Consider the following 57,671-nt stretch of genomic DNA (forward strand, 5'->3'; position numbering starts at 1 on the left):
TGGGCGAGGGCGTCGGAGCCGGCGTCGGAGCCGGCGTCGGGGCGGGGGTCGGCGTGCCGTCATCTCCACCGCCTCCGCACCCAGCCAGCATCAGCGTGGCGGCGGCGATAAGGCCGATCGAGGATAGCTTTTCGCGTGCCCGAAACACAATCACGGTCCCTTCTTGCGGAACGTCGATCCTGAATCAGTAAACCGCCACCCGGCGGGACGGGCGGTCGAGGCGGGAGGTCTTATAAAGTAAAATGAGAAATTCCGGGATATAACGGTGGGTATAATCCATCCGCTATACTTAACTAGTATACATCCTTAATTGATAGACTATTTGACCATAACGGAAATTTTTTATGCCGATATTTGTTCATTGAAGTTGACATTGGAACATGCCTGACCGCAAATTAACCATGGGTAAAACTTCAAAAAACCGAGTCGCCCCAGATAGATGCGTGGTGTGACTGTAGCCCTGAGCGGATCGCCCGGCCTTGGGAACCGCAGCGGGCATATCAGAAGATGATTTTTATACCCTGACGCAGCCTCATCGACGCGGATAATGGCTGGGAAACCCAGAACGGCATATTTTGTCTTCAATGCCGGGCATGAGCGTTGCGCTCTATTGTCCGTTGTGCATGCGCGTCCGGTTTTTATTGACGAAAACCAAAAGATATTGGGTCGCAAACCTATGAAATGATTTCGACATTCATAAGTTTAGGGGTTTGCCATGACCTATGGCCACAGCGTCACTATCGACGGCTCTTTGGATGACTGGTTCGCGACCGACCGGATCGACGACAACAGCGCCCCCGGCTACCAGGTCTATGCGACCCTGGACAATGACGCCTTCGTCTTCGCCCTGACCGCGCCCGTTGCCATAGGCGCGGACACCACCGTCTGGCTGAACACGGACGGCAAGACGTCCACCGGCTACCAGATATTCGGCTTCGCGGGCGGCGCGGAATATAATATCAATTTCGCGGCTGACGGAACGGTGAACCTCTATAGCGGCGCGGCGGGCGAAACGCTGGTGCTCGGCGGCCTGCAGGCGGCCTGGTCGGCGGACCGCACCACGGTGGAATTCCGCCTGCCGACATCCTCGGTGGGCAATCCGGCGGCGATGTACAGCTATTACGACATCAACAACCTGTCCAACAGCTTCATGCCGTCCAACTATCAGTCCGCCCCGTTCACGGTCTTCAACCAGACGAGCGCGACCCAGGCCCCGGACATGCGGATCGGCATCGTCTTCTCCCAGACGACCGCCGACGCCTATTTCAGCCCGACCGCCTATTCGCAGCTTTTCATGTCGGTCCAGGCGCAGGCGATCCAGGCCGGCATCCCCTTCGACATATTGACGGAGGCCGACCTTACCGATCTCAACAAGCTGTCCCATTACGACGCGCTGGTCTTCCCCTCCTTCCGCAACGTCCCCGTCGACAAGGTGGAGGCGATTTCCCACACGCTGGAAATGGCCAGCAAGCAACTGGGCATCGGCCTGATCACGGCGGGCGAGTTCATGACGAACCAGCCGCATGTGCCGGGCGGCGCGATCGGCGGCGATCCGCTGCCGGGCGATCCCTATGCCCAGATGAAGCTGCTGTTCGACGCCACCCGCGTTACCGGCGGCACCGGCGATGTGGTGGTGACCGCGACGGACCCGACCGGCCTCGTCCTCGACCATTATGCCAACGGGCAGCAGGTGAACAGCTATAGCGGCGTCGGCTGGAACGCCTTTGCCAGCGTCAGCGGCACCGGGCACCAGATCGCCACCGAAACCATCGACGGCGGATCGGCCTATGCCGCCGCCCTCGCGACGCAGACCGGCGCGGCGCGCAACGTGCTTTTCTCCAGCGAAGGCGTGATGGCCGACGCCAACATGCTGCAACAGGCGATCAGCTACGCGGCCAACGGCACTGGCCTGTCGGTCGGCCTGCATTTGTCGCGCGAATCCGGCATCGTCGCCGCCCGCGTCGACATGGACCAGAGCCAGGAGCTGGAGGACGTCGACCCTCCCGGCAGCACGCCGGGCATCTACGACAAGCTGCTGCCCATCCTGATCCAATGGAAGGCGGATTATAATTTCGTCGGCAGCTTCTACCTGAATGTCGGCAACGGGACCAACGGCACCGGGACCGACTGGGCGGTGTCGCTGCCCTATTACAAGGCGCTCCTCGACCTCGGCAACGAACTGGGCACGCACAGCCTGACCCACCCGGACAACACCAACCTGCTCAACGCGCAGCAGATCCAGACCGAATTCCAGAACAGCATCGCGATCCTGAACCAGCAAATCAGCGCCTATCTCAACCAGCCGTTCCAGATCACCGGCGGCGCCGTGCCGGGCGCGCCGGAATCCCTGCCGGTCTCGCAGGAGATCATGAAATATGTGTCGGATTATCTGACCGGCGGCTATGCGGCGCAGGGCGCGGGCTATCCCAACGCCTTCGGCTATCTGACCCCCGCCGACCAGAGCAAGATCTATTTCGCGCCCAACACCTCCTTCGACTACACCTTCATCGAATTTCAGAAGAAGACCGTGGCCGAAGCGACCGCGCTCTGGATCGGCGAATTCGACAAGCTGGTCGCCAATGCGGGAACGCCCGTCATCGTCTGGCCCTGGCACGACTATGGCGCGGCGGATTTCCTGTCGGGCAGCCCGACGGTGGACAGCCCCTATGATATTTCGCTGTTCACAAGCTGGATTCAGCATGCGGTGGCGGCGAACATGGAATTCGTCACGCTGGATGACCTGGCGGCGCGCATGACGGCGGTGAAGAACGCCACGATCACCACGACCGTGGCGGGCAACAGCATCACCGCCAGCGTCGGCGGCGCCAATGTCGGCAACCTGTCGCTGGATGTCGAGCGCCAGGGCGCGCTGGTCATCCAGAATGTGACCGGCTGGTACGCCTATGACAGCGACAGCGTCTTCCTGCCCCAGAGCGGGGGCACCTTCAAGATCACTCTGGGAGCAGCGGCGGACGATGTGACGCACATCACCGACCTGCCGATGCGGGCCGTGCTGCTGAGCGTCGCCGGCGACGGCCATAACCTCGCCTTTTCGATCCAGGGAGAGGGGAAGGTCGTCATCGACATCGCCAATCCGGGCACGGACGGGATCGTCGTCACAGGGGCGGCGGGATATAGCCAGGTCGGGGAGATCGTGACGGTCGACCTGGGCGGCTATGGCCTGCACAACATCATGCTGGAATATAAGAATCCGCCGGTGATCGTCTCCAATGGCGGCGGCGCCACGGCGACGCTTTCCATGGGGGAGAACGGCACGGCCGTGACAACCGTTGTCGCGACCGATGCGGACGTGGGGACGGTGATCGGCTATTCCATCTCCGGCGGAGCGGACGCCGCGAAATTCAGGATCGACGGCGCGACGGGAGCGCTGACCTTCCTCAGCGCGCCGAATTTCGAAGCGGCCGGCGATGTCGGGACGGACAATGTCTATGACGTCATCGTCCGCGCATCCGACGGCACGCTGTACGACGATCAGGCGATCGCGGTCACGATCACCAATGTGAACGAAGCGCCGGTCATCACCTCGAATGGCGGCGGGGCTTCGGCGGCGGTCTCCATCGCCGAAAACCTGATGGCCGTGACGACCGTGACCGCGATCGATCCCGATGCGGGCACGGTGCTGGCCTATTCGATCGTCGGCGGCCCGGATCGCGCGCTGTTCTCGATCGATCCTTCGACCGGCGCGCTCGCTTTCCTCAGCCCGCCCAATTACGACCTGCCGGGCGATGCGAACGGAAACAATGTCTACAGCCTGACCGTGCGAGTGTCCGACGGCGCGCTGTTCGACGATCAGGCCATCAACGTCACCGTCACCAATGTGAACGAGCAGGCGCCGGTGATCACCTCCGGCGGCGGCGGCGACACGGCTGCCATCTCGGTTTCCAGCGGCACGCGACCAGTGATGAAGGTTACGGCTGTCGATCCTGATGCCAACACGACGCTGGCCTATTCCATCGCGGGCGGCGTGGATGCGGGCAAGTTCACGATCAACGCTTCGACAGGGCAGCTCAACTTCGTGAGCACGCCCAATTATCTGCTGCCGACGGACGCGGGCAGGGACAATGTCTATGACGTCATCGTCCGCGCGTCGGACGGAACGTTTCATGACGAGCAGGCCATCGCCGTCACCGTGACCATCCTCAACGCCCCGCCGATCATCATCTCCAACGGCGGCGGCGCATCCGCCACCATCCGCATGGCCGAAAACGGCACGGCCGTGACGAAGGTCACGGCGACGGACGTCAACCTGGGTCAGTCAATCACCTATTCGCTGGGATCGGCCGTGGACGGCGCGCTCTTTTCCATCGATCCCCAGAGCGGCGTCCTCACCTTCAAGAGCGCCCCGGATTTCGAGGCGCCGGCCGATTCCAACCTGGACAATCGCTATCAGGTCCAGGTGCTGGCGACGGACAGCCTGGGGGCTCAGGATTTCCAGAACCTGACGGTCGTGGTCAACAATGTCTCCGGCCTGTCGCTGACGGCGGCCAGCGGCGGTTCGACGCTGATCGGCCAGGGGGAGGAAGACACGCTGAGGGGCGCGGGCGGCAACGACACGCTGATCGGCAATGGCGGGTCCGATACGCTGAACGGCGCGGGCGGCAATGACAATATCGATGGCGGCGCGGGCGCCGACCGCATCACGGGAGGAGCGGGCGCGGACATATTGACGGGCGGCGCCGATGCCGACCTGTTCATCTACAATGCGACGGGCAACAGCACGCTCGCGGTCATGGACCGGATCATGGATTTCCAGCAGGGGATCGACCGGATCGACCTGTCCGGGATCGACGCGCTCTCCGCGCTGTCGGGAAACCAGGCCTTCAGCTTCATCGGCAATGCAGCCTTTTCAGGGGCGGGCCAGCTCCATGTCTATTCCAACGGTACGGACAGCTTTGTCGAGGCGAATGTCGACAATAATCCGGCGACGGTGGATTTCGCGATCAGGCTGATCGGGGTGCACAACCTGACCGCGAGCGATTTCCTGCTTTAGCGACGGGGCCGGAGAATGGCTGGCATCGGCTTCAGATTGGACCGGATAGCCCGGGAAGAGGGATTGGGCGGGATCGCCAACGCCGCCTTTCACGGGGCCGTGGTCAGTTCCGGGCCGTGGCTGATGACCGCCCTCGCGGTCTTCCTGCTACAGAGTTGGACGCGGTCCGCCATGGCTCCCGCCGATCATGCGATCATCCAGACCAGCCTGGTCTATGCCTTCGGCGTATCGACGGTGATCACGGCGCCATTGGCGATGATCGCGACCCGCATGGCGTCGGATCGCTTCTATCTGGGGGAGCGCGACGCCATCCCCGCCATCCTGCTCGCGGCGCTGGTGTGGGCGACGCTGGCCTCGCAGATCGCCGGCGGTCTGCTGTTCGGCCTGGCCGGAAGATTGCGGCCGGACCTGTTCCTGCTCGCGACCGCCATTCTGACGCTGTTCTCGCAAATCTGGATCGCCAGCCCCTTCCTGCACGCGACATGGCGGCATCGGCCGATCTTCCTGGCCTATTTTTGCGGCATCGCGATGGTGACCCCGTGCCTGGTGCTGTTCCGGCCGACCGCGCCGGCCGCTGTCCTTGCATCCATCGCGGCGGGCCTGACCGTGACGCTGGCGCTGCTGATCGCCGCGATACGGGATGATTTTCCCAACAGCCCCGACTGGCGGACGGACTGGATCGGCCGGACGCCCGGCGTGCTGGCGCTGGGCGCGGCGGGGCTGGCCAATGCGCTGGCGATCTGGATCGACAAATGGCTGCTCTGGTGGGCGCCGGGCAGCGTCCAGGCCGTGGGGGCGCTGCGCGTCAATCCGGTCAACGACCAGGCCAGCTTCCTCGGCCTGCTCACGATGATCCCCGGCCTGACGCTGATCCTGGTCACGACGGAGACGCGGTTCGACCGCGCCTTCGCGGCGCTGATGGGCCATTGCATGGGCACCGCCAATCGCCGCCGGATCGAAAAGGCGCGGCGGAAGGTCGGCCGGACGATCCGGCTGGACCTGCGGCTGCTGATGGTGGAGCAGGCGATCCTCGCCGGCTTCTGCTGGGTTCTGGCGCCGGAGATCATCCGCCTGCTGGACATGAACGCGCGCGGCATATTCGGTTTCCGGCTGACGGCGGTTGGCGTGGTCTTCCACCTCGTCGCGATCCAGATGAGCATCATCCTCTCCTATTACGACCTTGCCGGCCGGATCGTGGCGGTCTGGGGCAGCTTCCTGCTGGCGAGCGCGGCGGGCACGCTGCTGTTTCGCGACAGCGGCTTCGCCGGCTTCGGCTTCGGCTATCTGGCGGGCGCGGTCACGGCGGCCTCGCTGGCCGTCGCGCTGGTGGCGGAGGCGACGGGCAGGCTCACCTATCTGCTTTTCGTCGGCAATAATCCGGCGGTGGTCGGCAATAGCGGCCTGTGGGCGAGGTTCTGGCCATGAGCGTCCTTCCCTTCCGCCGCCGCGATCTGCTGGCGCTGTCGCTGATGGTGTTCGGCCTTTCGGCCCGCGCTCTGCCCGAAATCGGCGCGGCCGATGGCTGGGGCGTGGATTATGGCGAGGCGACCGACCCCGCCGTGGCCCGCCGTTTCGGCCTTCTGGTGCTGGAGCCGGACTTCGCCCGCCCGCTCGCCCCGCTGCGCGGTCCCGGCAGCCGGTTGCTGGGCTATATCAGCCTGGGGGAGGTCCATGCCGGACGCCCCTTCATCGCCGAACTGGAAAAGGCGGGCGCGCTGCGGCAGGCCAATCCGAACTGGCCGAAGGCGCGGCTCGTCGACCTGCGCGATCCCGCCTGGACCGGCCTGGTGATCGAACGCCTGATCCCCGCCATATTGCGCAAGGGCTATGACGGCATCTTCATGGACACGCTGGACAATGCGGAGGCGTTGGAGCGGCAGGATGCCGAGCGGAACAAGGGCATGGTGGCCGGCGCCGCGCGGCTGGTGCAGGCCATTCGCGCGCGCTTCCCCGACATGGCGATCATGATGAACCGGGGCTATGCCCTGCTGCCGCAGGTTGCCGGTCGGATCGACATCGTGCTGGCGGAGGCCATGGCGTCGCGCTGGAACTTCGCGGAGGGGCGCTATGAGATGACCTCCGCCGAAGACTGGCAATGGCAGGCGAACCATCTGTTCGCGGCCAGGCGGATCAATCCCCGCCTGGGGCTCGCCACGCTCGATTATTGGGATATGCGGGACACGGCCACTGTCGCCAGCCTCTATGCGCGGGAACGCGCCGCCGGATTCCAGCCCTATGTGTCCACCCTGGCCCTCGACCGGCTCATAGCGGAACCCCTGTCATGAAGATCGAAGCGCTGCGCAATCCGAACATGGCGTTCGTCGGACCGATTGCGGGGGGCGGGCTGCTGATAGCCGCCGCGGTGCTGCTGATGCCCAGCCACTGGCAGATCGCCGATGCGATCCGACGGGCGACATTCGCGCCGCCGCCGGTCGCCATGCCCTTGCCTCCACCGGGCACGGCCATTCTGATGCAGCGCTTCGCGCAAGGGAAAAGCCTTTCTCCTCCCGACCTCCAACGGCTGTTGAACGCTTCCGTGGCGACGGCCGACGCAAAGGTTCTGGGACGGCTTGCGGACGCCCTGGCGCGGGGCGGCGCGCCGGTATCGAGCGCGCGGCTGACCTATGACATCATGGCGGGCGGACGTCCGGAGGTCGCGCTCGCCTTCCTGGAAGGCCGGCCGGACCGCGCTGCCCCGGCCCATTGGCGCCTGCGCTTCGACCTGCATCGCAAGGTCGGGGATGCGCAGGGCGCTGCGGACCTGGCGCGGGCGGCGGTGATGAACCCCGGAACCGCCCCGGCGAAAGATCTGGTCGAGGCCAGCTATGCGCTCGGCCAGCCGGACCTGCTGATCCTGGCGGCGGAACATGGCGCCATGGCGCCGCTTGACCCCGCCCGGTCGCTCGATCTGGCATCCTGGGCGAATGCGGCGGGACGCTATGACCTCATCGCCCGGATCGATCGGTTCGGGACGCCGCGCTGGCGGGAGCGGAACCCCTGGCTCGCCATGACCCTGGCGCAGCGGTCCGGCGACATCCGTTCGGCGCTCCGCTATGCCGCCATGCTGCCCACGGGGCGCGACGCGGCCCGCGAAAGCATCGTCATGGCATCCGGAAACGGGGATGCGGTGCGGCGATGGTTGCTTGATCGGGCGGCCGAGCCAGGCGCAGACCGTCCCGCCATCGCGCAACGCCTGCTGGAAAGGGGCTTCCGATCGGATTCCATCGCCCTGCTTCGGCAGCAATCGGCGGCCAGCAACGACGCCGTTTCCGATGCGCGCATGCTGTACCTGATGGGGCCGCGCCCTGTCGCGCAGGACTTGGCCTGGCTGAAGGAGCGGGCATCGGCCGATCCGACATGGGTGCAGCCCTATGTCGAACGCGCGGGGCCTGCGGAGGCGCTGGCCTTTCTGGAGGCGGCCGGGAGTGCGGACAGCAACGACATTCTGGTTCAGCGCATCGCACTGGCCAATGCGGCACGCGACAGGGCGGCGGCTGCGCGGGCGCTCGATCGGCTGCTCGACGGCCGCCCCCTTTCCGCCGCGCAGTTGAAGGCGGCCGCCGCTGCCCGCGTTCCGCCGGAGCGGGCGGCTTATTACGATCTGGCGCTTGCGAACGCCCGTATCGCCAATGGCGCGGCTGAGCCGTTGGATCGCCTTCGCCTCGCCTGGGACGGCTGGAACAGGGGCGATGCGCGAGAGGCCGCCGGCCAGTTGCAGGTCTATCTTCGCGAACGCCCCGACGACAGGGAGGCGTTGAGCCTGATGGCCGATGCGCAGGCGAAGCTGAAGGGGGAAGCCGGGGCTCGCCCCTGGATCGAAAGATCGCTGGCCCTCGCGCCGCCGCTTTCGGTGGAACGGGCGGAACTGCTGGCTCGGCTTGGTCGGACGGCGGAGGCAACGGCCATTGTCGAAGCGCTGCGCCGCGCCGCGCCCGCCGACCGCAAGCTCGACATCATGCTGGCCCGCCTGCTCATAGCGGCGGGCGATCCGGGGCGCGCGCGCAAGGTGCTGCGGCCATGACGCCGCTGGCCGCCTTGCTGCTGATGGGTCCGCCGCCGCTCATGGTCGCGGCATTGCCGCCCGACACCGACGTGACGGCGTCGAACGCAAGGACGGTCGACCTGCAATGGAGCGGGGACGTGCATATCGAACTGGAAGACAGCGGCCATGAACTTGTCGTCCGGTTCGACCGCCCGATTGCCGATGCAGCGCTCAAGGATTTCGCCGCCGCCGCCGGTCCTAACCTGGCGGATCTGCGCTGGAACGACGACAGCCTGGTTCTGCGCGCCGCTGCGGGGCGGAAGCTGGAGGCGGTGGCGGACAAGCGCGTGCTGCATGTCCGTTTCCTGCCCGATGGAGAGGCGACGCCTGCCCCGGCCATCGCAGGCGAGCCGCAAAGGGCGGATTTGGACGTCGAACTTGCCATCGCCCGGGCGCAGGCGGATGCCGCCGCCGGCTATCCCGGCCTGGCGCGGCGGCGGCTTGCCCCGCTGGCGGCGGCATATCCGGGCGACAGGCGCATACAGCGCCTGCTGGGCGACATGGAGGTTGCGGAGGGTGCGCTGGCCCTTGGCGCGGCGCGCTATCGCAACCTCGCCGCGGACGACCCCTTTGCCCGGCAGGCGCTGGCGGAATCGGGCGGCAATGTCGCGGCGGCGGTGACGGCGCGCGGCGGCAAGGTCTTCTGGCAGGCGGAGGCGGGCCTCAACGCCATGGCGCCGTTGGACAGCCGCCTCTCTTTGGGCGCGGGCATCCGCTGGTTCCGCTCGGAAGGGGATACCGTCTATGGCGCCGAGGGCATTCTGGCCAATCGCACGTCCCGCTCGACCGTGGGGGATCTGTTCGCGACCGTCAATCTGGGCGCGGTGTCCCGGATCGAGCTTCAGGGCAGTGCCCAATTGGACGAAAAGGTCGCGGGCGCGGGACTCCGGCTGTTCGCCGGGCCGCCCGAAAGGCAGGGGAGGCTGGTCCTCGCCTATCGCCTGCCGGACCTTGCCACGCCGGAACAGTCGACCTTCGGCGGGCATATCAGCCGCGCAGGGATTGGCGGGACGATCCGCCTGACGCCCGAACTGGCGGTGCAGGCGGATGGAGGCTGGAACGGCTATGGATTGACCGGCACCGGCGTCCGGACGCGCAGCGTCACCGTGGCGGGCGGTCTCGATTACCTGCTCCGCCGCGGATCGCCGTCGCTGGCGGTCAGTTACCGGCTGGATGCGGAATATGTCGGCCGCAGGACGCTGCGGCCCAATGGCCTTTCCTATATCCCCCTCAGCGACAGGGAAAATCACAGCTTCCAACTGTCGTCCGGCATGTCCTGGACCCGTTGGCAGATCAGCGGCGCGGCGGGCTGGACCTTCGACCGGAAGGGCAAGACCGACGGACCCACGGCGAACGTCAGCGCCACGGGGCGGCTGAGCGACGGCTGGCGCCTCCAGGCGAGCGGCGGGATCAGCTCGATCAGCCGGCCGGGCATTTCGGGCCGCCAACTTTATCTGCGCGTGGCGCTCACTCGCTATCTCGGGAGGCACTGATGCTGAAGAAGCGGCCCATGCTGCTGCAATGCGCGGAAATGCTGCTCCTCTTCGCCGCGCTGGTGGCGGTCGACCAGGGATTGATGAAGGGCGACGCCTTTTCCGATCTGAACCCCAATCCCTATTGGCTGCCGGTGCTGGTCATGGCGACGACCTATGGCACCGGATCGGGACTGGCAGCGGCCGCCATCGCCTCCGCCATCTGGTTCCACTGGTCGAACCTGTGGTCGGGCGCGACCGACCATATCGAGCAGCAATTGCGCCTTTCCATCCAGCCGATGCTGTGGATGGTGACGGCCCTGGTGACCGGGGAGGTGACGGCCAGCCGCAGGAACCGCCTGGCGGACCAGGAGCGGCAGCATCAGGCGATGGACCGCAACTGGAAGAAGCTGGCGGAAATCATCGCCCGGCTCACCGACACCAACCGCAAGCTCCAGGTCCGGATCGCGACCGAGCAGCGCACGATCGTCCAGGCCATGGCGGCCGGGCTGGCCGTTTCGAAAGCCGATCCGGAAAGCCAGGCCGACGCGCTCGCCCGCCTGATCGCGCTCGCCGCGCAGACGGAGGATTTCACCTTCTACGACGTGCGCGGCGCGCAGGTGACGGCGCGCTTCGGCGGCAGGGCGGCCATGGGCCAGCCCCCGGACCTGTCGCGCTCTTCGATGGCGCAGGCGATGCTGGCCACGCCGCGGCCGTTGCGGGCGGATCGCGCCGCCGACTGTCCGCTGTTGTCGGAGAGCGGCATTCTGGCCGTGCCGGTCGCGCGGACGGATGAAGGACTGACAGCCATCATCCTTGTCCACAGCGCCGTCGGAATCAGGATCACGGAGGCCTATGTTGCGCAACTGCTGCAGGTCGCGGACCTGCTGGGCCAATCCCCGGCGCTGTTCGGCCGCGAACAGGCATCTGCGGCGAAATGGCTGGTGCCTGAAGGAAAGGTGGCTTGATCGTCCTGCTCATCCTGTTTTCGGTCGTCGACCTGCTGCTGCTCCTTGGCGCGCTGTGGATGGGGCAGGGGAGCGGCTACTGGTTCGCGCCCGTCCATCTCGCGCTCTCCTGCGCCGCCCTGCTGGTTGCGATGAAGCGGCTCGCGGCGCCAGAGCGATTTCCAAGCGATCCGAGCCGACCGCTGATCAAGAAATCGCGGAAGGCAAGGAATCCAGAGCGGCAATCGGATTCAATCAGATCGAAACCCGCTCTGGGCGTGCTTCAGCGCTTTGCCCTGCCGGTCGGGGCAGCCATCGGGCCGGCGGGCATGCTGGGCTGCCTGATGCTGGCGCCGCTCGCCCGGAGATCAGGCCGGAAGAGGCAGATCGCCTATCGGAATGTCCGCACCGGCAAGCGGCGGAAGGTCGGCGAAATGTCCCCGGTCGAGCGGCTGGGCCGGATACTCGACGATCGCGTGCGCTATCCGGAAAGCGACGAGATCGGCTCGCTCGCCACCATGCTCCGCTACGGCAATCTCCAGGCGCGCTATCGGGCGCTGGAAACCGCGGTGATCTCCTTCGAGCCGCGACTATCCCCCCTGATCGTCATGGCCCTGTCCGACGAGGATCAGACCATCCGGGCGCTTGCCGCCGCCGCCGCCGCGCAGGTCAGCTACAATCTGGCGCAGCAGCGCGGCGAATTGCAGGCGAGGATCGCGCCTTCCCAGCATCTCGACGATCGCTATGCCCTTGCCATGCTGCTGGCCGACCATGGCTGCTTCAACCAGTTGCTCCCCCAGGGGCAGCGGCTTCGGCTCTGTCAGGAGGCCAACCGGAAGCTGGCGGAGATTGCCGGCCTGCTGAAAGGCGGGGACATAAGGCGCCGCGCCTTGCAGGCGGCGCGCGCCCAGTTGAGGCGCGCCATGGAACGCCATCAGCCGGGCCAGGCGCGGTCCGCGCCCCTGGCCGGTGCGGAGCCGGCGACATGATGTCCGACGGGCAGGAAAGCGACATATGCCTGATCGTCGAAGGCGCCTATCCGTTCGTCGTCGGCGGCGTTTCCAGTTGGCTTCAGGATCTGATCCTCGCCATGCCCGATCTGCGATTTTCGCTCGTCGCCATAAAGGCGGGCAATGGCGCGCAACCCTGGCGCATGGCGCCGCCGTCCAATGTCGTCGAGGTGGTGGAAATCCCGCTGCTGATCGAACCCTGCCTGCCGCGCCGCTATCCGGCGTCGCAGATGAAGCGGATCGGCCGCCTGCTGCTCGCCTTCCTGTCGACGGGCGGCAGGGACGACCTGATCCGTTTGAGGAAGGCGCTGGAGGGATTGAGGCCGGCGCCCGGCGCGGGCGATCTCCTCTCCAATCCGGAGATATTCGACCTCTTCACCCATTATTACGACACGGCTTTCCGCTCGGCCTCCTTCCATCATTTCTTCTGGGCGATGCGGGTGCTCCTGGGCGGGCTGCTCAAGATGCTGCTCGCGCCCTTGCCGAAGGCGCGGGTCTATCACACCATCTCCACCGGCTTTGCGGGCCTGCTGGCTGCGCGGGCCGCGCATGAGACCGGCCATCCCGCCTTCATCACCGAACATGGCATCTACATGCTGGAACGGCAGATAGAGATCATGATGGCCGACTGGATCGGGGACCAGATCGAAACCGGGCTGACGCTGGACCGGGAAGGGCATGACCTGCGCGACCTGTGGCTGGCGGTCTTCCAGACCTATACGCGCGCCTGCTATGACGCATGCGACCCGATCATCGCGCTTTACGGCGCCAACAACCAGACGCAGCGCCGCCTGGGCGCCCGTCAGGAACGGTTGCGCGTCATTCCCAACGGCATCGATGCGGAGCGCTTCGCATCGATGGAGCGAGCCTGCGATCCCGCCCGGCCGCTGGTGGCGCTGATCGGCCGGGTCGTGCCGATCAAGGACATCAAGACCTTCATCAGGGCGGTCGCGCTGGTCCTGGCGGACATGCCGGAAGTCCGCTTCGCCATATTGGGTCCGCTGGACGAGGACCCCGACTATGCCGCCGATTGCGAAGCGCTGGTCGCCGAATTGGGCATCGGCAATGCGGTGCAGTTCGCCGGGCGGGTCGATGTCGCGCAATGGCTGCCCCGGATCGACCTGATCGTCCTCACCAGCCTGTCGGAAGCGCAGCCGCTCGTCATATTGGAAGGGGGCGCGTGCGGCGTGCCGGTGGTCGCCCCCGATGTCGGCAGTTGCCGGGAAATGATAGAGGGACGGACGCCCGAGGTCGACCGGCCGGGCGGCATCGTCACCGAACTGGTCAATCCGGAAGGGACGGCGGCGGCGATCCTGCACCTGCTGAGATCGCCCTCCCTGCGTCGCGCCATGGGCGAAGCGCTGCGCGAGCGCGTTGTGCGGGATTATGATCGCGGCGCCATCATCGCCGAATATCGCCGGATATATGAGGCGCTCGGAGCGCGGGTCCGCTTTTCCGAACTGCAATGACCGCTTGGGATCAATGCTCCCTGAAGGACAGCCAGAGCGACTGGGTCAGCGGCTCCAGCGCATATTGCAGCGCCGTCCGTCGCCGCAGCGGCACCAGAAGCTGCACCGGCATGCCCGCCTTCAGGCTGAAATCCTCGCCCCTCACGTCCCTGATCCTGGCCATTTCCCTTGGCGGCACGATCATCTCCGCGGTGTAGAAGGACATGCCTGTCTTCTCGTCCTGGAAGCTGTCCGCCGAAAGCCGGCTGATCCGCCCGTCCATGATCGGCAGGTCGCGCTCATGCAGGCTGCTGAACTTGATCTGCGCCCGCTGCCCCACTTTCAGGTCGTCAATGTCCTCGGGCGAAATCCGCGCCTCTATGACCAGGCCCGCCCGGTCGGGGACGATGTCCATCAGCTTCTGCCCGGCGGCGATGACGCCGCCCACGGTGAAGACGTTGAGGCCGACGATGGTGCCGGCGGCGGGCGCCCGGATTTGCAGCCGGGCAAGCTGATCCTTGGCGGCCCGATATTTGGGCAGCACTTCGTTGAGCGAGAATTCGACGTCGCGCAGTTCCGACGCGGCCCGTTCCCTATAGGCCTTTTCCGCTTCCAGCGCCTTCAGCCGGTTTTCGCCCGCTTCGGCGCCGGACCGGGCGATGTTGGCGGAAAATTGGCCTTCCTGCCCATGAAGGTCGGCCCTGGCGCGTTCCAGGGCCCTGATCCGGGATTTGGAGACGAACCCTTTTTCCGCCACGCCGCGCAGGCTCTCCAGCTCCTCCCCGATCAGCCGGGCCTGTTCCGAAGAGGCCGCCAGCTGCGAACGATAGCCGCGCGCCGTCTGCTGCACCTGATTGGCCTGCTCGCGCAGCACGCCGGTCTGCGCCGCCAGCACGGAGGACCGCGCATCGAACTGGGTCTGTTGCAGGCGGATCGCTTCCCGCGCATCATCCTGTTCCTGCCCCTCAAGGACAGCGAATTCGGCAGGCCATTCGACATGGCTCGCGCCCGATTGCTCGGCTATCAGCCTTGCCCGCTGCGCCTTCAGCTCGATATATTGCGCGCCATACATTCGCGCCTGCGCCCGCACCTCGGCGTCGGCCAATTCCATCAGCGGCTGGCCCTGGCCGACATGCTGGCCTTCCTTGACGAAGATCGCGCCCACCACGCCGCCGTCGCGATGCTGCACCGACTGCCGCTGGCCCGACACGGTGAGCCGCCCCGGCGCATAGGCGGCCGCGTCGAGCCGCGCAAAGGCCGCCCAGCCAAGGAACAGGACGAAGAACAGCACAGCAATGATCGTGCCGGCACGCATGTCGCGCTCAGGACGGTCGTCGATGATCTCCGCGCCGCGGCTGGCGGGATAGTGAAGCTCGACCGCTCCGGTCGCGTCCCTGATCTGAATGTCCTTCATGGCGCCTGCCCCTCCGCCGTCTGGGGAGCGGGCCGTTCTTCCGAGCGGATCGCCTTCAGCCGGCCCAGCACGTCGTCGCGCCCGCCAAAGGCCTCCACCCTTCCGTCGCGCATCACCATGATCTTGTCGACCACGCCCAATATCCCCATGCGATGGGCGACGATGATGACGGACGCGTTCCTCTTCTTGAGGTCGGCCAGGGTTGCGACCAGCCGCACCTCTCCCTCCGCGTCGAGATGTGCGTTGGGCTCGTCCAGGAAGACCAGCGGCGGCCCGCCATAGAGCGCCCGCGCCAGGCCAACGCGCTGCGCCTGCCCGGCGGAAAGGCCGCGCCCCCCCCAATCGAGCGTCAGATTATATCCGCCCGGCAGCTGCTGGATCATGTCATGCGCGCCGCTCAGCCGGGCGGCTTCGATGACGGCATCGTCGATCGCTTCCTCATCGTCCGACAGGTAGTTGCCGAAACGGGCGATATTCTCCTTGATGGTCCCCGCGAACAGCGAGGTGTCTTGCGGCAGATAGCCGACGAAGCCCGCCAGCCGTTCCGAATCCCAGTCCTGCATGTCCGCGCCGTCATAGCGGATCGATCCGCGCAACGGCCGCGCCGCGCCAGACAGCATGCGCAGCAGCGTGGATTTGCCCGCGCCGCTAGGTCCGACGATAGCGATGACTTCGCCCGGCTCCACCGTGAAGCTGACGTCGGCAAGGACCGGCCTTTCCTGGCCCTGATTGAAACAGGTCAGATGCTCGACCGCGATATGGCCTCTAGGCGCGGGCAGCCGGGTGAGGGCGATGTCCGCGTCCCTCGCGGCCAGCAGGTCGTTGAGCGTCGCATAGCTCGCCCGCGCGTGGACGACGCTGCGCCACGCGCCCAGCAACTGGTCGATCGGCGCGAGCGCCCGGCCGACGAGGAAGGAGGAGGCGAAGATCGCGCCCGCCGAAATCTGGTTGTTGATCGCCAGCCACGCGCCCAGCCCCAGCGCCAGCGATTGCAGGGCGAGACGGATGAACTTGCTGATGGCGACATAATGGCCGCCCGCGAAGCTCGCGCCGGCCTGAAGGTTCAGCATCGTCCTGCGTTCGAGCAGGTGACGCCGCACCAGCGCATTGCGCATGCCCAGGGCGCGGATCACCTCTGCGCCTGCGATGGTCTGTTCCTGGCTGACATAGGCCTTGTTCGCGGCGTCATTGGCCTGCTTGAGCGGCGCGTTCGTCCGCCGTTCGTTGCAGAGCGCGATGAAGAGGAGCGCGCCCCCGCCGACCACCGCCATGGCCGCGATGGCCGGGTGGATCAGGAAGCAGACGAGGACATAGATGGGGCTCCAGGGAAAATCGAAGATCGAGAGGATGGTCGGCCCGGTCAACGCCTGGCGCAGGGCGTCGAATTCCCGCAGGATCTGCTTGTTCATCGCTTCGCCCGTCGAACCCCGTCCGCTCAGCGCCGTGTCGAGCAGCAGTCCAGAAAGCTGCCGGTCGAAGCGGATGCTGGCCCGCACCAGCAGGCGGGATCGCACCTGCTCCAGCAGCGCGAGCGTGCCGATCGCGAAAATGATGATGACGGTCAGGAAGAACAGGGTAAGCCTGCCCTGTCCCGTCACGACGCGATCATAGATTTGCAGCATGTAGAGAACGGGTCCGATATAAAGGACGTTCATCAATGCGCTGAATATCAAGGAAGAAAGAAAGTGGCGCCTGCATGATGACAGGGCGGCCTTCATCGGAGCGGATGGTTTATGAAGGTCACGCAACATAAGTTCCGCCCCGCCCCATGTCGCGCTATGCCATCAGCGCTATGTCCTGCGTTTTCTTATACTATCCCGCTGATTTTCGGTAAATATAACCAACAGCATAGAGGTGCGCATACGCCCGTCCGACGGCGCCGCTTGTCGGCCCGGCCCAGCCGCGTCAGGCAGTGGCGATCCGGATCAGCCCATCCATGTCGACATGATCCTCCAATTGCATCGCGATCTGGTCCAGCGCGTCATCCACCGAAGCCTGATAGTCGCCCGACGTCGCTTCATGCCCCAGCCGTGCCAGAAGGGCGGCGCGCAGCGCGGTGCTGGCGAACAGGCCGTGGACATAGGTTCCCATCACCATGCCGTCCCTGCTCGATGCGCCATCCCGACGGCCGCCCTCCAGCAATGCGAAGGGGCGCGAGCAGTCCGGACCGTCCGTCCGGCCGACATGCATTTCATAGCCCGAAAAGGGCTGTCCAAACGCCGTTCCGCCGGTCCTTTCCAATGTCTTGGCCGATGTCAGCCGGGTTTCGACATCCAGCAGGCCCAGCCCCTCGACCCCGCCCGGCGGGCCCTCCATACCGTCTGGATCGTCTATCCTGCGGCCCAGCATCTGGTATCCGCCGCATATGCCCAATATCGGCCGCCCGCGCCGGTGATGGGCGCGAATGTCGATGTCCCATCCCTGATCGCGCACCGCCTGCAGGTCCGCGATGGTCGCCTTGGAACCCGGCAGGATGATGAGCGCGGCCTCCGCCGGAATGGGCTGGCCCGGCGGCACCATCATGACCTCCACTCCCGGCTCCAGCTTCAGCGGGTCCAGATCGTCGAAATTGGCGATCCGGGGCAGGATGGGGCAGGCGATCAGCAGCTTTTCGCCCGGGCCGCCCCGCCTGCGTTCCAGCACCACGGCATCCTCGCTGGGCAGGCGGCTGGCCTGACCGAGCCAGGGGATCACGCCAAAGCCCCTCCAGCCCGTCAATCGCTCGATATGGCGATAGCCGTCCTCGAACAGGGCGGGATCGCCCCGGAACTTGTTGATCAGGAAGCCCTGGATCATCGCCGCGTCGGCCGGGTCGATCACCGCCTTCGTCCCGGCGACGGCCGCGATCACGCCGCCCCGGTCGATGTCGCCCACCAATATCGCCGGCACGCCGGCGGCCCGCGCAAAGCCCATATTGGCGATGTCGCCCGCCCGCAGATTGACCTCGGCCGGCGATCCCGCGCCCTCCACCACCACGATGTCGCATTGGCCCTGCAACCGGCGGTAGCTGGCCAGCACCGCCTCCAGCAATTCGCCCCGCGCCGAGCGGAAATTGCTGCTGCCGAGCTTGCCCCGCACCTGGCCATGGACGACAAGCTGCGACGTGCGGTCGGCCTGCGGCTTCAGCAGGACAGGGTTCATGTCCGTATGCGGCTCGACGCCCGCCGCAATCGCCTGCAGCGCCTGCGCCCGCCCGATCTCTCCGCCGTTGGCGGTGACGGCGGCATTGTTGGACATATTCTGCGGCTTGAACGGCCGGACGCTATATCCCCTGCGGACCAGGGCGCGGCAAATCCCGGCCACCAGCAGGGATTTGCCGACGTCCGATCCCGTTCCCTGAAGCATGATGGCAGCCATGACGCGCTCCTGCATGGCGCGCCGGGCCGACACAAGTGTTATCGGCTTAGAAGTTGAAGGCGCTGCGCCGCATTTCCACGGCGTCCAGGATCATGCCGCCCGCGATGAAGACGCTGCCCGTGCAGACCAGCGCCAGCAAATGGCCGCCCGTGCCGGGATATTGCTGCATGTAGACGATGCCGCGCTCAGTCGCGCCAAGCGCCAGGGCGTAGATCACCAGGAACGCCTCGAACTTCGTCTTGATAGTGAAAAGGCGTTTGATCCGTTCCATCGAGTCCCATCCGGCCTGCCCGCCGTCAGGGAATTAAATCGCCCGAAAGCCGCAGATGGTCAACAAGCGTTAACCATGATTGTTCGATCCGGGCGATCAGACGGGTGTCGGCCAGGTCGTCCGGCGCTATGGCTTCGGGCCAATATTCCCGCACGATGGCGGCAATGCCGTCCAGCTTCGCCTCGTCCACCAGGAAGCGCGGATCGATATTGGCCGGATCGGCCACCACGCGCAGCCGCAGGCAGGCGGGACCGCCGCCATTGGCCATGGACTGGCGCACGTCGACGGGCACCAGCTTCCGGATCGGGCCGTTGCCCGCAACCATCTTTTCCAGCCAGGACCATATGTCGGGCATGTCCCGCGCCTCTGTCGGCAGGACCAGCGCCATAATGCCATCCGGCAAGGTCACGAGTTGCGCGTTGAAAATATAGCTGCGGATCGCGTCGGACAGGCTGATGGCGCTGGCGGGAACCTCGACGATCTCCACCGACGGCAGCCTGGCGCGCAGATCGGCGTAGAAGCGCTCCTTGTCGGCAAAGGCCTGTTCATGGGCGAAAAGCACGCGCTCATTGGCGACGGCGACCACGTCATTGTGGAAGGCGCCTGCTGCGATCGCTTCCTCCGACTGCATGACGAACAGCGTGCGATCCGGGTCAAGCCGGTGCAGTCGGGCGACGGCCTTGCTCGCCTCGACATGCTGGCGGGCGGGGAAGGGGCCGCCCGACTGGCCGTAGACGAACACCTCGACGCCCGCCTCGCCATGATGATCGCACAGGCGCATATGATTGGCCGCGCCCTCATCGCCAAAGGGGGCGGGAATGGGGCCATGCACGGCAAAGGCGGTGCGGTCGGAAAAGGCGAGGCGCAATTGGGCGAGCGTCTGCGGCCATTCATGGCTGCGATGCGGCATGGTGACGAGATTGGCGACCGTCAGATGCGTGCGCCTGTCCGCCGTGTCGGGCGCGGGCGAGACGGTCGCTGCATTGGCCGCCCACATGGAGGAGGCCGACATGGCCGCCGCGCGGATATGCGCCTCCGCATTGCCGACATCGGTGCCGAGCGCCGCCAGCCACGCGCCGTCTGGCCGCCATTGGGGCAGGAACAGCCCCTGCGCCAGTCCAAGGCGCAGGTCGGACCGCATCTTCTCGATCCCCTGCAACGCCGCCGCCCTGGGGTGGGATATGGCGCCCGCATTGCGCGCCGACGCCAGATTGCCCAGGCTGAGGCCCGCATAATTGTGGCTGGGGCCGATCAGGCCGTCGAAATTGATCTCCCTCGCGGTCATGCCCGTTCCGCCATGGTGAATGTCTGTCCCGGCTCCAGCCCCAGCAATTGCGCCGAGGCCCGGTCGAGCGAGACGCCGCCATCCTCCCGCTCGATCGCAAAGGCATAGGTGCAGCGGAAATCGGCGAGCCGCCCGGTGGTCACCAGCATCTTGTCTCCGCCCTTCTCGTGCACGGCGCCCAGCACCGCGTCGGACGCATGGGCGATGGTGCGCAGCGCATCGATCTGCCCCACCATCGTCGGGCCGCCGTCGAATATGTCGACATAGCCGGGATTGGTGAAGCCCTCCGTCTCCAGCATCCGCATGGCTGCCCGGCCATTGGGATGGGGCATGCCGATGACGCTGCGGGCGCTGTCGGTCAGCATGGCGGTGTAGATCGGCGTCTTGGGCATCAGGTCGGCGATGAACTGGTTGCCGTTCACCGCATTGAACTCGTCCGCTTCCTGAAAGCTCATGCCGAAGAAGCGTCCGGCAAGGCCGTCCCAGAAGGGGGAACCGCCCGCCTCGTCGATCACGCCGCGCAGTTCCGCGATAATCCGCTCCCCGAAGCGGGCGCGATGGTTGCGGATGTAGAGATAGCGGCTGCGCGCCAGCAGCAGGCCCAGCCCCTCCGCGCGCTCGCGGGGATGCAGGAACAGGCCGCCGACTTCCGTCGACCCCTCCAGATCGGTGACCAGCGAGAGCATCTCCGCTCGGAAGGTGCGCGAAAGCTCCCGGCTATGCTGGGTGAGAACGCCCAGCCGATAGGAATAGAAGGGCCAGTTTTGCCCGACCTTGCTGAAAATCTGGCAGGTGCCGCGAACCTGACCCGTCTGGGCGTTTTCCAGCACCATGACGATCAGTTCGTCCTCGACCCCTTCGCCTTGCCGGGCCAGCGCCTGCTCCGTCCGCTCCAGCTTGGCGGCCAGCGACTTCCGGTCCGGCGGCAGGTTGGTGAACCCGCCCCCGGTCAGCTTCGCCATTTCATAAAGGGTCTGCAAATCGCCGGCGCGCGCGGTGCGCATGAAGAAACTCACGCCTTCATCCCCTTCGTGAAACGCCCTTCGGCCATGCGGAGCAGCGCCAGGGCCGACAATTGCGCCCGTTCGGCCAGGCTGTCGACGACCAGATATTCCAGATCGCTGTGGATATTGCCGCCGCGCACGCCCATTGTGTCGACCACGGGCACGCCGCAGGCCGCGATGTTGTTGCCGTCGCACACTCCGCCGGTATCCCGCCAGGCGATGGAAAGGCCCAGATCCGCGCCGCATTGCCGCACGAACACGAACAACGCTTCCGCCCGCGCATCCATCGGCTTGGGCGGGCGGCCGAAGCCGCCATGCCGGTGGAGCGTCACCTCATGCTCCTGCGCGACCCGCGCCATGGCGTCCTTCAGCAGTTGGTCCGCCGCCTGCTCGTCGGCGGGGGTCTTCGGGCGGAAATTGACGTGCAGGACGGCGTGATCCGGCACGACATTATTGGGGCCGCCGCCCTCGATCCGCGCGGGATTGCAGGAAAAGCCGCCGCCGCTCGCCGCCTTCAGCCGCAGCGCGAGGTCCGCTGCCGCCAGCAGCGCGTTGCGGCCGTCCTGCGGATTGCGCCCGGCATGCGCGCTCCGTCCGGTGACGATGACGGCGAAATTGCCGCTGCCGGCGCGGGCGCCCGCCAGCGTGCCGTCGGGCAGCGCCGGTTCATAGGTGAAGGCCGCGATCTTGCCCGCCGCGACTTGCCTGAACAGCGCCGCGGAGGAGGGGCTGCCGACCTCCTCATCGCTGTTGATGATGACGTCATAGCCCAGCCGCCTTGCGTCCGGTGCGGTTTCCAGGGCGCGCAGGGCCGCCAGCATGACCGCCAGCCCGCCCTTCATGTCCGCGACGCCCGGTCCGTTCAGCGTTGCCGGATCGATCCATCGCAGCGCCTGAAAGCCGTGGTCGGCCGGGAAGACCGTATCCATATGGCCGGTGAGCAGGATCTGCACCGGAGCCTCCGGCCTGACCGATAGGCGCAGGTGGCTGCCATGCGCGACCATTGCCAGACGCCCGTCCGGCCGGACCGTCTCGACCGGCGCGGGATCGACAAGGGACATCGCGCCCGGCAGGCCGGCAAAGGCGTCCGCAAGCATGGCGGCCATGGCGGCAAGACCGGGAAGATTGCGCGACCCGCTGTTCACCGCCGCCCATTTTTCAGTCTGGGCGAGCATGGGCGCGTCTGCGGCGCTTTCCATGACGCTCCGTTCGAACGACGAAATGCCTCTCATTCTGGCGACCCTATCAGAGCGGAAGGCGCGCCTCCACCCCCGGCTCCTAAAGTCGCCATTTATGAGTTTACGGCCTAGAAATCATAGGTGAGGGTCAGCCGGCTCATCGTGTCGGAGTCGCGTGCCGACAGCAGCGTTTCCGATTCATACTGCACATTGTAGGAAAAGGCCGCCGACCAGCGCGTCCCCACCTTCGTCACCAGCGAGGTCAACGAATTCAGCGTATAGACGTCGCTTTCCGCATAGCCGGAGGCGGTTTGCCTGAAGGTCAGCGCGGGGGTCAGTCGCCAGGCTAGGTCCATGGACGCGCGGGCGCCCAATTTGGTCTCCTTCTCGCCGGTCACATATTCGGCATGGCGGATCGAAGGACCGGCATCCAGCGAGAGGTCGACCGGATCGCTGACGATCAGCTTGTAACCGATGCCGGCCGAGGCGGTGTAGCGCGCGTCATAGCCGATCGACGTATCCCGCTCGAACTGCGTCAGCCCATAGGCGAAGCCCCTGGGATCGAATTCGTAGCGCGGCTCATAGCTGGCGGTGTAGCGCTCGCGCGAGGTCACGCCGTTGGCGCGCCGGTAATCGACGCTGGCGGCCAGCTTGTGCGACCATTGGATGCCGCTGCGCTTGACCGCGGCGCTGGCGCTGATGCCGATTTCGCTGGTCGAGCCGGTGGAGCGGAACCCGCCGGCTTCGATCTTGCCGGTCCACAATTCCGTGAAGCGCGCTTCGCGGATCACGGTTTCCCGCGTGGTCCTGGTCCGTTCCTTCCAACTGTTGACCATGCGCTGGATTTCATCGGCGGACCCGGGATTGGTCTGCTTGGCGATCTTGGCGACGGTCGCGATCTCGGTCTCATTGCCGTTGGCGATGGCCGCTTCCAGCATTTCGCGCACCGATGGCGGCAGGAGCACGGGATAATCGGCAAGCGCCGGGGTGGAGAGGAAGAAGGAAACAAGGGCCAGCCAGTAACGCATGCGCCTTCTCATACCGGCATGGCGGTCGATTTTAACCCTTGTTTTCAGATCAAATCCCTGAATTCCTGGAGAATATCCCGATACAGCTTGCGCTTGAACGGCACGATCAGGTCAGGCAGGCTCTCCGGATCGGTCCATTTCCATTCGCGGAATTCCGGGTGCGTGGTCTGGATGTCGATGTCCTCGTCCGCCCCCAGAAAGCGCGCGAGGAACCAATATTGCCGCTGCCCGCGATATTTGCCGCCCCACAGCTTGCCGATCAGTTCCGGCGGCAGGTCGTAGAAATGCTCTTCCCGCGCCTTGGCGATGATCTCCACATGCTCGCGAACGATGCCGGTTTCCTCGTTCAGTTCGCGCAGGGCGGCGGCCTTCATGTCTTCGCCGTCGTCGATGCCCCCCTGCGGCATCTGCCAGGCTTCGACCGCATTGTCGATCCGCTGGCCGACGAAAACCTTGCCCTCCATGTTGACGAGCATGATGCCCACGCATGGCCGGTAGGCGAGTTCTGAATCATTCGGCATCGACGCCATCACAGTCCCTGGTCGTTAATCCCGACAAGCCGACCGGAGGCTACCGGCTCGTCGCTTTGTGCAGTGCAAGAATAAGCGGCGCGAAGCCGCGCGTCCATGGCGGAAAAATCCGGACGCGGCGATTTGTGCTCCGCATCGCTTCAAATGGGCGGGGACTTGGAACATCGGTCGGCCCATGGCATGCCCCGTCGCATGTCGGACCCCGTACTCCTCTGGTTTCGCCAGGATCTGCGCCTTGCCGATCAGGCTGCGCTGGCCGCCGCCGTGCAGGAAGGGCCGGTGATCCCCGTCTATGTGCTGGACGATCAGGCGCCTCGCCAATGGAAGATGGGCGGGGCCTCGCGCTGGTGGCTGCACCACAGCCTCAGGAGCCTGGACGACGATCTTCGGAAGAAGGGATCGCGCCTGGTGCTGAGGCAGGGAAACTGCGTCGACCAGATCGTCCAGATCGCCGAGGAAACGGGCGCGAGGCGCGTTCACGCGCTGCATCATTACGAACCCTGGTGGCGCAATGCAGAAAAGGCGCTTGGCAAGAGGCTGGACCTTTGCCTGCATGACGGCGCGTTGCTGCTGCCGCCCGGCGCGGTGCGGACGGGCGGAGGAAACAGCTATAGGATCTACACGCCCTTCGCCCGCGCCGTTATGGATCATATGCCGCCGGCCGAGCCGGTCCGCGCGCCTTCGCGCATCGACGCGCCGGGGCAATGGCCGAAGGGCGATTCGCTGGATCGATGGGGGCTTTTGCCCACCGCGCCGGATTGGGCGGCGGCCTTTTCCCGCGACTGGACTCCGGGGGAAGCGGGGGCGCGGGCCAACGTCGCCGCCTTTCTGGACGAGGCGGCCGACTATGACAGGGCCAGGAACCTGCCGTCGCGGGAGGGAAGCTCTCGCCTGTCGCCGCACCTTCATTTCGGGGAGGTTTCCCCGGCCCAGGTCTGGCGCCAGGTCGCCGGAGCGCCCGGCAACGCGACGACCTTCCTCAAGGAACTGATCTGGCGCGACTATGCCCATACGCAGATATGGGCCATGCCTGCCTATGGATCGGAAAATGCGCGGCCGGCCTTCGATGCCATGCCCTGGCGCGACCTTTGCGAGGCAGGGGGCGATTTCACGGCGTGGAAGACCGGGCGCACGGGCTATCCCATCGTCGATGCCGGCATGCGGCAGCTTTGGACGACGGGCTGGATGCACAATCGGGTTCGCATGATCGCGGCCAGCTTCCTGATCAAGCATCTGCTGATCGATTGGCGGCATGGGGCGCGCTGGTTCTGGGATACGCTGGTCGATGCGAGCTACGCCAATAACAGCGTCAACTGGCAATGGGTCGCGGGCAGCGGCGTGGATGCCAATATCTTCTCGCGGATCATGGCGCCCCTGACCCAGTCGGAAAAGTTCGAGGCTGCCCACTATATCCGGAAATGGGTACCGGAACTGGCGCATCTGAACGACGACGTCATCCACGACCCCGAAGCGCACGACGCGCGCCCGGCCGATTATCCGGCCAAGTGCATCGGCCATCGGGAAGGTCGGGAACGGGCTCTCGCCGCGTGGCGCCGGATCAAGCCATGATTGCGGCGCGATAAACCATCGGGCAGGATGACGGCATGAACGTCATTGAACCCCGTCGCGGCCGGGCGGCAGTGCCGGTCAGGCGGCCGCTGGATCGCCCCAATCGCGGCTGGCCGGATCGCGTCGCCGCCCGGCAGTTCCATATATTGCTCGACCGCATCGACCTGGGACTGGAGCGAGGGTCTTTGCTCGCCATCCTGCCGGATGGCGGGCGCCGCTTGCTGGGCGGTCGGGCGGCGGGGCCGGAATGCGAGGTTCATCTGCTGCGCTGGCGGGCGCTGCTTCGGTTGATCGCGGGGGGATCGGCGGGCTGGTATCGGGCCTGGGCGCGAGGGGAGTGGACCAGTCCCGATCCGGTTCCGCTGTTCGCCCTCTTCATGGCCAATGCCGTCAGCCTGGGCAATGTCGCCCGGCCGCACGGCCCGACGCGCTGGATCGGCCGGGCGATCCATTGGGCGCGCCGCAACAGCCGCAGCGGTTCGCGGCGCAACATCGCCTATCATTACGATCTGGGAAATGATTTCTATCAGCTATGGCTCGACAAGGGCATGCATTATTCCAGCGGCCTGTTCCGTGACCCCGACGACCGGATCGAAAGCCTGGAGCGGGCGCAGCAGCGGAAGGTCGACGCCATTCTCGACCGGCTCGACCTTGGCGAGGGCGATTCGCTGCTGGAGATCGGCTGCGGCTGGGGCGGATTGGCCGAACAGGCGATGGCCCGCCGCCCGATACGCTATGACGGGCTGACCCTCTCGGTCGAGCAGGCGCATTACGCCCGTGACCGGCTGGGATCGGGCGCGAACATAATCCTGCAGGATTATCGCGACGCCCAGGGGCAATATGACGCCATCGCCAGCGTGGAGATGGTGGAGGCGGTGGGAGAACGCTACTGGCCGGCCTATGTCGAGGCGATCGAGCGCCTGCTCAAACCGGGCGGGCGGGCGGCGATCCAATATATATTGATCGATGACGCCATCTTCGAAGGCTATGCCCAGGGGACGGATTTCATCCAGACCTATATCTTCCCCGGCGGCATGCTGATTTCGGAAAGCCGCTTTCGGGCGCTAGCCGAAGCGAGGAGCCTGGAATGGCGCGATGTGCGCCGCTTTGGCCTGCACTATGCCGAAACGCTGCGGCGTTGGCGGGAGCGCTTCGACCGGGTGGTCGACAAAGGATTGCTGCCAGCCGGTTTCGATCAGCATTTCGTTGATCTCTGGCGCTATTATCTGATGTATTGCGAAGGCGGGTTTCGCGGCGGCACGATTGATGTGGCGCAGGTTACGCTGGTGAAGCCGGCTTAGCGCAGGAGGAATTCGGTTTGGCCACTCCCCATTTCGTCACCCCGGGCTTGACCCGGGGTCCCGCTTTTCTTGTAAACCAGCGCCTGGCCAAGGCAGCGGGACCCCGGATCAAGTCCGGGGTGACGGGAACTGGCCAACTCCAGTCTTGTCCAAGGTTTGGCTTCTAATCGATCCGCGCTCGGTATCCGTCAGGCGTGTCGGCAATCACCAGATCGAGGATCGCCCGGCCCACGACAGCCGGCTCCTTGAGCGTCGCCGGGTCTTCCCCCGGAAAGGCCCGCGCGCGCATGGCGGTGCGCGTCGCGCCGGGATCGACGATATGGGTGCGGATGGCGGAGATGTTCTTCACTTCCTCGCCATAGGCGCCGACCAGCGTTTCCAGCGCCGCCTTGGAAGCGCCATAAGCGCCCCAATAAGCCCGCGGCTGCGCGCCGACCGAGGAGGTGATCGCCACCACCCGCGCATCGCCGCTCGCCCGCAGCATGCCGTCGAACGCGGCGATCAGAGCCTGCGGCGCGGCCACGTTGAGCGTCAACAATCGGGCGAATTCCTTGGCGTCGATGGCCGGAACCGAGGCCAGGCTGCCCAGCGTCGCCGCGTTCAGCACCAATATGTCCAGCGCCTGCCAGCGGCCCGAAATGGCATGGGCCAGCCGCCCGATGCTTTCGCCGTCGATCAGGTCCAGCGGCGCGATGGTCGCATGGCCGCCAGCCTCATGAATGCGATCCTCCACCTCTTCCAGCCCGCCGGTGGTGCGGGCGGTCAGGATGACATGGGCGCCGGCGGCCGCCAGCGCTTCCGCCGTGGCGGCGCCGATGCCGCGGCTCGCTCCGGTGACGAGGGCGAGTTTACCGGAAAGAGGTTCAGTCGACATGAATATCCCTCATGGGGTCAGGAAGGAACGAGCCCGAGGCCGCAAGGCGTCGGGCCGTCCGACCGGCAACAGGAAAGGCGTTCAGACCACCCGCTCGGCCAGCAGTTCGAGCTGGTTCTGCACCACCGCTTCGTCCTGGTCGGTCAGCGTGGTGGGGTAGTCGCCGGTGAAGCAGGCGTCGCAATATTGCGGCCGGATGTCGGCCCGCTTCGCCTCTCCCAACGCCTTGTACAGGCCGTCGATGGAGATGAAGGACAGGCTGTCGGCATGGATGAAGTCCTGCATCCCGCCAATGTCCAGCCGATGCGCCAGCAGCTTGGTCCGTTCCGGCGTGTCGACGCCGTAGAAGCAGCTATGCCGGGTCGGCGGGCTGGCGATGCGCATATGCACTTCCTTGGCGCCCGCTTCGCGCATCATCTGCACGATCTTCAGGCTGGTGGTGCCGCGCACGATGGAATCGTCGATCAGGACGATGCGCTTGCCCTCGATCAGGGCGCGATTGGCGTTATGCTTCAGCTTCACCCCCAGATGGCGGACCTTGTCGCCCGGCTGGATGAAGGTGCGGCCGATATAGTGCGAGCGGATGATGCCCAGTTCGAAGGGAATGCCCGATTGCTGGGCATAGCCGATGGCTGCCGGAACGCCGCTGTCGGGCACGGGAATGACGAAGTCCGCCTCGACCGGGTTTTCGATGGCGAGTTGCGCGCCGATGGCCTTGCGCACCGAATAGACGCTGGAGCCGTCGACCACCGAATCGGGGCGGCTGAAATAGACATGTTCGAAGATGCAGGGGCGGGCGTGCGTCTCGCCGAAGGGGCGGTGGCTGCGCACTTCGCCGTCATGGGTGACGATGACCAGTTCGCCCGGCTCGATCGAGCGGACATGTTCCGCGCCGACCACGTCGAAGGCGACGGTTTCCGACGCGAAGATGATCGAATCGCCCAGCTTGCCCATCACCAGCGGCCGGATGCCCAGCGGATCGCGGCAGGCGACCATGCCTTCGGGCGTCATGACGATCAGCGAATAGGCGCCCTCGACCTGCTTCAGCGCGTCGATGAACTTGTCGAGCAGGGTGCGGTAGGTGGACGTGGCGACCAGGTGGATGATGACTTCGGTGTCGGACGTCGACTGGAAGATGGAACCGCGGCGGATCAGTTCCCGGCGCAGCTTCATCGCGTTGGAGATGTTGCCGTTATGCGCGACGGCGAAACCGCCCGAACTCAGTTCCGCATAAAGCGGCTGGACATTGCGCAGCGATGTCTCGCCCGTGGTGGAATAGCGGACATGGCCGCAGGCGGCGGTGCCGGGAAGGCCCCGAATCACCTCGTCGCGGTCGAAATTCCCGGCCACATGCCCCATCGCCCGGTGGGTGTGGAAGTCATGGCCGTCCCAACTGGTGATGCCCGCGGCTTCCTGGCCGCGATGCTGGAGCGCGTGAAGGCCAAGGGCCACCATGGCGGAGGCGGTTTCAGCGTTGAAGACGCCGAAAATGCCGCATTCCTCACGCAGTTTGTCGTCGTCGAACGGGTTGGTCGTAAACATGGGTTTTTGAGGGTCCACTGCCGATCCTGTCCGCACCCAACGGGGCGGCTTTCGCGCGCATATAGTGCCTCGGGGAAGATTTGTCGCCTGCCCGTCACAAAAAAGGGGACATGGCGCTGACCGGCCGCTGTTTTCCGGCGACCAAATTGGGAAAAAGGCCTACTGGCCTTGAGCCATTGGGAAGGCTAATAGCCTCTTCTCATGCATCGTTTCGCCAATCCCGCACGCTTCCTCAAATTTGCCCGGCCGTTGACCGCCTGGTTGTTCTGGCCGGGGTTGATCCTGCTGCTCGCCGGCGCGGGCTGCGGCCTGTTCGTGACGCCGGCGGATTATCTTCAGGGCGATACGGTGCGCATCCTCTACATCCACGTGCCCGCCGCATGGCTGGGCATGGGGGGATGGACCGGCATCGCCGTGGCCGCCCTCATGCAGCTTGTCTGGCGCCATCCGCTGGCCGCCGTCGCGGGACGGGCCGTCGCCATGCCGGGCGCTTTCTTCACGGCGATCTGCCTCATCACCGGATCGATCTGGGGACGCCCGACCTGGGGAACCTGGTGGGAATGGGACGGGCGCATGACATCCATGCTGGTCCTGTTCTTCCTCTATCTAGGCTACATCGCGCTCGCCAATGCCAGCGCGCGGCAGGGTAATGGCGGGGTCAGCCCCGTGACCGCCATTTTCGGGCTGGTCGGCGCGATCAACATCCCGATCATCAACCGCTCCGTCCTGTGGTGGAACAGCCTGCATCAGGGGCCCAGCATCACGCTGCGCGGGTCGAGCATCGATGCGGCGCTGCTTTGGCCGCTGGGTTTCACGCTGGTCGGATTTACCTTGCTTTTCGCCGCGATCGTGCTGATGCGCATGCGCGCCATATTGGCGCGGAACAGGATCGAAGCGCGCATGCAAAGGCTGGCGCGGGGGTGAGGACATGAACCAGTGGGCTTTCGTCATCGGCGCCTATGCGCTGACCTTCCTGGGCACCGGCCTCATCAGCCTGTTCAGTTGGCGCGCGATGCGCAGCGCTGAAAGCAGGGCATCGGCGGACGCGATATCGGCGGATCGGGCATGAAGGCGAAGCATCAAAGGCTGATCCTGGCCGTGGCGGCCCTGGCCGCGCTGATCGGCGCGGGATTGCTGGCCGCGTCCGCGCTCAAGGACGAGGCGGCTTATTTCTATGCGCCCAATGACGTGAAGACCAAGGGCGTCGAGCCGGGCAAGGCGATCCGGCTGGGCGGCATGGTGGTCAAGGGCAGCCTGAAGCGCGCCGGCGACGGCGTCACGGTCCGGTTCGACGTCACCGACGGCAAGGCGACCGTTCCGGCGAACTTCAAGGGCATCACGCCCGACCTGTTCCGCGAAGGCTCCGGCGTCGTCGCGGAGGGGGCCTTCGACGCCGCGGGCACCTTCCAGGCGACCAATTTGCTGGCCAAGCATGACGAGCGCTACATGCCGCGCGAGTTGGAGGGCATGCAATATGACGAGAAAAGCCACAAGATGAAGGCCGATCGGTGAAGCGGGGCGTGCATGATCGCTGAAGCGGGCTTGGCCGCATTATGGCTCGCCGCGTCGCTGGCGTTGCTTCAATTGGCCTTGGCGGCGATTGGGCTGGCGGGGGGCAAGAGCGAACTGCTCGGCGCCGTGCGGCCTGTCGCGGTGGCGCAAGGGGTGCTGACGGCGCTGGCCTTCGCGCTGCTGATCGCGCTGTTCCTGCGATCCGACATGTCGGTCCTGCTGGTCGCCGCCAACAGCCACTCCATGAAGCCCTGGCTCTACAAATTCGCCGGAACCTGGGGCAATCATGAGGGGTCGATGTTGCTTTGGGTCACCGTCATGGGCGTGGCGGGGGCCGCCGTCGCCCTGTTCGAAAGGGCCTTGCGGCGCGAGACGCATATGGCGACCCTTGGGGGGCAGGCGGCGATCAGCCTCGGCTTCTATGCCTTCCTGCTTTTCGCCTCCAACCCCTTTGCGCGGATCGATCCTCCGGCAGCGGACGGGCAGGGGCTTAACCCGCTGTTGCAGGATCCCGGTCTCGCCTTCCATCCGCCGACGCTTTACCTCGGCTATGTCGGCCTGTCCGTCGCCTTTTCCTTTGCCGTGGGCGCGCTGCTGACCCGGCAGGTCGACGCGGCCTTTGCCCGCGCCATGCGGCCCTGGGTATTGGGGGCGTGGATATTGCTGACGCTCGGCATCACGGCGGGCAGCTATTGGGCCTATTATGAACTGGGCTGGGGCGGCTGGTGGTTCTGGGATCCGGTGGAAAACGCCTCGCTCATGCCCTGGCTGGCGGCGACGGCGCTGCTGCACAGCGTGACGGTGCTGGCGACCCGCGACGCCCTGCGCGCCTGGACGGTGATGCTGGCGGTGGTCGCCTTCTCCATGTCGATGGTCGGCACTTTCCTCGTCCGGTCGGGCATCCTGACCAGCGTCCACGCCTTTGCCGTCGATCCGGAGCGAGGAACCTTCATCCTGGCGCTGCTCGGCATCTATATCGGCGGGGCGCTGGCGCTGTTCGGCTGGCGGGTGGGCGCGGTCCGCGAAGGCGCGCCGTTCGAACTGGTCAGCCGGGAAACCATGCTGGTCGTCAACAACCTGCTGCTGTCCGTGATATTGGGCCTGGTGCTGATCGGCACGCTCTATCCGCTGTTGACAGAAGCGTTCGGGCACAAGGTGTCGGTAGGCGCCCCTTATTTCGACCGCATCGCCGGACCCATTGCGCTGGCATTGATGATCGTCATGGTCCTGGGGCCGCTCACCCGTTGGCGGCGCGACCGGATGCGGGAGGTGGCCAGGCGCGTGGCTGTCCCGGCGGTCGTGGCGGGATTGGTCTTTCTTGCCCTGGCGGCACTGGCCTGGGGACGGATCGGCATATCGCCCTTCCTTGGGCTGGTGATCGCTCTGGCGGTCGCGGTGGGGAGCGTGGCGCCCCTCTGGAAGCGCAACCTGCGCCGGACGCCCCTCTTCACCTGGGGCATGGTGATCGCCCATCTGGGCTGCGCGGTCAGCCTGGCGGGCATGGCCTGCGATTCGGCCTTCACGGTGGAGAAGCTGGTGGCCGCCCGCCCCGGCGACACGGTGGAGACGGCGGGCTGGACGCTTCGGTTCAAGCAGATCCTGCCGATGGCGGGCGATAACTGGACCGCGCTCCAGGCCGACATGGAAGCCAGCCGGGATGGCGGCGAGCCGGTCCTGATCCATCCGCAGTCGCGCTTCTTTGCTTCTCCGCCGACCACGACGACGGAGGCCGCCCTGCTGACGCGCTGGAATGGTCAGCTTTACGTGGTGCTGGGGCAGGAAGCGGATGAAGGCCGATGGCAACTCCGCATCTGGTGGAAGCCCTTTGTGACGCTGATCTGGCTGGGCGGTTTCCTGATCGCCCTGGGCGGCGCGTTGGCGCTGGTCGGGCGCGAACGGCGCGGATGGCTGCTCAAATGGCGGGCGCGCAGGGCCTTGGAGGCCGCTGCATGAGGAAGATGCTGATCTGGCTGCCTTTGGCGCTGTTCCTCGGCTTTTTCGGGCTGTTCGCGAGCGGGCTGCTGCGCCCGGACGACCGGATCATCAGTTCGAAGCTGGTCGGCAAGCCGCTGCCCGCCTTCGCCCTGCCCGCCGCCGCGAGCGACCGGCCGCCGCTGGCAAGCTCGCAACTGGCGACCGGCAAGCCGCGCCTGCTCAACATCTTCGCAAGCTGGTGCGTGCCCTGCGCGGCGGAGGCGCCGCAATTGCTGGCGCTCAAGCAGGCCGGGGTGGAGATCGACGCCATCGCCATCCGCGATGCCCGGCCCGACGTCGACGCCTTCCTCCAGCGATACGGCAATCCCTATTCCCGCATCGGCCTGGATGCGCGGAGCGAGGTGCAGATCGCCATGGGTTCTTCGGGCGTGCCGGAAAGCTTCATCATCGATGGAAAGGGCCGCATCGCCTATCAGCATGTGGGCGACATTCGCGAGGATGACGTGCCGATGATCCTCGACCGGCTGAGGAAAGCGCAATGAGGATGTTGGTCGCCCTGCTGGCGCTGGCGCTGGGCGCGCCCGTCCTCGCCCAATCCGCTTTGCCGCCTGCGCCCTATGCCGACCGCCAGATAGCGGACCCGGCGCTGGAGAAGAAGGCGCGCGCGCTGATGGAAACGATCCGCTGCCTCACCTGCCAGAGCCAGTCGATCGCCGACAGCAATGCCAGCATGGCCGGCGACATGCGATCCCAGATTCGCGAGCGCATCATGGCCGGGGAGGAGCCTGAGCATATCCGCGCCTGGCTGATCGAGCGCTATGGCGATTGGGTCAGCTATGAACCGACCGCCGAACCGATCCTCTGGCCGCTCTGGGCCGCGCCGCTGATCCTGCTGGGGTTGGGCCTGCTGCTGCTGCGCGGACGGATCAAGCGGAGGAGGCGGGCATGACCGGCTGGATCATCGCCGGCGGCTTGCTGGTCCTGGTGAGCATGGCGCTTGTCCTTGTCGGCCGGGTGCCGAGGTCGGCCTGGGAAATCACCGCCGCCGCGCTGTTGCTGGGCCTGGCCGGCTATGCCTGGCAGGGGCGACCCGGACTGGCCGGCTCGCCCCGGCAAGCTGCGGACAAGGGCGGCGCGGCGTTCGACGAGAAACTGGCCGAACAGCGCCGGGGCCTTGCCGAACGCTATGGCCAGGCGGGCCAGTGGCTGATGCTGTCGGACGGCCTGGGCCGACAGGGGAAGACGAAGGAGGCGGCGAACGTCCTGCTTTCAGGCCTTCGCGAGACGCCCGACGATCCCAATCTGTGGCTCGGCTTCGGCAATGCGCTGGTCGCGCATGCGGGCGGCGTTTTGTCTCCCGCCGCCGATTTCGCCTATCGCCGGTCGATGGCCATCGATCCCGAAGGCCCGGCGCCGCGCTATTTCTACGGGCTGGCGCTCGCCCGCGCGGGGCAGCTCAAGGAGGCCCGCGCCCTCTGGGCGCCGTTGGCGGCCAGCGCCCCCGAAGGAAGCGAGGTCAAGAAGGAACTCGAAGCCAATATTGCGCGTATCGACGCCATGCTCGGGTCCGAAGGCCGATAGACGGTCGAAGCCGCAGCGGCATCATTGCCACCACCCGGGAGCCGTGATAGGGCGCGGCGGTTTGCGGGGGCTTATGGAATGACAAGACGGGCCGCTTCCCCGTTCGGGTGTCCAAAGATCATGACAATTCGGCATTTTCTTCATGGCTGACGAGATCACCGGCGGCGCCGCGCGCGCCGATGACGAAGGAGTCCATGATCACGGCCATGCCGGACAGAAGGCGACGGTGAAGCTGGTCGTCGGCGCGATCGGCATCGTCTTCGGCGACATCGGCACCAGCCCGCTCTACGCGTTCCGCGAAACCTTCGCCGGGCATCACCATCTGGAACTCGACCCCGACCATATATTGGGCGTCATCAGCCTGATGTTCTGGTCGATGATGCTGGTGGTGACGCTGAAATATGTCACCGTCATCATGCGCGCCGACAACAAGGGGGAGGGGGGCAGCCTGGCCCTGCTCGCCCTGATCAACGGCCAGACCAAGACGCAGCGATGGTCGCGCGGCATCGTCCTGCTCGGCGTGTTCGCGACGTCCCTTTTCTACGGCGACTCGATGATCACGCCCGCCGTTTCGGTGCTGTCGGCGGTCGAGGGGCTAGCCGTCTACAACAGCAGCCTTGCACCCCTGATCCTGCCGGCGGCGGTCCTCATCCTGCTCGGCCTGTTCTGGATACAGGGATTGGGGACGAACCGGGTCGCGTCGCTGTTCGGCCCGATCATGCTGTTCTATTTCCTGACCATCGCTGTTCTGGGCATCATCAGCATCGTCAAGACGCCGGGCATCCTGCACGCCTTCAACCCCTATTGGGCGGTCATGTTCTTCGTCACCGACCCGCTGCCCGCCTTCCTCGCCCTGGGCGCGGTGGTGCTGGCGGTGACGGGCGCGGAGGCGCTCTATGCCGATATGGGGCATTTCGGGCGCAGTCCGATCCGCGTGTCCTGGCTGGCCTTCGTTCTTCCCGCGTTGATGATGAACTATATGGGGCAGGGCGCTCTGCTGTTTCGGGAGGGCGCCGCCGCCCTTCACAGCCCCTTTTACTATCTGGCGCCGCCATGGGCGCAATTGCCGCTGGTGGGCCTGGCGACGCTGGCCGCGATCATCGCCAGCCAGGCGGTGATCTCCGGCGCTTTTTCCGTCACGCAACAGGCGATCCAGCTCGGTTTCATGCCCCGCCTGCGGATCGCGCATACCAGCGCGTCGACGGCCGGCCAGATCTACATCCCCCTCATCAACTGGGGGCTGATGGTCATGGTGATCCTGCTGGTGCTGGTGTTCCAGACATCCTCGAACCTCACCGCCGCCTATGGCATCGCCGTCACCGGCGCGATGTTCATCGACAATGTGCTGCTGACGGTGCTGCTCTACCGGCTGTGGAAATGGCGCTGGTATTATTCGGCGCCGCTGCTGTCGGTGCTGTTCCTGGTGGACGGCGCCTATCTGGCCGCCAATTTCACGAAGGTGCCCGACGGCGGCTGGTTCCCGCTGCTGATCGGTTTCGTGATCTTCACGCTCCTCACCACCTGGTCGCGCGGGCGCCGGCTGGTTCAGGACCGGCTGCGCGAAGCGGCTATGCCGATTCCCGTCTTCGTCGCCTCTGCCGCGAACAGCGCGGTCCGCGTGCCCGGCACGGCGGTCTTCATGACCTCCACTCCCGATGGCGTTCCCCATGCGCTGCTGCATAATCTCAAGCACAACAAGGTGCTGCATGAGCGCGTCATCCTGTTGACCGTCAAGATCAAGGACGTTCCCGTGGTGGAAGATGACGGGCGTTGCAAGCTGGAGGATCTGGGCCGCGGATTCTTCCGGCTCGTCCTGCAATATGGCTTCATGCAGGAGCCGGACGTTCCCGCCGCGCTCAAGAACGTCACCGGCTGCGGTCAGGCGTTCAGGATGATGGACACCAGCTTCTTCCTTGCCCGGCAGACGCTGCTGCCGTCGGCCAAGCCGGGGATGCCGCTGTGGCGCGAGAAGATTTTTGCCTGGATGCTGCGCAACGCGGAAAGCGCGATGGAATTCTTCCGGCTGCCGACCAACCGCGTGGTCGAACTGGGCAGCCAGGTCGAGATCTGACCCACGAAAAAAGGCGCGGCAGAACTGCCGCGCCCCATTTTCGATGCAAGCGGATCAGGCCGCGTCGCGATCGGCATTGATCTCGACGAGCTGACCGCCGTTGATCGCGATCTTCTTCGGCTTCATCGCCTCCGGAACCTCGCGCACCAGTTCGATCGTCAGCAGGCCGTCAGCCAGGTCGGCCTTTTCGACCCGCACGAAATCGGCGAGTTCGAAACGGCGTTCGAAGCTGCGGTTGGCGATGCCGACATGCAGGAAGCGAGAGCGGTCGCCGCCCTGCGATTCTTCCTTGCGCCCGGTGACCTGGAGCAGGTTCTGCTGGGCCGTGATGTCGATCTCGTCCGTGCGGAAGCCCGCGACGGCCAGGGTAACGCGATAGCGATCTTCGGAAATCCGTTCGATGTTGAACGGAGGGTAATTGTCGCCTTGCTGCAACCGGGCGTTGTTTTCGATCAGGTCGAACAGACGGTCGAAGCCCACGGTGGAGCGGCGATAGGGGGTAAGGTCAAAACCACGCATTGTCATAATCTCCCAAAGAGCAAAATGAACATGCCGGACCCGAAACAAGGCATCCGGCGGTACCATGTCCAACCCCATCTGGCGGCTGGACGGGTTTGATATGGTTCGATGGAGGAGGGTTTCAAGTGGTCTGCCGACGGGATTTTCGATGTGCGGGGAAGGCCATGCGAAGCCGCGTTCATCCGCTTTGGAACGTCCCGACGGATGGTCGACAGACCCTGAAAAGAAAAGTACCCGAGCCGTGCTTCCACGACCCGGGTACTAATGGACGATTGCTCGTCTCCCCCTTGGCCTGCCTCGACCGCTTCTCAGCCCCCTAAGCTCAAAGCGGGATGCAGTATCCCTGAACCACGGCCATTTACCTGTGCTTCGTCGCCTGTGCTATGTATAGAGCAGGCCGCTGTCACGGGCTATTTCCGGGACATGTGATTTTCCCCGCGGGGCTGTGGCTCCGCTGCAACAATCCGGCAATGCTTGCCGTCGGTCGATAGCATGCTAGACGGGCTGCCTGTTCCCATCGAGAGGCCATTCGCGCCGTCATGATTCTGTCCCGATACGAACGCATGATCGCCAGGCGTTACCTGCTGCCCGGCAAGGGGGAGGGATTCATCTTCCTCGTCGCCGGCATCAGCCTGGTCGCCGTGATGCTGGGCGTGGCGGCGCTGATCATCGTGATGAGCGTCATGAACGGCTTTCGCGCCGAACTGTTCGACAAGATCGTGGGCCTGAACGGTCATGCCGTCGTCCAGGGCTATGGCGGCCGCCTGCCCGACTGGAAGGCGGTGTTGAGGGAGGCGAAGGCGACGCCCGGCGTGACCAGCGCCACGCCGCTGATCGAGCAGCCCTTGCTCGGCAGCTTTCAGGGCCGGGTAGAAGCGGTGCTGGTGCGCGGCATGACCGTGAACGACATCCGCAACAATGCGACGCTGAAGGCGAAGGTCGTGGCGGGCAGCCTGGGCGCGCTGACGCCCAATGGCGGCAAGGTGGCGATCGGGTCGCGGCTGGCGGAAAATCTGGGCATCCAGTTGGGCGACAGCCTTACCATCATCAATCCGGCGGGCCGCTCGACGCCCTTCGGCACGGTGCCGCGACAGGTTTCCTATCAGGTGGCGGCCATTTTCGAGGTCGGCATCTACGATTATGACAAGGCCTTCGTCGTCATGCCGGTGGAGGACGCCCAGACCCTGCTGCTGCTGGGCGACGTCGTCAGCATGATAGAGGTGGAGACCGTCAACGCCGACCAGGTCTCCGCCATATTGGAACCGCTGGCCGGCAAGGTCGCGGGACGCGCGATCGTCACCGACTGGCGGCAGATGAATGCGTCGCTGTTCGAAGCGCTGGCGGTGGAACGGGTGGCCATGTTCGTGGTGCTGTCGATCATCGTGCTGGTGGCGGTGTTCAACATCCTCTCCTCGCTCATCATGCTGGTGCGCGCCAAGACGCGCGACATCGCGATCCTGCGGACCATGGGGGCGAGCCGCGCCGGGCTGGTCAAGATCTTCATGACCGTGGGCGTTACGATAGGATCGCTCGGCATGGCGGCGGGCATGGTGCTGGGTTTCACCTTCCTGTTCTTCCGCCAGAGCGTGGTGAACGCGATCCAGTTCCTGACCGGCCAGAATCTCTGGGATCCCTCTATCCGCTTCCTCACCGAATTGCCGGCCAAGCCCGATCCGGTGGAGATCGCCATCATCTGCCTGATGGCGCTGGTCTTCAGCTTCCTGGCGACGCTCTATCCCGCGTTCAAGGCCGCCAATACCGATCCCGTGCAGGTGCTGCGCTATGAATGAGATATTGAAGGTCGCAGGCCTCAGGCGCAGCTTCACCCAGGGCGGCGTCACCATAGAGGTGTTGCGCGGCGTCGACCTGTCGGTGGCTCAGGGCGAGATCGTGGCGCTGCTCGGCCCGTCGGGATCGGGAAAATCGACGCTGCTCCAGGCGGTCGGCCTTTTGGAGGGCGGATTCGACGGATCGATCCGCATCGCGGGCGAGGAAGCGGCGAAACTCGACAATGACGGGCGGACGCGGCTGCGCAGGGATGCGCTGGGTTTCGTCTATCAGTTCCATCATCTGCTCCCGGACTTCAACGCGGTGGAGAATGTCGTCCTGCCGCAGGTGATCCGCGATGCGGAGATGCCGACGGCCCGTGCCCGCGCCGAATCCCTGCTGGGGTCATTGGGGCTTGGCCATCGGCTGGAACATCGGCCAAGCCAGCTTTCCGGCGGCGAACAGCAACGCGTTGCCGTGGCGCGGGCGCTGGCCAATCGGCCCGCCCTCGTCCTGGCGGACGAACCCACCGGCAATCTGGACGAGCGGACCGCCGATGTGGTCTTGGCCGAATTCCTGCGGCTGGTGCGGGAGGAAGGCTCCGCCGCGTTGGTCGCGACGCACAATGAAAGACTGGCTGAGAAGATGGACAGGGTCGTCCGCCTTCACGAAGGGCTGCTGGAGGAAAGTTCAGGCGGGATGTGACGCCGCATCCCGGACCGTCGCGATGACGATCTGGTTGCGCCCCTGATTCTTCGCCCGAAGCAGCGCGGCATCCGCCGTGCGGACCAGGGTTTCCGCCTTGCCATGATCGGGGAAGACGGCCAGGCCGAAAGAGGCGGTGATCGGCCCCAGTTCCTCGCCGCGATGCTCGACGCGCAGTTCCTGCAATTTCTGCTGCACCTGGATGGCGCGGTCGATGGCCTGATCCTGCGCGAAGCCGGGCATCAGCAGCACGAACTCCTCCCCGCCCAGGCGGAAGGCGCAATCCTTTTCCCGCAACGCGTCGTCCAGCACGCCGCCAACAGCGCGCAACACGGCGTCGCCCGCATCATGGCCATGGGTGTCGTTGAACCGCTTGAAATGGTCGATGTCCACCATCAGGCAGGCCAGCGGCGTCAGGGCGCTTTCGGCACGGACCACCAGTTCCTTGAACACCGCGTCGAAGCGGCGCCGGTTGGCCAGGCCGGTCAGCGGATCGGCCATCGCCATCTGCTGCAACGCATCGCGCAGCCGCAGATTGGCGAGCGCAAGGCCGATATTCTCCGCCAGCATCTCCAGATATTTCTCGGTGCGGCCGATCTGGTCGGCGGTCCGGTCCTCAGGCTGTTCGACATAGAGCAGGCCGATGCTCTCCCCCTGCGCCGTCAGCGGTATGCAGATGGTGCGGACCTCCGCGCCTTCGGCCAGATGCTCGCAGGGTATGTCGACCAGATCCCCGGCCGGCTTGTGAATCTGTCCGCGCCGCAACGCCCAGCAGGCGGTCGGCGGAAATTCCTCGCCCGATTGCCGGGGCGACAGCCAGTCGCAGGCCTGCACCATCATGTTGCGGCGCGTGTCGTGGATGTAGAGCCGCCCGGCAAAGCCCGGGGCGATCTCAGGCGCGAAGCGCCGGACGACCTCGACCAGGCCGCCGGTGCTGTCGCATCCCTGCAAGCGCTGGGTCATGCGGGAAAGCTGGTCGCGCGTGATCCGGTCCGCATCGCGTTCCTGCTCCAGCCTCTGCCTTTCTAGGCCGTTTTCCCGGAAGATGCGGATGGCCTGCGCCATGTCGCCGATCTCGTCCACCTGCGGGAAATCCGGCGGCACCACGGCATAATCCTGCGCGGCCAGGCGCGTCACGACATCGCTCAGCCGCACCACCGGGCGCAATATGCGCTGCTTCAGGATGAAGTAGAGCACGCACAGGAACAGCAGGGCGGTCGCGCCCATCATGATTTCCGACATCAACCGCCACTGCCGGGCCGCTTCGGTTGCCTGGCGAACGGTGTTTTCCGTTCGCTGGTCCAGCATATACTGGAACTTGCCGATCTGGGCCGAAACGCGATCGAGTTCCCGGCCATATTCATCACCGAACACTATGGCGCGCGCCGTTTCCCGATCCCCCTTTTCGGCGGCGTCGATGGCGGCTTCCTGTTCGTCGGTCAGCGCGTCGGCCCAATGCAGCCCCTGCTGCAACGCCGCGAGTTCGCTGATGCTGGCCCCCCGGTCGCGCAGGTGGGTGATGCGCTGCTCTACCGAGCGGAGCGCCGCCTTCTCCCGGCGATAGGCGATGATATGCGACGGATCGCCCGTGATCACATAGGCGCGCGCCTGTTCGGTCAGCCGATATGCGTCTTCCACCAGGGCGGCGGTCATCTGGTCGAACACGGCGCGCTGCTCGACGGCGGCCCGCTCCTTCTCCTCGGCGCTGGAGGCCATCAGCATGACCGCCCCTGAAGCCAGAGTGAGGGCTACGGTGGCGCCATAGGCGTAGTTGGTAATGGTGGACAGTCGCATGATCGCCCAGCCTAGCGCCCAATTATTGGCGATATGTTAACCATCGGCCCGTGCCGGCGCGATTTTACCCACGACTTTCTGCAAGCGGGGGCTGGCGTCGAATCGGCGGCAATGCCTAGATGAGCACATGCCTCATGCCGGTTTCGTCCCCCTTCGCGTCTTTTCATCCTTCACCATGCTGGAAGGGGCGATAGACCCCAAGAAGATCGCGAAGCAGGCCAAGGCCCTGGGCTTTCCCGCCGCGGCCATCACCGACCGCAACGGCCTGTACGGCTCCATGGCCTTTTCCGACGCCTGCAAGGGGGAGGGGGTGCAGCCGATCATCGGCGCGATGGTCGGCGTTTCGCGGCCGGACCGGCCGGCCAATGCGGCGCCCGTGCATGACTGGATCGCCCTCTATGCGCAGGATGCCGCCGGCTACGACAATCTCTGCGCGCTGGTGTCGATGGCGCATCTCGACCGCCCGGTCGAAGAAGTGCCGCATATCAGCCTCGACATGCTGGAGGGGCGGACCGACGGCCTGATCGCCCTGACCGCTGGGGGAGAGGGCGCTCTGGTGCGGCTCTTTGCCGAGGATCAGCCGGCAGCGGCGCTTGCCTATGCCAAGCGGCTGGAAGCGTTGTTCCCCGGCCGGCTCTATATCGAAATCTGCCGCCGCTTCGACCCGATCGAGGGGAAGGCGGAACCGGAACTTCTCGACCTGGCCTATGCCCGCGACCTGCCGCTGGTGGCGACCAACCCGACCTGTTTTGCCGAGCCGCATTTCCACGAGGCGCATGACGTGATGCTGTGCATCGCCGACAGCGCCTATGTCGAGACGCCCGACCGGCGGACCAGTTCGCCCGACGCCTGGATGAAGCCGGCGGCGGAAATGAAGCGGCTGTTCGACGATCTGCCCGAAGCGCTCGCCAACACGCTGGTGGTCGCGCAGCGCTGCGCCATTGCCGCCCCCAAGCGCAAGCCCATCCTGCCCAGCCTGGCCGGCGACATAGAGGGCGAGGCGAAGATGCTGCGGGAGCAGGCGACGGCAGGGCTGGAGGCGCGGCTGGCCAAGGCCGGCATCGCCGACGAGGAAGCGCGCAAACCCTATTTCGAGCGGCTGAAATTTGAAACCGACATCATCATCCAGATGGGATTCCCCGGTTACTTCCTGATCGTTGCCGACTTCATCAAGTGGGCTAAGGATCATGACATTCCGGTGGGGCCGGGCCGTGGTTCGGGCGCGGGATCTGTCGTAGCCTGGGCGCTGACCATCACCGATCTCGATCCGCTGCAACTGGGGCTGCTGTTCGAACGCTTCCTGAACCCGGAACGCGTCTCCATGCCGGATTTCGACATCGATTTCTGCGAAACGCGGCGGGGCGAAGTGATCCGCTACGTCCAGCAGAAATATGGCGCGGATCATGTCGCGCAGATCATCACCTTCGGAAAGCTGAAGGCGCGCGCCGTTCTGAAGGACACGGGCCGGGTGCTGCAGATGAGCTATGGCCAGGTCGACCGCTTGGCCAAGCTGGTGCCCAACCATCCGACCGATCCATGGACGCTGGAACGCTCGCTGAACGGCGTCGCGGAGTTCAGGGCGGAATATGACAATGACGCGCAGGTCAAGCGGCTGATCGACTATGCGATGAAGCTGGAGGGCTTTCCGCGCCACAGTTCCACCCATGCGGCGGGCGTGGTGATCGGGGACAGGCCGCTGTCGCAACTGGTGCCGCTCTATCGCGATCCCCGTTCGGACATGCCGGTGACTCAGTTCGACATGAAATATGTCGAGGGCGCGGGACTGGTGAAGTTCGACTTCCTTGGCCTCAAGACATTGTCGGTGTTGCAGAAGGCGGTGCAACTGCTGGCCGGACGGGGCGTGGAGATCGACCTCAATTCGCTCGGCTGGGACGATCCGGCGGTCTACGAACTGCTCCAGCGCGGCGACACGGTCGGCGTGTTCCAGTTGGAATCGGAGGGCATGCGCAAGACGCTGGCCGCAGTGCGCCCGACCAATTTCGGGGACATCATCGCGCTGGTGTCGCTCTACCGGCCGGGTCCGATGGACAATATCCCGATGTTCGGCCGTCGCAAGAACGGGCAGGAAGAGATTGAATATCCTCACATATTGCTGAAACCGATCCTGGAAGAAACCTACGGCATCTTCGTCTATCAGGAACAGGTGATGCAGGCGGCCCAGATATTGGCGGGCTATTCGCTGGGCGACGCCGACCTTCTGCGGCGCGCCATGGGCAAGAAGATCAAGGCGGAGATGGACGCGCAGCGCGCCCGCTTCGTCGAAGGGTGCGCGAAAAGCGACATCGCGGCGGCCAAGGCGAACGAACTGTTCGACTTGATCGACAAGTTCGCGGGCTATGGCTTCAACAAGTCGCACGCCGCCGCCTATGCGCTGCTCGCCTATCAGACCGCCTGGCTGAAGGCGCATTATCCGGCGGAATTCTACGCCGCGTCCATGGCTTTCGACATCCACCTGACCGACAAGCTGACGGTGTTCGTGGACGATATGCGGCGCATGGGGCTGACCTGCCTGGCGCCGGACATCAACCGCAGCCTCGCGGATTTCTCGGTCGAAGCGGTCGATTGCGAAGGCGACGATCCGCGCCTGGGCTTTGCCGTGCGCTATGCGCTGGGCGGGCTGAAAGGCGTGGGCGAGAAGGCGATGGAACAGCTTGTGGCCGAGCGGGAGGCTGGCGGGTCGTTCAAGTCGCTGGACGATTTCGCCGACCGGATCGAACCGCGCCTGCTCAACCGGCGGCAGTTGGAAAGCCTGGCGGCGGCGGGCGCCTTTGACGGCGTGCATCCCGACCGGGCCGGAGTCCATGCGGCCGCGGAAACGATCCTCAGCGTAGCTTCCAGCGCCGCGGAGGCGCGGGAAAGCGGACAGGGCGGCCTGTTCGGCGATGTCGAAACGCCGCATGCCGATGTGCGCGTTCCGCCGCACCAGACCTGGTCGACGGCGGACCGCATGGCGCAGGAAAAGGAGGCTTTCGGCTTCTATTTCTCCGCCCATCCGGTGGACCGCTACCGGCATCTGGCGGAGGCGCGGGGCGCAAAGAGCTATGGCGCGATATGCGCGGAACCCGTGGCGGAAGGCGGCCGGGCCACTGGCGTGATGGCCGCCATGGTCGAGGATGTGCGCTGGCGCGAAACCAGGCGGGGGGCGCGCTATGCCGCCGCCACATTCTCCGACAGCAGCGGTCAGTTTCAGGCGAGCTGCTTCGATGAGGATGCCTGCAAGGCTATCGAGGATATGGCGCGGGAGGGTGATTGCGCGCTGCTGATGGTGGAACTGGACCGGCTGCCGGGCGAGGAAACGCCGCGGGTGACGATTCGAGGGATCGAGCCTTTCCGCCAACTCGCCAATAATTCCCGCATGGAACTGGTGGTCGATGTGAGCGATGCAGCCGCAATCGGAGCGCTGGCGCAGATTCTGGCGAGCGCCAGGGGAGGGCGGAGCGAAGTCTTCCTGCGGGCGCCCGTGGGCGGCGGCAAAGCCGCGCGCTTGTTCCTGGGCGACGATTATCTGATCGGCGCGGATCAGGTCGACAGCATCGCGACGATAGCGGGCCTGCGCATCGGGTCGTTCGAGCGTATGGAAGCCAAAGCGGACGGCTATCGCGCCCGCAACCGGCGTTCCGGCTTGCGGCTGGTGGCGGGCTAAGCCCTCCTCCGGTCGGGGAGCCTGCCATGCCATCCCCCTTGTTCCTGCGAAGGAAGGAACCCAGTTCCCGCAGCTGGATTTGAAGCAACAGGGTGTGCCTAGAACAGGCTCATCTGGTCACCCTCCGGCCTTCGGAACAGATCGGTGCGCAACGTCACTCGTTCGCCGGTGAATCCAGCCCGTTTCCGTGCCTTCTGGAAGCGGGTGCGGATCAGGTCGGCCCACACTCCCTGTCCCCTCATCCGGCTGCCGAAGTCGGGGTCGTTGTCGCGACCGCCCCTTATGTCGCGGATGATCGCCATCACCTTGGCCGCGCGGTCGGGATAATGTTCCTCCAGCCAGGCGCGGAACAGCGGGGCGACTTCATGCGGCAGGCGGACGGGAATATAGCTGGCGTCCAGCGCGCCGGCCGATGCGACGCAGGCGACAATATCCTCTATTTCGTGATCGGTGATGGCGGGGATGATCGGCGATATGCTGGCGACCACGGGTATGCCCGCCTGCGCCAATGCCCGGATCGCCTCCACGCGGCGGAGCGGATGCGGCGCTCGCGGTTCCAGCGTCCGGGCCGTGGCGGGATTCAGCGACGTCACCGAAATCATCACCGCGACCAGCCTTTCCCCCGCCATCAGGGTCAGCAGATCAATGTCCCGCATTATGCGGTGGGACTTGGTCGTGATATAGACCGGATGCCGGCATTCCCATAATATTTCAAGGCATTGCCGCGTGATTTTCCAATCCCGTTCGATCGGTTGATAGGGATCGGTGTTGGTGCCCATCGCGATCGGACTTACCAGATGGGCTTTTCTGGAAAGCTCCTTGCGGAGCAGCGCTGCCGCATCGGGTTTGGCGAACAGCCGGGTTTCGAAATCGAGACCCGGCGACAGGTCGTGATAGGCGTGGGTGGGACGCGCGAAGCAATAGATGCAGCCATGTTCGCATCCCCGATAGGCATTGATCGACTGGCTAAAGGCGATGTCGGGGGAATTGTTGCGGCTGATGATGGTGCGGGGGCGTTCGACGGTCACCTCCGTGCGCCGTCTCGGCGGTGCTCCGTCTATGTGGGCCAACTTATCCAGCCAATCGCCGTCGGCCGTCCGCTCAGGCAGGTTGAAGCGTCGGCTGTCGCCGTTGACCGTCGCGCCTCTGCCTTTCTCCGCCGTCATCCCATAACTAGAACATAGAGAGAACATATTGACAAGGGCCTATTCGCCGGTTCATCTGAAACCTGTCGAAAAGGGGGTATCATGCGGAAGATCATCGTCGCGGCGAGCTTGTGGATGGCGGCGCTGGCCACGTCTGGCCTGGCCGCCGATAGAGAGGCCTGCGGCGCCGGGCTGGTATGCGCGAGCGATCCGCAGACGGTGGTGAAGGCGCTCCAGGCCGCCGGATACAAGGCGCTGTTGAGCAAGAGCAAGCAAACCGGCAATCCGAAGATCGAAAGCGCCGCCAGCGGCTATGATTATTCGATCTTCTTCTACGAATGCGAACAGACGCTCCATTGCGGCTCGCTGCAATTTCAGGTGAGCTTCGAGGATGACGGCGGCAATACGCCTGAACTGGCCAATAAATGGAACAAGGACAAGAGGTTCGCGCAGATGTCCGTCTGGGACGACGGATCGCTGGCGGTCGCCTATGACGTGACGACGGTGGGCGGGCTCAACCAGAAGAATTTTGCAGATGTGATCGACTGGTGGACGGTAATGCTGGGTGAGGCGAGCAAATTCTTCAAGGAAAATCCCGCGCCGGCCAAATAAGGCCGCAAGGCGTGGCGATGTTTCAGCGCTCGGTCAGGCGCGGCATGAGTTCCACGAAATTGCAGGGCCGGAAGCGATTGTCGAGTTGGCTGACAAGGATGCCGTCCCAAGCGTCCTTCACCGCGCCGGTCGATCCGGGCAGCGCGAAGATATAGGTGCCCCGCGCCACGCAGGCGGTCGCCCGCGACTGGATGGTGGACGTGCCGATGCCTTGATAGCTGAGCCAGCGGAACAGTTCCCCGAAGCCCGGAATCTCCTTGTCCTGCACCTGCGCCAGCGCTTCGGGCGTGACGTCGCGCCCCGTGACGCCCGTTCCGCCCGTGGTGATGATGCAATCGACCTGCGGATCGTCGATCCAGGCATGCAGGCGCGCAACGATGGCCGATCGTTCGTCCCGCTCGATATGCCGGTCGGCCAGGACATGGCCGGCGGCGGCAATGCGATCCGCCAGAATGTCGCCCGAACGGTCGTCGGCGGCCGTGCGGCTGTCCGACACCGTCAGCAATGCGATCCGGACCGGCAGGAAGGGCCGGCTTTCGTCGATCGGCATCAGTCGGAACCGCCCGCGATGCTGGCGGCGATGCTGGCGTTGGCGATCGGTTTCCTGGGCGTCAGGCGCACCAGGCGCGTGCCCTTCGCTCCGGGGAAGGTCGGCCAGAGTCCCTGCGCCATTCCAGCCAGCGATTCCGCGCTGCCCTTTGCCTGGATCTGGTACATCCAATAATTGCGCATCACGATGTTCACATAGGCGCGCGTCTCGTAATAGGGCAGGGATTCGATGAACAGCAGCGGATCGCCATTGTCCTTCACTTCGCTGTTCCAGCGCTCGACCGGCATCGGCCCGGCATTATAGGCGGCCATCACCTTGGGCAGCAGCCCTCCGGTCGCGCCCATGTCGCGCAGATTTTCCAGATAGCGCTGGCCATATTCCATATTGGTGGACGGCACGAACAATTGGTCGGAGGCTGAAAGTCCCATCAGGTTGCCCGTACTGGGCAGCACCTGCATCAACCCCCTGGCGCCCGCGCTGCTCACGACATCCCGGCGGAAACCCGATTCCTGGAGCGCATGGGCATAGATCAACGCGGGGTCCACCCGCCATCCGCCGTCCGGCCGCCAATCGGGAGCGGGGAAGCGAGCGAAACTGCCCGGCTGCTTGCCCACGGGACCATTATGGGCGAGCCAGAGCTGCGTTTCCGGCAGACTGAGCGCACCCGCCAGCCGGATCAGCGCATCATATTGGCCGGTCCCGCCGATCTTCGCCTGATAGCGGAGAATCTGGTCGGCCCGCGCCGTTTCGCCGATGGCGGACAGGGCGATCGCCGCCCGCACATTCGGGCTGTCCTTGAGCTGCTGCCATTCCGCGGCGCCGAAGCGCGGCGCGGAGGGCGCGCCGCCCAGCGGCACGGCCAGCGTTTCGCGCGCCAGCAGGCCATAGAAGCTCTCTTCCGAGCGAGCGGCGGTCTTCAGCAGATTTTCGACCCGTTCCGGCTCTCCGCACACCATATAGGCGCGCGCCGACCAATAGGCGCCGGCGGCCCGCATGTCGCTGTTGCCCGCCAGCGCCGCGACATTGGCGAAAGCGGGGGCGGCGGCGCGGCAGTCATTCTGGCGCCAGGCCGCAAGGCCGGTCGTCCAATAGGCCTGCACCGCCCAATCGCCGCCGCTCCGGCCTTCAAGCGCCTTAGCCGCCATGCGCCGGGCATTGGCGTCGTCGCTCTCGATATAATAGGCCCAGGCGACGCGTTGCCGCACTTCGGTGAGGCCTTCCGGCGTCAGCCCGGCCTCGCCCGTGGCGAGCAAGGCTTCGGCGCCGGCCGGATCGTCATTCTTGATGAACGGCTGGATTTGGCCGACCAGCGCCTGGGCCAGCGCATCGGTCTTCACCGCCGCGACATATTCGCGGCGGGGCGCGCCGCCCAGCCAGACCATCTTCTGCACCTGCGGCAGGACCGGCAGGATCGTGGCGCCGCGCTTCTGCGCCAGCCGGGAAAGCTGATCCGCCTTGTCCAGCCACGGCGCCTTGTCGATGAGGTCGAGCAGATCGAACAGCTCGACCCGGGGCGAATTCCTGGCGAGGTAAAGTTCGGCCAGGGCGACCGGGCGGAAAGCGTCCTGCGCGTCCAGCGCGGCGATCATCGCCTTCGCGTCCATCCATTTCTGGTCGCGCAAAGCCGCATATATGGCGCCGTACCGCCCCTTGTCGGCGTCATTCAACCGGAGAGGCGATGAGGACAGGTCACTGGAAATCGCGGAAACCGGAACCGCCGTGTCGGCGTTCGCCGGAGAAGCGGCGATCGCGGCGAAAGCCATCGCCGCCGCGCAGGACGAAAGGGTGGTTGCGCGAATCACTTAGCCATTTCCTCGATCAGACCTTGCAGCACATGCCAACATTCCGCTTTTGCCGCAGGCTGGCCAAGCAGCAAACGCGGGTGAAATGTGGCGAAGACGGGTAAGGTGCCGCCGTCATGGTTAAAAACCCGTGAACCTGAATCCGCGGCGGGCAACAGGGCGCGGATCGTCCGGTCGCCCAGCAACAGCAATCTTCGCGGGGCGGCAAGCAACACATATGTGCGCATGCGCGCCGCGGCCGCCGCCAGGTCCGACGCCTCCACCATTGCGCCCGGCGGGCGGGACAGGAAGAGGGACGCGAGGTGGACGTCCTGCCGTTGGAGCCCGATGGCCCGCAACATGGCGTCGAACAACTGTCCCGCGCGATCGCTGAGCAGCGTTCCGGCGCCGATGTCCGCCGGATCGGGCATGTCGGTAATGACCATGAGCGGCGCGTCGACGGGTCCGGCGGGCATGATCGCGGCGCCCGACCAGCGCCGTTCCGGCTGCGCGGCATCCTGCGCAAGCCAGGTCAGGAAGGATTCGAGCGACTGGGGCCTCGGCTGGGCGGGACCGCCTTCGGGAACGGCAGCGCGTATCCGCGCCGGTTGCTGAAGGGGACGCAACCAATTGGCCGGCTCCTCCCCCATGGCGCAATCCACGCCGGCCAGGCTCCACCACGCCATATAGGCATTGGCGGCGTCCGCCAGATTTTCCCGCATTAATCCCCGCATTGATTGTCTTGGGCCAGAGGTTGACGCCGTGGTCAAGTTTCTTCATCGCCCTCAGTGGTAAAACGTTTGGGTAGCGCGGCGACCGGATCGGGAGGGAAACCCACGGCGTCGACGGAATGGAGGGATTATGAGCGAACGGGATTCGATGCCCTATGACATCGTCATCGTCGGCGGAGGGCCGGCGGGGCTGTCTTCGGCCATCCGGCTGAAGCAGCTCGCGAACGAGGCCGGGCGGGAATTGTCGGTTTGCGTGCTGGAGAAGGGATCGGAAATCGGCGCCCATATCCTGTCGGGCGCGGTGGTGGACCCCAAGGCGCTGGACGAGCTCCTCCCCCAATGGCGCGACATGGGCTGCCCTATGGCGGAAGTGCCGGTGACGGACAACCAGCACTGGTTCCTCAGCAAGGGCGGCAAGATCAGCATGCCGCACATCATGACGCCGGGCTGGATGCACAACAAGGGCACCTACACCGGGTCGCTTGGCAATCTCTGCCGCTGGCTGGCCGAACAGGCCGAGGGGTTGGGCGTGGAAATCTTCCCCGGCTTCGCGGCGGCGGAAATCCTCTACCATGAAGACGGGTCGGTGAAGGGCGTCGCGACCGGCGACATGGGCATCGACCGGGAGGGCAATCGCAAGCCCGACTATCAGCCGGGGCTGGAACTGCATGCCCGCTACACCTTCTTTGCGGAGGGGGCGCGTGGCCATCTGACCAAGATATTGAAGCGCCAGTTCGCGCTCGACGCCGACAGCGAGCCGCAGGTCTATGGCCTGGGCATGAAGGAATTGTGGGACATCGATCCCGCCAAGCACAAGCCGGGCCTCGTCATTCATACCCAGGGGTGGCCGCTGACGGACGCTTATGGCGGCGGCTTCCTCTACCATCAGGCCAATGGGCAGGTGGCGCTGGGCTTCGTCGTCGGGCTGGGCTATCGCAACCCCTATCTCTACCCGTTCGAGGAGTTCCAGCGCTGGAAGCAGCATCCGGAAATCCGCAAATATCTGGAGGGCGGCCGCCGCGTTTCCTATGGCGCGCGGGCGATCAACGAGGGCGGCTGGCAGTCGATCCCGACCCTGGCCTTCCCCGGCGGCGCGCTGATCGGCTGTTCGGCGGGCTTCGTCAACGTGCCCCGCATCAAGGGCACGCATACGGCGATGAAGTCGGGCATGCTGGCGGCGGAATCCGCCTTCGCGGCGATCCAGGCCGAACGGTCGAGCGACGTGCTGGACGATTATGAGGCGAACCTGCGGTCGAGCTGGATCGCGACCGAGCTGCAACTGGTCAAGAATGCCGAGCCGCTGCTGTCGAAGTTCGGCAACAGCATCGGCACGGTGCTGGCGGGCATCGACATGTGGATGCGCACGCTGAAGATCGGCCTGCCCTTCACGATGAAGCACAAGCCCGACGCGGAGAAGCTGTGGCGCAAGGACGTGTCGAGGAAGATCGACTATCCCAAGCCCGACGGCGTGATCAGCTTCGACCGGCTGTCGTCGGTGTTCCTCAGCAACACCAACCATGAGGAGGATCAGCCGGTCCATCTCCAGCTCAAAAATCCGGAAATCCCGATTTCCTACAACCTCCCCCTTTATGACGAGCCGGCGCAACGCTATTGTCCGGCGGGCGTCTATGAAGTGGTCGGGCTGGACGAGGGCAATCCCCGCTTCCAGATCAACGCGCAGAATTGCGTCCACTGCAAGACGTGCGACATCAAGGATCCGACCCAGAACATCAACTGGGTCGTGCCCGAAGGCGGTGGAGGGCCGAACTATCCGAACATGTAGGCGCCTACCTCAACAGGCATTTGCTGCGATCATGCTGGCGCTGCCCGCCGTGGCGGGCGCATCGGTGGACCCGGGCGGCGCATTGCATGCCTATATGCGGGGGCGCCTGGCCGATGACGACGGCGCTCCCGGCCTTGCGCTGACCAGCTATCGGCAGGCGCTGGCGGGCGATCCCGGCAGCCTGGATGTCGCCCGGCGCTCCTATTTCCAGGCGGTGATCAGCGGCGACATGGCGCTGGCGCTGCGCTCCGCCGCCGTGCTGGAGGGGGAAGGCATGCTGCCCCGCGACGGCACGCTGCTCCAGATCGCGGACGCGCTGAACCGCAAGGATTGGGCAGGCGCCCGCCTGATCGTCGACCGCCTGGTGGCGGAGGGCAATTTCGCCTTTCTGGCGCCGATCATGCGCAGTTGGATTTCGGTGGGGGAGGGGCGCTATGCGGCGCCCGTCATCGATCCCGCCGACCGCTTCGCGTCGCTCGCAAAGCGCTATCTTGACGAGCATCTGGCGCTGCAGGCGCTTCGCGGCGGCGATCTTCAGGCCGCCCGGCCAGCGATCAACCGCGCCCTTGCATTGCGGACGGCGGAGGCAGACGAACTGCGGCTGATCTTCGCGGGACAATTGGCGGCGCGGGGCGCCAGGGCGGAGGCGCTGGCGCTTCTGCCCGAGACCCACGCCAATTTCGCGCTGGCCCGCGAGGACATTGCGCGGGGCAAGGCGCTTTCGCTCCATGGCCGGGCGTTGACGGCGGGACAGGGTTTCGCCCGGCTGCTTACACGGCTGGCCACCGACATATCATCGGACGGCAGCACGGGGTCGCTGGGGATCAGGCTGGCGCGCATCGCCGCCTTTGCCGATCCTGCCGGGGCCACGCCCCGCATCGTCGCCGCCGATTTGCTGGGGCGGGGCGGCTATGCGGCCTATGCCGTCGAGGAGGCCCGCAAGGTTCCCGGCACCGGCTGGCATGGCGCGCTGGCGCAGGCCGAATTGGTCGAGGCGTTGGCGGCGGCGGGACAGCGGCAGGAGGCGATCGTCCTTGCCCGTACCCTGGCCGCGGTGCCCAATGCAGAGCCGGAGCGCCATGTCCGCCTGGGCCAGTTGCTGATGCAGGAGAAGGATTACCGGGCTGCCGCATCCGCCTTCCGCACGGCTCAGGCCAGCTATTCGGGCGATGCCGTCCCCTGGGCGCTGCTGTTGTTCGAGGGCAGCGCGCTGGAACAGGGCGCGCGATGGGACGAGGCGCGCGCCGTGCTGGAACGGGCGGCGAGATTGGCCCCGGACGAACCCGCCATACTCAATTACCTGGGCTATGCGCAGATCGAGCGGCGGCAGAATATGGACGCGGCGCTGGAGTTGCTGAAAAAGGCGAGCGCGCTGAAGCCGCAGGACGCATCGATCACCGATTCCCTCGGTTGGGCGCAGTTCTTGACCGGGGACATCGATGCCGCCGTGCCGATGCTGGAACGGGCAGCTGCCGGTGCGCCCTCCGACGCGACGATCAATGAGCATCTGGGCGATGCGCTCTGGGCTGCCGGGCGGCGATATGAGGCGCGCTATGCCTGGCGCGCCGCGGCCGTCTTCGCCGAGGGAGAAACGGCGCAACGACTGGCCGCCAAGGCGAGAGAGGGGATGAAGCCCGAATATGCCGCACGTTGAAGCGGAGCATGTCGCCGCCCGCCCGGTGGAAGCGGGCGAACTGGTCGAAACCGCCTTCGCCAAGATCAATCTGGCGCTCCATGTCCGGGAAAGGCGGGCGGACGGTTATCATGCGCTGGAAAGCCTGTTCGTCTTCACCGAATTGGGCGACAGGCTGACGGGCCGCATCCGCGCGGATGGGGAAATCCGGCTGGAGATGGACGGGCCGTTCGGGCCTCTGCTGGATGGCGGGCCGGACAATCTGGTGATCAGGGCGGCCCGCGCATTGCAGGACCATCTGGGGGACAGTCCCGGCGCCGACCTGCGGCTGACCAAGGTCCTGCCCGTCGCCTCGGGCATTGGCGGCGGTTCCGCCGATGCTGCGGCGGCGTTGCGGTTGCTGATGCGGCTCTGGAACGCGCCCGTGGCGCCCCAGCTTCTGGAACGCATCGCCTTGTCATTGGGGTCGGACGTTCCCGCCTGCATCGGCAGCATCCCGCAAATGGTGCGCGGACGCGGCGAGATATTGCAGCCGCAGGCCATGGAGGGCCTGTCCGCCATGCCGATCCTGCTCGTCAATCCGGGCGTGGCGCTGTCGACCGCGCAGGTCTTCGGCGGGTGGGATCGACGCGATCGGGGGCCGCTTGCGGCAGGGGGGCTGGAGCAGCTGATCAGCGACGGGCGCAACGATCTGGAACCTCCCGCCATGGCCGCAGCCCCGGTGATCGCCGATGTGCTGGCGGCGTTGAAGACCTGCGGCGGATTGCGCCTTGCCCGCATGTCGGGATCGGGCGCGACCTGCTTCGCCCTGTTCGATACGGATCGGCAGATGGCGGAGGCGGCGGCAGCCTTGCGTGCGGCTCGGAACGGATGGTGGGTCGCGGAAACGAGGATCAGGGCGGCATGAGCGAGGCCTTTAGCCAGATCGATGGCGGCGATCTCAATATCCTGATCATTGCCGATCATGCCTCGGCGCATGTTCCGGCGGACATCGACCTTGGGATCGACGCAGCGTTGCTGGCCGATCATATCGCAGTCGACATCGGCGTGGCGGAGGTCAGCGCGCTGCTGGCTCGGCAATTGGGCTGCACGGCGGTGCTGGGCGGCGTTTCGCGCCTCGTCATCGACCTCAACCGGGAAGAGGATGCGCCCGGCCTGCTGCCCGTGATGAGCGACGGCCATGCCGTTCCGGGCAACCGCCATGCCGACCTGGCCGACCGGATGATGCGGTTCCACCATCCCTATCATCATCATGTCGCGCGGCTGCTGGAGCGCATGGCGTCGCCGTTCATCCTGTCGGTCCACAGCTTCACGCCCCGCCTCGCCAGCGATCCCGGCCAGAAGCGCCCTTGGGATATCGGCGTCCTCTACAACCGGGACGACAGGGCGGCGCGGATAGCCATTCCCATGCTGGAGGCGGCGGGGCTGAAGGTGGGGGATCAACTGCCCTATTCGGGCAAGGTGCTGAACGCCACGATGAACCGCCATGCGGAGGGGAACGGCATTCCCTATCTGGGCATAGAGATGCGGCAGGACCTAGTCGGTGACGCGGACGGGCAAAGGCGATTTGCCGACATATTGGCTCCGGTGGTGCTCGAATGCCGCGGCCGGCTCGCATGACGGGCGGGATGGAATGATGAGGCGGCGCGCCCTGATGAGCCTGCTCACATGCCTGGCGCTGGCCGGATGCGGCGGTTCGTCGGGGGCTGGAGAGCTGGCCGGCAAGGGAAGGGAACTGATCTCCTGCGCGATCGGCCCGGGCGCCGAATGGAGCGAGGACTGCCCCGTCGAACGGGATGGGGAACTGTTGACGGTGCGCCATGCCGACGGTGGCTTTCGGCGCTTCCGGATAGTCCATGACGGGCGCGGGATCGCGCCGGCGGACGGAGCGGAGGAGGCAAGCATTCTGGTCGCCGGCAAGGGCGCAATCGAGTTGAGCGTCGGACAGGACCGCTATCGCTTTCCCGCCCGCTTGTCCGAAGGGAAGAGATGATGCGCGGCCATGCGATCCTGACCGGCGCCGAGATGCGGGAGGCGGAACAGGCCGTCATGGCCGCCGGCATTCCCGAATATATGCTGATGGAGCGGGCGGGAGCCGCCGCTGCGGAGATCGTCTGGCGGGCAGGCGGGAAGCGAGACCTGCTGGTCCTTTGCGGCCCCGGCAACAATGGCGGCGACGGGTTCGTGATCGCGCGGCTGCTCCGGGCGCGGGGCGTGGCCGTGCGCGTCGCGGCGCTGGGCAAAAGCCGGACGGACTCCAGCATGAAGGCGCGGGAGGCGTGGACCGGCCCTGTCGAGAATTTCCTCGACGCCGCGCCGGCGACGCAGATCGTGGACGCGCTGTTCGGCACCGGCCTGTCGCGTGGACTGGACGCGGAGGTCGCGACGAAGCTGCGCGCCCTCGCCGAACAGGCGAGCTTCAGCTATGCCCTGGACCTGCCGAGCGGCGTGCAGACGGACACGGGCGAACTGCTGTCCGATGTGCCTGGCATGGGCGTCTGCATTGCCTTGGGCGCTCTCAAGCCGGCGCATATGTTGCAGCCTGCCGCAACATGCTGGCAGCGGCTGGTCTGCGCCGACATCGGCATCGAGACGTCCCATGCGAAAATGCACCGGCTCGCTCCCCCGCAACTGCATCGCCCAGGCCCGGCCGCGCATAAATATAGCCGTGGACTGGTCGCCGTGGTCGGCGGCGAGATGGCCGGCGCCGGGCTGCTCGCAAGCCAGGCGGCCGCGCATGGAGGGTCGGGCATGGTCCGGCACCTGGTCCAGGGCCAGGTCCAGGGAGGGCCGGGCGCCATTATCGCGGAACGGGCCGATGCAGCGCAGGATGTGGCGCATAGGCTGAATGATGGCCGGTTCAGGGCGGTTCTGGTCGGCCCAGGGCTGGGACGCGGGAAGGGCGCTTCGGATCGGTTGACGGCGGTGCTTGCGGCCGGGCACCCGCTCGTTCTGGACGCCGATGCGCTGGTCCTGCTGGCGGAGGAGGGGCTGAATGCCGTTCCGCCGGGCGCTGTCCTCACCCCCCATGAAGGCGAATTCGTCCGCCTGTTCGGAAATCTGCCGGGCAGCAAGGTGGAGCGGGCGCTGGAGGCGGCAAGACGGTCCCGCTCGACGCTGATCTACAAGGGCAGCGACAGCATCGTCGCCGCGCCGGATGGACGCGCCGTCCTGTCGCCTCCTGGTTCTTCCTGGCTTTCGACGGCGGGAACGGGCGATGTGCTCGCGGGACTGGTCGCTGCTCGGCTTGCCGTCACGGGCGACGGATTTCGGGCGGCGTGCGAGGCGCTGTGGCTGCACGGGGAGGCCGCCCGGCGAGCGGGCGCGGCTTTCATCGCCGACGATTTGCTTGTGGAGCTGCCAGCGGCTATCGCCTCGCGCCTGTGACCGAACTCGACACCGACATCATCGTCCGCATCGCCGCCAAGGGCGATGGCGTGACCGCCAATGGCCGCCATGTTCCGCTCGCTGCGCCCGGCGACCGGATCGCTGCGGACGGCGGCATCCTGCCGGGACCGCATCATGCCGACCCGCCATGCGCGCATTTCCCGACCTGCGGCGGATGCGAGTTGCAGCATGTCGACGATGCGAGCTACGCGGAGTTCGTGACGGCGCGCGTCGCGGGTGCCCTGGCGGTGCAGGGGGTGGAGCCGGGCATGCTCCTGCCGCCCCATATCTCCCCGCCCAAGGTCCGCCGACGCGCATCGCTGCGGGCGATCCGGCAGAGCCGGAAGGTCGTCATCGGCTTTGCGGAGTCGGGCAGCCATGTGCTGGTCGACCTGACGATGTGCGAAATCCTCGATCCCCGGCTGTTCGCGCTGGTGGCGCCGCTGAGGAGCCTGTGCGTCCTCGTCGTGCCGGAAAAGCGCGCCGCGCATGTTCGCATGTCGCTGACCGACCAGGGCGTGGACCTTTTGCTGGAGGGCGTGCGGATCGAAGGACTTGCCGCCGATGAGGCGCTCCTGGCCTTCGCGCAGCACCATGGGCTGGCTCGGCTGACCATCGACGAAGGCGAAGGCCCGCAGACCCGCTGGGAGCCGGAGCCGGTCACGGTCAGCTTCGGCGGCGTGCCGGTCGCCTTTCCGCCCTTCGCCTTCCTTCAGGCGACGCCCGACGGCGAAGCCGCGCTGGTGCGGGAAGCAGGCGCGGCCATGCCGGCACAGGGCGCCATTGCCGATCTTTTCTGCGGCCTCGGTACATTCGCGCTGGCCTTGGGGCAAGGGCGGCCGGTCTATGCGGCGGAGGCGGCGCGCGATCTGGTCCTGTCCCTCAAATCGGCTGCCAATCGCGCGCAGCGCCGCATGGCGGCGGATCATCGCGATCTGTTCCGGCGGCCGCTGACGCCCGCGGAGATCGATCGTTTCGCGGGAATCGTCATCGATCCGCCGCGTGCCGGAGCGCGGGAACAGGTGGTGCAGCTTGCCGCATCGCGCGTGCCGGTCATCGCCTATATCTCCTGCAACCCTGCCAGTTTTGCCCGGGACGCGGCGCATCTGGTCGCTGGCGGCTACAGGCTGGAGCGGGTTCGGCCGGTGGGGCAGTTCCGCTGGTCCACCCATGTGGAACTGGTCGGCATCTTCCGGCGCTGAGCGCATTAGCCCCTCG

The 57,671-nt window shown here is 65.8% G+C and carries 46 protein-coding genes; 29 read left to right on the forward strand and 17 right to left on the reverse strand.

The genetic code is table 11. The features are described from left to right. Nucleotides 1–715 precede the first annotated feature (715 nt). From L286_RS33280 to pelF, 8 genes are read left to right on the forward strand one after another with little or no spacing between them, the layout of a single operon-like run. Entirely contained in the window at nt 716–5,011 is a 4,296-nt protein-coding gene (locus L286_RS33280) for a cadherin domain-containing protein (protein WP_020820721.1), read from the forward strand. A 15-nt stretch (nt 5,012–5,026) separates the two neighbouring features. After that, on the forward strand, nt 5,027–6,436 hold the full coding sequence (gene pelG, locus L286_RS33285; RefSeq protein WP_020820722.1) for an exopolysaccharide Pel transporter PelG: 1,410 nt from the start codon (nt 5,027–5,029) through the stop codon (nt 6,434–6,436). Further along, the gene (locus L286_RS33290; RefSeq protein ID WP_025160735.1) at nt 6,433–7,296 is read left to right on the forward strand and encodes an endo alpha-1,4 polygalactosaminidase; all 864 of its coding nucleotides are present in this window, start codon (nt 6,433–6,435) and stop codon (nt 7,294–7,296) included. The genes pelG and L286_RS33290 overlap by 4 nt, the downstream gene beginning before the upstream one ends. Then, complete coding sequence (locus L286_RS33295; protein ID WP_020820723.1) at nt 7,293–9,032, forward strand: hypothetical protein; 1,740 nt, start codon at nt 7,293–7,295, stop codon at nt 9,030–9,032. The genes L286_RS33290 and L286_RS33295 overlap by 4 nt, the downstream gene beginning before the upstream one ends. Further along, nucleotides 9,029–10,546, forward strand: coding sequence for a hypothetical protein (locus L286_RS33300; protein ID WP_020820724.1), 1,518 nt, complete (start codon nt 9,029–9,031; stop codon nt 10,544–10,546). Before L286_RS33295 ends, L286_RS33300 begins: the two co-directional genes overlap by 4 nt. Further along, nucleotides 10,546–11,493: a hypothetical protein gene (locus L286_RS33305; protein WP_020820725.1), complete on the forward strand. Its 948-nt coding sequence runs from the start codon at nt 10,546–10,548 to the stop codon at nt 11,491–11,493. The genes L286_RS33300 and L286_RS33305 overlap by 1 nt, the downstream gene beginning before the upstream one ends. Continuing rightward, nucleotides 11,490–12,461 (forward strand): hypothetical protein, encoded by a 972-nt coding sequence (locus tag L286_RS33310; RefSeq protein ID WP_020820726.1) that lies wholly within the window; start codon nt 11,490–11,492, stop codon nt 12,459–12,461. The genes L286_RS33305 and L286_RS33310 overlap by 4 nt, the downstream gene beginning before the upstream one ends. Next, on the forward strand, nt 12,458–13,951 hold the full coding sequence (gene pelF, locus L286_RS33315; protein ID WP_020820727.1) for a GT4 family glycosyltransferase PelF: 1,494 nt from the start codon (nt 12,458–12,460) through the stop codon (nt 13,949–13,951). The genes L286_RS33310 and pelF overlap by 4 nt, the downstream gene beginning before the upstream one ends. Nucleotides 13,952–13,961: 10 nt before the next feature. Here pelF and L286_RS33320 read toward each other — a convergent pair whose 3' ends face one another. The 9 genes from L286_RS33320 to L286_RS33360 form a co-directional block, all read right to left on the reverse strand. Continuing rightward, the gene (locus L286_RS33320; protein ID WP_020820728.1) at nt 13,962–15,344 is read right to left on the reverse strand and encodes an HlyD family type I secretion periplasmic adaptor subunit; all 1,383 of its coding nucleotides are present in this window, start codon (nt 15,342–15,344) and stop codon (nt 13,962–13,964) included. Then, nucleotides 15,341–17,062 carry a type I secretion system permease/ATPase gene (locus tag L286_RS33325; RefSeq protein ID WP_084498514.1) on the reverse strand — a complete coding sequence of 574 codons (1,722 nt, stop codon included), beginning with the start codon at nt 17,060–17,062 and terminating at the stop codon, nt 15,341–15,343. Before L286_RS33325 ends, L286_RS33320 begins: the two co-directional genes overlap by 4 nt. Before the next feature lie 187 nt (nt 17,063–17,249). After that, a complete protein-coding gene (locus L286_RS33330) occupies nt 17,250–18,701 on the reverse strand; it encodes a cobyric acid synthase (protein ID WP_020820730.1) in 1,452 nt (483 codons plus the stop codon). Between the two features lie 46 nt (nt 18,702–18,747). Then, nucleotides 18,748–18,972 carry a hypothetical protein gene (locus L286_RS33335; protein ID WP_020820731.1) on the reverse strand — a complete coding sequence of 75 codons (225 nt, stop codon included), beginning with the start codon at nt 18,970–18,972 and terminating at the stop codon, nt 18,748–18,750. A 25-nt stretch (nt 18,973–18,997) separates the two neighbouring features. Then, nucleotides 18,998–20,257, reverse strand: a complete 1,260-nt coding sequence (locus L286_RS33340) for an N-succinylarginine dihydrolase (protein ID WP_020820732.1) — start codon at nt 20,255–20,257, stop codon at nt 18,998–19,000. After that, complete coding sequence (locus L286_RS33345) at nt 20,254–21,273, reverse strand: arginine N-succinyltransferase (RefSeq protein WP_020820733.1); 1,020 nt, start codon at nt 21,271–21,273, stop codon at nt 20,254–20,256. Before L286_RS33345 ends, L286_RS33340 begins: the two co-directional genes overlap by 4 nt. After that, complete coding sequence (locus L286_RS33350; protein ID WP_025160738.1) at nt 21,270–22,493, reverse strand: hydrolase; 1,224 nt, start codon at nt 22,491–22,493, stop codon at nt 21,270–21,272. Before L286_RS33350 ends, L286_RS33345 begins: the two co-directional genes overlap by 4 nt. 74 nt (nt 22,494–22,567) lie before the next feature. Then, nucleotides 22,568–23,467 carry a DUF481 domain-containing protein gene (locus L286_RS33355; RefSeq protein WP_020820735.1) on the reverse strand — a complete coding sequence of 300 codons (900 nt, stop codon included), beginning with the start codon at nt 23,465–23,467 and terminating at the stop codon, nt 22,568–22,570. A gap of 44 nt (nt 23,468–23,511) precedes the next feature. Continuing rightward, entirely contained in the window at nt 23,512–23,997 is a 486-nt protein-coding gene (locus tag L286_RS33360) for an RNA pyrophosphohydrolase (protein ID WP_020820736.1), read from the reverse strand. 192 nt (nt 23,998–24,189) lie between these two features. On the opposite strand from L286_RS33360, the gene L286_RS33365 reads away from it, so the two are divergent. Continuing rightward, nucleotides 24,190–25,566 (forward strand): cryptochrome/photolyase family protein, encoded by a 1,377-nt coding sequence (locus L286_RS33365; protein ID WP_025160739.1) that lies wholly within the window; start codon nt 24,190–24,192, stop codon nt 25,564–25,566. A gap of 35 nt (nt 25,567–25,601) precedes the next feature. Next, nucleotides 25,602–26,867 (forward strand): SAM-dependent methyltransferase, encoded by a 1,266-nt coding sequence (locus L286_RS33370; RefSeq protein ID WP_020820738.1) that lies wholly within the window; start codon nt 25,602–25,604, stop codon nt 26,865–26,867. Between the two features lie 163 nt (nt 26,868–27,030). Here the strand turns inward: L286_RS33370 and L286_RS33375 are convergent, their stop codons facing one another. Then, entirely contained in the window at nt 27,031–27,741 is a 711-nt protein-coding gene (locus L286_RS33375) for an SDR family NAD(P)-dependent oxidoreductase (RefSeq protein ID WP_013040077.1), read from the reverse strand. 81 nt (nt 27,742–27,822) lie between these two features. Beyond that, nucleotides 27,823–29,283 carry an amidophosphoribosyltransferase gene (purF, locus tag L286_RS33380; RefSeq protein WP_007685751.1) on the reverse strand — a complete coding sequence of 487 codons (1,461 nt, stop codon included), beginning with the start codon at nt 29,281–29,283 and terminating at the stop codon, nt 27,823–27,825. A 201-nt stretch (nt 29,284–29,484) separates the two neighbouring features. On the opposite strand from purF, the gene ccmC reads away from it, so the two are divergent. The 8 genes from ccmC (at nt 29,485) to L286_RS33415 (ending at nt 36,382) form a co-directional block, all read left to right on the forward strand. Next, on the forward strand, nt 29,485–30,207 hold the full coding sequence (gene ccmC / locus L286_RS33385) for a heme ABC transporter permease CcmC (protein WP_007685753.1): 723 nt from the start codon (nt 29,485–29,487) through the stop codon (nt 30,205–30,207). Nucleotides 30,208–30,211: 4 nt separating this feature from the next. Beyond that, nucleotides 30,212–30,352: a hypothetical protein gene (locus L286_RS48950; RefSeq protein ID WP_020820739.1), complete on the forward strand. Its 141-nt coding sequence runs from the start codon at nt 30,212–30,214 to the stop codon at nt 30,350–30,352. Further along, the gene (gene ccmE, locus L286_RS33390; protein WP_020820740.1) at nt 30,349–30,795 is read left to right on the forward strand and encodes a cytochrome c maturation protein CcmE; all 447 of its coding nucleotides are present in this window, start codon (nt 30,349–30,351) and stop codon (nt 30,793–30,795) included. Before L286_RS48950 ends, ccmE begins: the two co-directional genes overlap by 4 nt. Nucleotides 30,796–30,807: 12 nt before the next feature. Next, nucleotides 30,808–32,748: a heme lyase CcmF/NrfE family subunit gene (locus L286_RS33395; RefSeq protein ID WP_020820741.1), complete on the forward strand. Its 1,941-nt coding sequence runs from the start codon at nt 30,808–30,810 to the stop codon at nt 32,746–32,748. Beyond that, nucleotides 32,745–33,272 (forward strand): redoxin family protein, encoded by a 528-nt coding sequence (locus tag L286_RS33400; RefSeq protein ID WP_013040070.1) that lies wholly within the window; start codon nt 32,745–32,747, stop codon nt 33,270–33,272. Before L286_RS33395 ends, L286_RS33400 begins: the two co-directional genes overlap by 4 nt. Next, nucleotides 33,269–33,679 carry a cytochrome c-type biogenesis protein gene (locus L286_RS33405; RefSeq protein WP_021223320.1) on the forward strand — a complete coding sequence of 137 codons (411 nt, stop codon included), beginning with the start codon at nt 33,269–33,271 and terminating at the stop codon, nt 33,677–33,679. Before L286_RS33400 ends, L286_RS33405 begins: the two co-directional genes overlap by 4 nt. After that, nucleotides 33,676–34,311, forward strand: a complete 636-nt coding sequence (locus tag L286_RS33410) for a tetratricopeptide repeat protein (protein ID WP_020820743.1) — start codon at nt 33,676–33,678, stop codon at nt 34,309–34,311. Before L286_RS33405 ends, L286_RS33410 begins: the two co-directional genes overlap by 4 nt. 142 nt (nt 34,312–34,453) lie before the next feature. Next, nucleotides 34,454–36,382 carry a potassium transporter Kup gene (locus L286_RS33415; RefSeq protein ID WP_020820744.1) on the forward strand — a complete coding sequence of 643 codons (1,929 nt, stop codon included), beginning with the start codon at nt 34,454–34,456 and terminating at the stop codon, nt 36,380–36,382. 54 nt (nt 36,383–36,436) lie between these two features. Here the strand turns inward: L286_RS33415 and L286_RS33420 are convergent, their stop codons facing one another. Further along, nucleotides 36,437–36,901 carry an Hsp20 family protein gene (locus tag L286_RS33420; RefSeq protein ID WP_007685769.1) on the reverse strand — a complete coding sequence of 155 codons (465 nt, stop codon included), beginning with the start codon at nt 36,899–36,901 and terminating at the stop codon, nt 36,437–36,439. 539 nt (nt 36,902–37,440) lie between these two features. Here L286_RS33420 and L286_RS33425 point away from each other — a divergent pair. Together L286_RS33425 and L286_RS33430 are read left to right on the forward strand one after the other, a co-directional pair. Beyond that, nucleotides 37,441–38,691 (forward strand): lipoprotein-releasing ABC transporter permease subunit, encoded by a 1,251-nt coding sequence (locus tag L286_RS33425; RefSeq protein ID WP_021223321.1) that lies wholly within the window; start codon nt 37,441–37,443, stop codon nt 38,689–38,691. After that, nucleotides 38,684–39,373 (forward strand): ABC transporter ATP-binding protein, encoded by a 690-nt coding sequence (locus L286_RS33430; protein WP_007685771.1) that lies wholly within the window; start codon nt 38,684–38,686, stop codon nt 39,371–39,373. Before L286_RS33425 ends, L286_RS33430 begins: the two co-directional genes overlap by 8 nt. Here the strand turns inward: L286_RS33430 and L286_RS33435 are convergent. Then, nucleotides 39,359–41,167: a diguanylate cyclase gene (locus L286_RS33435; RefSeq protein ID WP_021223322.1), complete on the reverse strand. Its 1,809-nt coding sequence runs from the start codon at nt 41,165–41,167 to the stop codon at nt 39,359–39,361. The two genes, L286_RS33430 and L286_RS33435, sit on opposite strands and share 15 nt — an antisense overlap. A 127-nt stretch (nt 41,168–41,294) precedes the next feature. On the opposite strand from L286_RS33435, the gene dnaE reads away from it, so the two are divergent. After that, nucleotides 41,295–44,831, forward strand: coding sequence for a DNA polymerase III subunit alpha (dnaE, locus tag L286_RS33440; protein WP_020820748.1), 3,537 nt, complete (start codon nt 41,295–41,297; stop codon nt 44,829–44,831). 98 nt (nt 44,832–44,929) lie between these two features. Here the strand turns inward: dnaE and L286_RS33445 are convergent, their stop codons facing one another. After that, nucleotides 44,930–45,997 carry a PA0069 family radical SAM protein gene (locus L286_RS33445; RefSeq protein WP_021223323.1) on the reverse strand — a complete coding sequence of 356 codons (1,068 nt, stop codon included), beginning with the start codon at nt 45,995–45,997 and terminating at the stop codon, nt 44,930–44,932. Between the two features lie 81 nt (nt 45,998–46,078). On the opposite strand from L286_RS33445, the gene L286_RS33450 reads away from it, so the two are divergent. Then, complete coding sequence (locus L286_RS33450) at nt 46,079–46,588, forward strand: YbjN domain-containing protein (protein ID WP_020820750.1); 510 nt, start codon at nt 46,079–46,081, stop codon at nt 46,586–46,588. Nucleotides 46,589–46,610: 22 nt separating this feature from the next. Here L286_RS33450 and moaB read toward each other — a convergent pair whose 3' ends face one another. Genes moaB through L286_RS33465 form a run of 3 tightly spaced genes read right to left on the reverse strand, consistent with a single transcriptional unit; the run spans nt 46,611 to nt 49,641 of the window. Next, entirely contained in the window at nt 46,611–47,138 is a 528-nt protein-coding gene (gene moaB, locus L286_RS33455; protein WP_007685776.1) for a molybdenum cofactor biosynthesis protein B, read from the reverse strand. After that, complete coding sequence (locus L286_RS33460; RefSeq protein WP_020820751.1) at nt 47,138–48,940, reverse strand: lytic transglycosylase domain-containing protein; 1,803 nt, start codon at nt 48,938–48,940, stop codon at nt 47,138–47,140. Before L286_RS33460 ends, moaB begins: the two co-directional genes overlap by 1 nt. Continuing rightward, nucleotides 48,937–49,641 (reverse strand): uracil-DNA glycosylase family protein, encoded by a 705-nt coding sequence (locus L286_RS33465; protein WP_020820752.1) that lies wholly within the window; start codon nt 49,639–49,641, stop codon nt 48,937–48,939. Before L286_RS33465 ends, L286_RS33460 begins: the two co-directional genes overlap by 4 nt. Before the next feature lie 139 nt (nt 49,642–49,780). Here L286_RS33465 and L286_RS33470 point away from each other — a divergent pair, with 139 nt between their 5' ends. The 7 genes from L286_RS33470 to L286_RS33500 are packed head-to-tail and all read left to right on the forward strand — an operon-like array spanning nt 49,781 to nt 57,655. Further along, a complete protein-coding gene (locus L286_RS33470) occupies nt 49,781–51,433 on the forward strand; it encodes an electron transfer flavoprotein-ubiquinone oxidoreductase (protein WP_020820753.1) in 1,653 nt (550 codons plus the stop codon). 31 nt (nt 51,434–51,464) lie between these two features. Continuing rightward, complete coding sequence (locus tag L286_RS33475; protein WP_020820754.1) at nt 51,465–53,087, forward strand: tetratricopeptide repeat protein; 1,623 nt, start codon at nt 51,465–51,467, stop codon at nt 53,085–53,087. Beyond that, complete coding sequence (locus L286_RS33480) at nt 53,074–53,973, forward strand: 4-(cytidine 5'-diphospho)-2-C-methyl-D-erythritol kinase (RefSeq protein ID WP_020820755.1); 900 nt, start codon at nt 53,074–53,076, stop codon at nt 53,971–53,973. The genes L286_RS33475 and L286_RS33480 overlap by 14 nt, the downstream gene beginning before the upstream one ends. Next, entirely contained in the window at nt 53,970–54,686 is a 717-nt protein-coding gene (locus L286_RS33485) for an N-formylglutamate amidohydrolase (RefSeq protein WP_020820756.1), read from the forward strand. Before L286_RS33480 ends, L286_RS33485 begins: the two co-directional genes overlap by 4 nt. Nucleotides 54,687–54,702: 16 nt before the next feature. Further along, nucleotides 54,703–55,059 (forward strand): hypothetical protein, encoded by a 357-nt coding sequence (locus L286_RS33490; protein ID WP_084498520.1) that lies wholly within the window; start codon nt 54,703–54,705, stop codon nt 55,057–55,059. Beyond that, nucleotides 55,059–56,453 (forward strand): NAD(P)H-hydrate dehydratase, encoded by a 1,395-nt coding sequence (locus L286_RS33495; RefSeq protein ID WP_020820758.1) that lies wholly within the window; start codon nt 55,059–55,061, stop codon nt 56,451–56,453. The genes L286_RS33490 and L286_RS33495 overlap by 1 nt, the downstream gene beginning before the upstream one ends. Further along, nucleotides 56,450–57,655 (forward strand): class I SAM-dependent RNA methyltransferase, encoded by a 1,206-nt coding sequence (locus L286_RS33500; RefSeq protein ID WP_020820759.1) that lies wholly within the window; start codon nt 56,450–56,452, stop codon nt 57,653–57,655. The genes L286_RS33495 and L286_RS33500 overlap by 4 nt, the downstream gene beginning before the upstream one ends. The last annotated feature ends 16 nt before the right edge of the window (nt 57,656–57,671 follow it).

It is taken from the genome of Sphingobium sp. HDIP04 (assembly GCF_000445085.1).
GTDB lineage: Bacteria > Pseudomonadota > Alphaproteobacteria > Sphingomonadales > Sphingomonadaceae > Sphingobium > Sphingobium indicum.

Bases quoted from the DNA above. Each gene is read 5' to 3' on its own strand.
- L286_RS33280 (WP_020820721.1), top strand. From the start codon at position 716: ATGACCTATGGCCACAGCGTCACTATCGACGGCTCTTTGGATGACTGG.
- pelG (WP_020820722.1), top strand. From the start codon at position 5,027: ATGGCTGGCATCGGCTTCAGATTGGACCGGATAGCCCGGGAAGAGGGA.
- L286_RS33290 (WP_025160735.1), top strand. From the start codon at position 6,433: ATGAGCGTCCTTCCCTTCCGCCGCCGCGATCTGCTGGCGCTGTCGCTG.
- L286_RS33295 (WP_020820723.1), top strand. From the start codon at position 7,293: ATGAAGATCGAAGCGCTGCGCAATCCGAACATGGCGTTCGTCGGACCG.
- L286_RS33300 (WP_020820724.1), top strand. From the start codon at position 9,029: ATGACGCCGCTGGCCGCCTTGCTGCTGATGGGTCCGCCGCCGCTCATG.
- L286_RS33305 (WP_020820725.1), top strand. From the start codon at position 10,546: ATGCTGAAGAAGCGGCCCATGCTGCTGCAATGCGCGGAAATGCTGCTC.
- pelF (WP_020820727.1), top strand. From the start codon at position 12,458: ATGATGTCCGACGGGCAGGAAAGCGACATATGCCTGATCGTCGAAGGC.
- L286_RS33320 (WP_020820728.1), bottom strand. From the start codon at position 15,344: ATGAAGGACATTCAGATCAGGGACGCGACCGGAGCGGTCGAGCTTCAC.
- L286_RS33325 (WP_084498514.1), bottom strand. From the start codon at position 17,062: ATGAAGGCCGCCCTGTCATCATGCAGGCGCCACTTTCTTTCTTCCTTG.
- L286_RS33330 (WP_020820730.1), bottom strand. From the start codon at position 18,701: ATGGCTGCCATCATGCTTCAGGGAACGGGATCGGACGTCGGCAAATCC.
- L286_RS33335 (WP_020820731.1), bottom strand. From the start codon at position 18,972: ATGGAACGGATCAAACGCCTTTTCACTATCAAGACGAAGTTCGAGGCG.
- L286_RS33340 (WP_020820732.1), bottom strand. From the start codon at position 20,257: ATGACCGCGAGGGAGATCAATTTCGACGGCCTGATCGGCCCCAGCCAC.
- L286_RS33350 (WP_025160738.1), bottom strand. From the start codon at position 22,493: ATGAGAGGCATTTCGTCGTTCGAACGGAGCGTCATGGAAAGCGCCGCA.
- L286_RS33355 (WP_020820735.1), bottom strand. From the start codon at position 23,467: ATGCGTTACTGGCTGGCCCTTGTTTCCTTCTTCCTCTCCACCCCGGCG.
- L286_RS33360 (WP_020820736.1), bottom strand. From the start codon at position 23,997: ATGGCGTCGATGCCGAATGATTCAGAACTCGCCTACCGGCCATGCGTG.
- L286_RS33365 (WP_025160739.1), top strand. From the start codon at position 24,190: ATGTCGGACCCCGTACTCCTCTGGTTTCGCCAGGATCTGCGCCTTGCC.
- L286_RS33370 (WP_020820738.1), top strand. From the start codon at position 25,602: ATGAACGTCATTGAACCCCGTCGCGGCCGGGCGGCAGTGCCGGTCAGG.
- L286_RS33375 (WP_013040077.1), bottom strand. From the start codon at position 27,741: ATGTCGACTGAACCTCTTTCCGGTAAACTCGCCCTCGTCACCGGAGCG.
- purF (WP_007685751.1), bottom strand. From the start codon at position 29,283: ATGTTTACGACCAACCCGTTCGACGACGACAAACTGCGTGAGGAATGC.
- ccmC (WP_007685753.1), top strand. From the start codon at position 29,485: ATGCATCGTTTCGCCAATCCCGCACGCTTCCTCAAATTTGCCCGGCCG.
- L286_RS48950 (WP_020820739.1), top strand. From the start codon at position 30,212: ATGAACCAGTGGGCTTTCGTCATCGGCGCCTATGCGCTGACCTTCCTG.
- ccmE (WP_020820740.1), top strand. From the start codon at position 30,349: ATGAAGGCGAAGCATCAAAGGCTGATCCTGGCCGTGGCGGCCCTGGCC.
- L286_RS33395 (WP_020820741.1), top strand. From the start codon at position 30,808: ATGATCGCTGAAGCGGGCTTGGCCGCATTATGGCTCGCCGCGTCGCTG.
- L286_RS33400 (WP_013040070.1), top strand. From the start codon at position 32,745: ATGAGGAAGATGCTGATCTGGCTGCCTTTGGCGCTGTTCCTCGGCTTT.
- L286_RS33405 (WP_021223320.1), top strand. From the start codon at position 33,269: ATGAGGATGTTGGTCGCCCTGCTGGCGCTGGCGCTGGGCGCGCCCGTC.
- L286_RS33410 (WP_020820743.1), top strand. From the start codon at position 33,676: ATGACCGGCTGGATCATCGCCGGCGGCTTGCTGGTCCTGGTGAGCATG.
- L286_RS33415 (WP_020820744.1), top strand. From the start codon at position 34,454: ATGGCTGACGAGATCACCGGCGGCGCCGCGCGCGCCGATGACGAAGGA.
- L286_RS33420 (WP_007685769.1), bottom strand. From the start codon at position 36,901: ATGCGTGGTTTTGACCTTACCCCCTATCGCCGCTCCACCGTGGGCTTC.
- L286_RS33425 (WP_021223321.1), top strand. From the start codon at position 37,441: ATGATTCTGTCCCGATACGAACGCATGATCGCCAGGCGTTACCTGCTG.
- L286_RS33430 (WP_007685771.1), top strand. From the start codon at position 38,684: ATGAATGAGATATTGAAGGTCGCAGGCCTCAGGCGCAGCTTCACCCAG.
- L286_RS33435 (WP_021223322.1), bottom strand. From the start codon at position 41,167: ATGCGACTGTCCACCATTACCAACTACGCCTATGGCGCCACCGTAGCC.
- dnaE (WP_020820748.1), top strand. From the start codon at position 41,295: ATGCCTCATGCCGGTTTCGTCCCCCTTCGCGTCTTTTCATCCTTCACC.
- L286_RS33445 (WP_021223323.1), bottom strand. From the start codon at position 45,997: ATGACGGCGGAGAAAGGCAGAGGCGCGACGGTCAACGGCGACAGCCGA.
- L286_RS33450 (WP_020820750.1), top strand. From the start codon at position 46,079: ATGCGGAAGATCATCGTCGCGGCGAGCTTGTGGATGGCGGCGCTGGCC.
- moaB (WP_007685776.1), bottom strand. From the start codon at position 47,138: ATGCCGATCGACGAAAGCCGGCCCTTCCTGCCGGTCCGGATCGCATTG.
- L286_RS33465 (WP_020820752.1), bottom strand. From the start codon at position 49,641: ATGCGGGAAAATCTGGCGGACGCCGCCAATGCCTATATGGCGTGGTGG.
- L286_RS33470 (WP_020820753.1), top strand. From the start codon at position 49,781: ATGAGCGAACGGGATTCGATGCCCTATGACATCGTCATCGTCGGCGGA.
- L286_RS33475 (WP_020820754.1), top strand. From the start codon at position 51,465: ATGCTGGCGCTGCCCGCCGTGGCGGGCGCATCGGTGGACCCGGGCGGC.
- L286_RS33480 (WP_020820755.1), top strand. From the start codon at position 53,074: ATGCCGCACGTTGAAGCGGAGCATGTCGCCGCCCGCCCGGTGGAAGCG.
- L286_RS33485 (WP_020820756.1), top strand. From the start codon at position 53,970: ATGAGCGAGGCCTTTAGCCAGATCGATGGCGGCGATCTCAATATCCTG.
- L286_RS33490 (WP_084498520.1), top strand. From the start codon at position 54,703: ATGAGGCGGCGCGCCCTGATGAGCCTGCTCACATGCCTGGCGCTGGCC.
- L286_RS33495 (WP_020820758.1), top strand. From the start codon at position 55,059: ATGCGCGGCCATGCGATCCTGACCGGCGCCGAGATGCGGGAGGCGGAA.